The organism is Rhizobium sp. 05L419, from assembly GCF_056397845.1.
Window position 1 is genome coordinate 1 of record NZ_JBFTOF010000035.1, and the last position, 44,582, is coordinate 44,582.

Here is a 44,582-nt window from a genome sequence, read left to right on the forward strand (position 1 = left end):
GGTATTGCCGATCTCAAGGCTGCCAACGAAGGCGGCACGCTGTTCGGCTCGCTGGCACAGGGCTACGGCGCTCCCCCGGCAGTCGCCAACGCTTACAAGGACGTCGTGTCGAAGTTCGTTCATGGCCAGATCACGACCTCCGACCAGGCCGTCGAAGAACTCGTCAAGGCAATCGACGACGCCAAGTAGGCACAGTCGACCATGGTCTTCCCCGCGAAGCGGGGGAGACCTCGGCAACGGACGACCCCTTGGGAGGGGATGAATTCATGAGCACTTTCGCTACCACCAAACCCGATGTCACACCGCGGCGCGAGACGTCCATTTCAATGCGAACGCGTCTGCAGGATGCGTTGCCGAAGATCGTACTCGCGCCGAGCTTCGTCATCACACTCGTTTTCGTCTACGGCTTCATTGTCTGGACGGTCTATCTGTCCTTCACCAATTCCAAGACCTTCCCGTCCTATGCGCTGACCGGGCCACGCGCCTATCAACGGCTTTGGCGCTGGACGTTCGAGAACGATCCGCCGTCGAGCTGGTACACCTCGATCACCAACATGGGCATTTTCGGCTTCCACTATATTGGCATCTGCCTGGCGCTCGGTCTGTTTCTGGCGATCCTGCTTGATCAGAAGATTCGCGGCGAAGGCCTCCTGCGGCCAATCTTCCTGTATCCGATGGCGCTGTCCTTCATCGTCACCGGAGTCGCCTGGAAGTGGTTCCTCGATCCCGGTCTCGGTCTTGAGCAGACGCTGCATCATTTCGGCTGGACGAGCTTCCACTTCGACTGGATCAAGAACAAGGATTTCGTCATCTACACCGTCGTGATCGCCGGCGTCTGGCAGGCCTCTGGCTTTGTCATGGCAATGTTCCTTGCCGGGTTGCGCGGCATCGACGGCGAGATCATGAAGGCGGCGCAGATTGATGGTGCAACCACGCTCCAGCTCTACCGGCGTATCATTATTCCGCTTCTCAGACCGGTGTTCCTGTCAGCCTTCATCGTGCTCGCTCACATGGCGATCAAGTCCTACGACCTTGTTGTGGCGCTGACATCAGGCGGACCCGGCGGCTCTGCCTGGCTGCCGTCCAACTTCATGTACGAATACACATTCAAGCGCAACGAGATGGCGGTGGGCTCGGCGAGCGCGGTCATCATGCTGATGACCATCTCCGCGATCATCGTTCCCTACCTCTATTCCGAACTGCGGGAGAAATCGCGATGAGCGCCGTTACCTCGACTTCTTCCGGTGCCTCAATGGCACGTAGACGACTGTTCAACCGTGTCTTCATCTATGGCATGCTGACGGTCTTCGCGATCATTTACCTGATGCCGCTGTTCGTGATGCTGGTGACCTCGTTCAAGACCATGGACGAGATCCAGAACGGCAATATGCTGTCGCTGCCAAAGGCTCCGACGCTTGATCCCTGGTTCAAGGCATGGGGTGAGACCTGTGTCGGCCTGACCTGCGCCGGCATCAAGGGTTACTTCTGGAATTCCATCAAGATGGTGGTTCCAGCGGTTGCGATCTCGACGCTGCTCGGTGCTCTCAATGGCTACGTGCTGACCAAATGGCGGTTTCCCGGTCATACGCTGGTCTTCGGCTTGATGCTGTTTGCCTGCTTCATCCCGTTCCAGTCGGTGCTGCTGCCGATGGCGACCATTCTTGGATCTCTCGGCCGCTTCGGCAACACGCTGCGCAACGACATCGGCATGTCACTCGGCTTCGGCAATCCGACGGTCAATCTTGTCATCGTTCACGTCGTCTACGGTCTCGGTTTCACGACGCTGTTTTTCCGCAACTACTACGAGGCCTTCCCGACCGAACTGGTCAAGGCCGCCCAGGTCGACGGCGCGGGCTTCTTCCAGATCTTCCGGCGGATCATGCTGCCGAACTCGCTGCCGATCATTGTCGTGACCGTGATCTACCAATTTACCAACATCTGGAACGACTTCCTGTTTGCCTCCGCCTATGCGGGCACCGGCGAGTCCATGCCGATGACGGTCGCGCTCAACAACGTCGTCAACACCTCGACCGGTGTCGTCGAATACAACGTCAACATGGCCGCGGCGATGATCGCCGCCATGCCTACGCTCCTCGTCTACATTCTCGCCGGCCGCTACTTCGTTCGCGGACTGATGGCGGGCGCCGTCAAAGGATAATCCAATGGCTTTTCTCGAAATATCCGGTCTTAGAAAGCGCTTCGGCGCATTGGATATCCTCAAGGGCATCGACCTCCAACTGGAAAAGGGCGGCTTCTTGGTACTGGTCGGACCGTCCGGCTGCGGCAAGTCTACGCTGCTCAACACGATTGCCGGGCTGGAGTCCATCACAGAAGGTGACATCCAGGTCGATGGCCGTACCATCTCCGATCTGCATCCCTCAAAGCGCGACATTGCCATGGTGTTTCAGAGCTATGCGCTCTATCCCAACATGACGGTCGCCGGGAATATATCCTTCGGCATGGAGATGCGCGGCGTACCGGCAGAGGAGCGCAAGAAGGCCATCGACAAGGTGGCCAAGGTGCTGCAGATCGGCCATCTGCTGGATCGCAAGCCGAGCCAGTTGTCGGGCGGCCAGCGTCAGCGCGTTGCCATGGGGCGGGCACTGGTGCGCGATCCGAAGCTCTTCCTGTTTGACGAGCCCCTGTCGAACCTCGACGCAAAGCTTCGCGTCGACATGCGCATCGAGATCAAGCGTCTCCACCAGGCAACCGGCAAGACGATCGTGTACGTCACGCACGACCAGATCGAGGCCATGACGCTTGCCACCAAGATTGCGGTCATGAAGGACGGCATCGTCCAGCAGTTCGGAACGCCTGCGGAAATCTACAACAATCCGGCCAACATGTTCGTCGCCGATTTCATGGGCTCACCCGCAATGAACCTTCTGTCGGGAACGATCGAGAAGGATTCGAGCGGCCTCTCAGTTTGCCTGGCACGAGCCAGCGGTGATCTGGTCAAGCTTCCTGTGGCGCCTGGAAAGGATGCTCTGGCTGCTCACGCCGGTAGACAGGTTGTATTCGGTATCCGGCCGGAGGCGCTGACTGATCCAGAGGGCGCGGATAGGAACGCCCGCACGATCGCGGAAAGCGACTGCCTGATCGAGGTTGTGGAGCCGGCTGGTTCAGACACCTTCGCCGTCACCAAGCTAGGCGGAAAAGAAGTTGTTGCCCGTCTGCGCGCGGACGCGCGTATTAACGCCGGCCAGACGGCACGCCTGGCGTTCAATCTCGACAAGGCAGTCTTCTTCGATCCGCAAACGCAGATCCGGATCGCGTGACGTCGAGGAACAAGATGAGCGGTACACCAGACATCGTCATAATCGGTTCCGGCGTGGGTGGCTCCACGGTCGCAGTTGGCCTGGCAACGACCGGCGCCCAGATCCTGATCCTCGAGGCCGGCGATTATATCGCCGATCTTCCGGTAAACCGCGACCAACGCGCGATCTTCCAGCGCGGACATTTTCGACCGAAGGAAACCTGGTACGAGGCAAACGGCAAGGGGTTCAATCCCGGCAACTACTACAATGTCGGAGGAAACTCGAAGTTCTACGGCGCCGTGCTGTCCCGCTACCGGCGGGAGGATTTCGAAGTGATCCAGCACCGGGAAGGTGTCTCGCCTGCCTGGCCGTTTCCGTATGAAGCGCTGGAGCCCTGGTATAGCAAGGCCGAGCGCCTGTATCATGTTCGCGGCACCTTGGGTGAGGACCCAACGGAGCCCCACCACTCGCTTGCCTACGAATTCCCCCCGGTTCCGGACGAGTCACCGATCGCCGACGTTCGCGCCCGGCTGAAGAGCAGGGGATTGCATCCGTCCTCGCTGCCGTTGGGAGTGGACATTGAGGCATGGCTATCGAAGGCGCGCACGCCGTGGGATGCCCATCCGAATTCGCGCGACGGGAAGATGGATGCCGAGACGGCGGCGCTCGAAGTCGCGCTTCAGCATGCAAACGTCCGGCTTGAGACCAATGCACGCGTAACGAAGCTCGAAACCGCGCATGGCGGTCGTATCGGGCGCGTAACCTACATCAAGGACGGGCACGAGGTCACCGTCACCCCCAATATGGTCATTCTCTCGGCTGGCGCGGTTCAGTCTTCGGCGCTGCTACTGCGCTCGGCGAACGAGCGCTACAAGAACGGTCTGGCGAACTCGTCCGACCAGGTCGGCCGCAACTTCATGAACCACAACGCGTCCGCGGTCATTGGCGTGTCGCCAAGTTTCCAGAACACGTCGGTCTATCAGAAGACATTTGCGTTCAACGATTTCTATCTGTCGGACGGGAATGGCGGGCCGCCGCTGGGCAATGTTCAACTCCTTGGACGGATATCGGGACGGGTCCTCAAGGGCTCGTTACCGCATGTTCCAGAGTGGGTGCTGGATATCATCGCGGGCCACGCCATCGATTTCTACGCAATGAGTGAAGACATTCCCAATCCAGACAGCCGCGTCATGGTCGACGGTGACCGCATCGTCCTCCAATGGCAGCGGAGCAACTGGTCCTCACATCTAGAACTTGTTGCGAAGCTGAAGGGAATCCTGAAATCGATTGGCTTCCCGATCGTGCTGTCAAGGCCGTTCGACAAACGCACGCCGTCTCATCAGTGCGGAACGATCCGGATCGGCAACGATCCAACGACGGCGCCCCTTGATCCCTACTGCCGTTCTTACGACCACGAAAACCTTTTCGTCGTCGACGCCAGTTGCTTGCCGACCTCTGCGGCGGTGAATCCGGCTCTGACCGTCGCCAGCCAGGCGTTGCGTGTTGCCGATCACATCGCATCCAGGGATTTGCAGTCGTGAAGTTCGGTTGCCCCGGCTGTGGTGGCCGTCTGTCAATCATTCGCTTTCAATAGGATAGCAAAATGCGTTTCGACTATATCATCACGGGAGCCGGTCCGGCAGGATGCGTGCTTGCCAGCCGGTTGAGCGAAGACCCAACCGTCAACGTGCTGCTGCTCGAGGCAGGCGGCGGTGACTGGAACCCTCTCTTCCACATGCCGGCGGGCTTTGCGAAAATGACCAAGGGCGTCGCGAGCTGGGGTTGGGAAACCGTCCCGCAGAAGCACATGAAGGGCCGGGTTCTGCGCTATACCCAGGCGAAGGTGATCGGCGGCGGCTCCTCGATCAACGCCCAGCTCTACACACGCGGAAACGCAGCGGATTACGATCTCTGGGCAAGCGAAGACGGCTGCGACGGTTGGGACTACCGCGCGATATTGCCCTATTTCAAGCGCGCCGAGGATAACCAGCGCTTCGCGGACGACTACCATTCCTATGGCGGGCCGCTTGGTGTCTCGATGCCGGTCTCCCCTTTGCCGATCTGCGACGCCTACATCCGTGCGGGCCAGGAGCTCGGCATACCGTACAACCACGATTTCAACGGCCGGCAGCAGGCTGGAGTTGGCTTCTATCAGCTTACGCAGCGCAACCGCCGGCGATCCTCGGCCTCCCTGGCATACCTCATGCCAATAAAGGACCGCAAGAACCTGACGATCCGCACTGGTGCGCGCGTTTCCCGCATTGTTCTGGAACGCTCGCGCGCGACAGGCGTCGAGATTGTGACGCAGAGCGGCTCTGAGATTGTCCTTGCCGAACGCGAGGTACTCGTGTCCTCCGGTGCGATCGGATCGCCAAAACTCCTCCTTCAGTCGGGGATAGGGCCGGCTGACCATCTTCGATCAGCAGGCGTCAAGGTGCTTCACGATCTTCCCGGTGTTGGGGAGAATCTTCAGGACCACCTCGATCTGTTCGTCATCTCCGAGTGCACGGGGGACCATACCTACGATGGGGTTGCAAAGCTACATCGGACCATTTGGGCTGGTATCCAGTATGTTCTGTTCCGCACCGGCCCGGTCGCATCGTCGCTCTTTGAAACGGGCGGATTCTGGTACGCAGACCCCGATGCACGTTCTCCCGATATCCAGTTCCACCTTGGCCTGGGTTCGGGAATCGAGGCGGGTGTCGAACGTTTGAAGAATGCTGGCGTGACGCTCAACTCCGCCTATCTTCACCCGAGGTCGCGAGGCACCGTGCGGCTGTCCTCGGCCGACCCTAGCGCGGCTCCTCTGATCGATCCCAACTACTGGTCCGATCCCCACGACAAGAGGATGTCGTTGGAGGGATTGAAGATCGCTCGCGAGATCATGCAGCAGGCGGCACTCAAGCCATATGTCATGGCTGAGCGTCTGCCTGGGCCGAAAGTGATGACCGACGAGCAACTGTTCGACTACGGCTGCGCGAACGCGAAAACCGATCACCATCCCGTCGGCACCTGCAAGATGGGAACGGGACCCGAGGCTGTTGTCGGTCTCGATCTCAAGGTCCACGGCCTCGAGGGCCTTCGCGTCTGCGATTCGTCCGTCATTCCGCGCGTTCCATCCTGCAACACCAATGCGCCTACGATCATGGTCGGGGAGAAGGGATCGGATTTGATCCGGGGGTTGCCCCCGCTTCCGTCCGCGATCTTCGCCTACGAGCGCAACGATACCCGGCCGAGAGCACGCACGAACATCCGCTAGGCTCGGCGCGGGGCTGGCCCGCTTGACACGCAACGTCCGCTTGGACGGCGGATCGGATTTCAGAGGAGTGGCAGTAATGAGAGAAATCAAGGTCGCGGTGCTCGGGGCGTCGGGCTGGATGGGCAAAGTTCACACGATGGCCTACCAGACGTTTCCCCATTTCTTCGGCGTCTCTGGCGGAATCGCGCGGGTCGTCGTCCTGGTCGAAGCCAACCCGCAGGCAGCGCAGGATCTTGCCCAGCGGGCGCCTGGTGCCAAAATTATTCAGGACTGGAAGGTCGCCGTCGCCGATCCCGAGATTGACCTGATCGACATCTGCCTGCCGGACAACCTTCACCACGAGGTGGCGAAGGCCGCGCTCCTGGCTGGAAAGCATGTCTACTGCGAGAAGCCACTGGCGAACACGGCGCAGGAAGCGCGGGAGCTGGCAGATATCGCAAAGGAGAAAAGCGTCATCACCCGAGTGGGGCACGCGTTTCCTCGCAACCCAGTCCACGACCTGGCCAAGGAAATCATCCAGGCGGGCGAGATCGGCGAGATCAAGATGTTCCGCGGCTGCCAGCACGTGGATATGTATGGGGATCCGAATGCGCCCTTCATGTGGCGCGCCGACGGGAAGCTTGCGCCGACCGGGATCGTGGGCGACACCGGTTCGCATGTCTTCAGCTTCATGGACTTCCTGGTCGGCCGCGTAAGCTCCCTGATTGCGGACAATCTGATCCTGACGCCACGTCGCCCGATCGTGCGAGGATTGGCCTACGGCGAGCAGGTGAAGCTCAACGGCACGGAAGAATGGGCGGACGTCACCAACCCAGATGCGACGAATCTTCTCTGCCGGTTCGAAAACGGCGCCAGCGGAATCGTCGACTTCAGCCGGGTCGCCACAGGTCGGAAATTCAAGCAGACTTACGAAGTGTACGGAACGAAAGGTAGTCTCGCCTACACATATGACGAGGTAAACCGCCTCCGCTTCTATTCGAACGACGATCGGACAGGCCGTTGCGGCTTCCGGGAGATCGATGTAGGTCCGGAAAACCCCACGTTCAGGGCCTTCCTTCCACTTCCGAACTTCGCGTTGGGTTACAACGAAAGCAAGATCATCGAAGTTGCCGAGGTGGTGCGCTCGATCGCGACCGGCACGCCCATGTGGCCCACGTTCGAGACCGGCCACCACATCTGCCAGATCGTCGACGCCTGCATGGAGTCCTCGCGTCTGAAGCGCTGGGTCGACATCCCTCTCGTGTGAGCCCTAACCCATGGCATCTACGATGCTGGCCGACGCATCTTTGAGATCGACGGTCGGCGACAACTTCTGGGAATCCGTTCCGCAAGGATTTTGACAGCCAATGAAGATCGACGTTCCGCAATCCATTCTCGACGCCCTGACGGACGTGGACATGCCGCGCCTGCCTCCGGAAACGCCTTCATCGGAAACGGCCAACCTGGCCGGCATTGCAACTCCAGTCTATCGTGCCGGCTGCGTCATCGTAGGATCCGGCGCTGCGGGGCTGCGTGCGGCTGTGGAAATGAAGCGGCGAGGCGACGACGTGGCTATCCTGAGCCAGAGCGCGTGGGGCGGCACGTCGGCCTGTTCGGGGTCCGACAAGCAGACGCTCCACACGGCGAACACCGCCGACCAGGGAGATAATTACAAGGCGATGGCCCGAGCGGTACGCGGCGGTGGCGCGATGGACGAGGACACCGCCTACGTCGAGGCCGTCGGTTCGTCGAGGATGATGGCGTCGCTTCAGTTTCTAGGACTGCCATTGCCGCAAGATCCACTGGGCGGGACGCTAAGGTATCAAACCGATCACGACGAAGTGGGCCGGGCCACCAGTTGCGGTCCGCGAACCTCGCGTCTGATGGTCAAGGTTCTCGCAGAAGAGGCCCTCCGGCTGGGCGTGCCGTTCTACAACCAGACCACGGTGGTTAAGATACTGACGGACGTCGATGGCGTGGAACGCCGCGTCGTGGGCGTCCTTGCAATGCGTGCCAGCGATCGAACGGAGGACAATCCCTTTGGCCTTGCATTGTACGTATGCGCGGTCGTCGTTCTCGCGGCCGGAGGACCCGGCGAACTATACCGCGACAGCGTCTATCCGAACGGCTGCTTCGGCTCGCTGGGGCTTGCCCTTGAGGCTGGCGTGGAACTGGTCAATCTCACGGAAAGCCAGTTCGGCATTGGAACCAGACGCGAAGGCTTTCCCTGGAACCTTTCCGGCACATACGTCCAGGCAATCCCGCACATCTACTCTGTGGACGCCGACGGTACGGAACAACACTTCCTGGCTGCTTACTACCGGAGCACGCAGGAACTGGCGTCGAACGTCTTTCGCAAGGGCTATCAATGGCCCTTCCACGCGACGCGAATGCTTGATTTCGGGTCCAGCCTGGTCGACCTGGCGATCCATCGCGAGAGCGCTGCGGGACGACGCGTCTTTATGGATTTCAACCGAAATCCGCTTCCGGTTCCTGGAGATCTTCCGTTCAGCCTCGATCGGCTCGACGTCGACGTAAGCCGTTATCTCGCCAAGGCCGGGGCCGATCAGCATTTGCCGATCGACCGTCTCAAGCAGATGAACCCTCTCTCTATCGAGCTTTATCGACGCTACAAGGTCGACATCGCCCAGGCGCCTCTGGAGTTTGCCGTCAACAATCAGCACATGAATGGCGGCGTCATGGTGGACACCTGGGGACGGAGCAATCTGGCGGGATGCTACGCCATTGGCGAAGCGGCAGGAACACACGGTGTCACCCGTCCGGGCGGCGCGGCGTTGAATGCCGGCCAGGTCTTCGGAACGCGGGCGGCGGAGCACATTGGAGCGAGCGGACGGGCGAAGGTGGCCTCGACCAAGGACGTGCGTGCTGCTGCGGATGTGGGCGTTGCCCAGCTTCTCATGGTGCTCCAGCCTGACAGCGCGCTCAGCGTGAAATCGGTCCGGTCCGAGGTTCAAGCTCGAATGAGCGACCGGGCAGGCATGATATGTGGCAGTGAAAGCGTTGGCGATGCGCTGATCGAGGCCCGTCGCCTCAATGACGAAATCCGCAGGAAGGGAATTGCATACGCCCGCGGCGGAGAAGCCGCCCGTTCGTTGCAATGGCAGCAGATGGCGCTGGCGTCCGAGGCGGTGCTCAGCGCCTTGGACTTCTTCATCAACAATGGCGGCGGCAGCCGTGGCGCCCGAGCGATATGCGATCCCGATGGGGAGTCTCTTCCGCTTGTCAGCTCCGGGCCGCTACGGGAGTATTGCTTCAGGAAGGAACGGCCGGAGCATCGCGACGAGCAGATTGTCGTTCGCCTCGACGGCGACGCTATGGCCATTTCGACACGCCCCAACCGGACGTTCGACGAGGATTCGAAGTCGTTCTTCGAACGTGACTGGCCGGCCTGGCTGACGGGCCGCATCTACGACGTGGGCACCGGTTGAGAGAAGGAATGGCTTCCAACGACGCTTCCACTGCCGGCGGCCGGATTCGACGGCCGGCGCTATTGGCCGTCCGGCACACGGGAACAGTCTCCCCGAAATTTGCGTAAATGTTACTGTTACGTACTTCCGCAGTCGTAGAGCGGCTCTAAGGTGCACCGACACCTGCGAAACTGGAGGGCCTTCTATGACCGACAAGCTGTTTATCGCTATCGCCGCGTTGTCCATCGCTGCGTTGCAAAGCGTCGTGGTCTTGGCGGCAGACACGGTTGCGGTGACCGCCGAAACCTTCCCACGCGCCGAAAGCGATCTGTATTTCAGCAGCATTGTCAAAGACGGAGGCTTCGGAAAGTTCTTTCATCGTCGCGAGCCAGCGACTATCGAGAAACAGACGGTCATCCGGCTGAACCGCGATACGCTCTACTCTGCGGGGGTCTTTGACCTCGATCAAGGCCCGGTCACGGTCACCTTACCCGATGCCCACGAGCGTTTCATGTCGATGCAGGTCATCAACGAGGACCAGTACACACAGGACGTGACCTACGAGCCGGGCGTGCATGTTCTTTCGAAGGACAATGTCGGCACCCGCTACGTTCTGTTGGGCGTGCGCACTCTTGTCGATCCCAAGGACCCAAAAGACGTTGCCGCCGTTCATGCGCTGCAGGACGCCATAAAAGTTGAGCAACCGGCCGGAAGCGGCACGTTCGAGGTACCTCATTGGGATCCGCTCAGTCAGGCAAAGGTGCGAAAGGCACTCCTCGTCTTGGCCGACACGCTTCCCGATACCAAGGGCATGTTCGGCAGAAAGGAAGACGTCGACCCAGTCCGCCGGCTCATCGGCTCGGCGTCCGCGTGGGGAGGCAACCCGGAAAAGGATGCTCTCTACCTCAACGTCGTGCCGCCAAAGAACGATGGCAAGACCGTTTACAAACTCACGGCCAGGGACGTCCCCGTCGATGGCTTCTGGTCTATCAGCCTCTACAATGCCAAGGGCTACTACGAAAAGAACGCCCTCGGCGTTTACAACATCAATAACATCACCGCCAAGAAGGCGCCTGATGGAGCTGTGACCGTTCAGTTCGGCGGATGCAGCCGCAACATCGACAATTGTCTGCCGATCAAGAGCGGCTGGAACTACATGGTGCGCCTCTATCGACCGAAAACAGACGTCCTGGACGGGACGTGGACCTTCCCTGAGGCCCAGCCCGCTCCCTGATTGCAGCTTCACAATGGAAGTGGATTTGGGGTTCGGCAACAACAAGAGGCCGTCGGTTATGTCAGCCACATGACCGACCGTTCCGTGCCTAGAGGATCATATCATGCAACTGGTCGACTTCTTCGCCTGGATCGTCCTCATAGTGCTGGTCTTGAGCACGACATTCGTGATTGTTTTTCTCGCCATGTTGCCGGGAATGATTGCGAAACGCCGCAACCACCCCTGGACCCAGGCGGTAACTGTCGGGGGCTGGGTGACATTGCTGCTTGGGTTTGCGCTATGGCCCATCGTATTGATCTGGGCCTACGTTGACGTTCCCCGTGTTCGGAAGGCGGAGACCCACCAATGATCGTCGTCCTCCTGAACGTCTACCTGGTAATCCTCTTCTGCCTCGTCAAATTCCGGATCATACCGTTCAACCTTTTCTGGAAGGTTTCGCCGGTTCTGGTACTTCTCCTGCTGCTCGTTGGATTGTTTATCCCTATGAACTGGGGTGCGCCTCAAGGAACAGCGCTTGTCGTCCGCAACTCCGTCGCCGTCGTTCCGGATGTTGCTGGCGAAGTCGTCGAGGTTCCCGTTAAACCAAATACACCGCTGAAGGCAGGTGACGTTCTCTTCACGATCGACGCTGTGCCCCTCAAGGCAAAGGTGGATGCGCTGCAGGCACAACTGGACCTGCAGCAGCTCCGTCTTTCTTAAACCACACGACTGCAGACAAGTGGCGCGGGTCGAGCCTTCGACGTCGAGCAACGCCAGGCAGAGGTCGAACAGCTGCAGGCAGAGCTTGTGGCCGCGAAGTGGGACCTGGAAAAAACTGTCGTTCGTGCTCCGGCTGACGGATACGTGACCAATCTAGCTCTACGAACCGGAGCGCGTGTCACCAATCTGCCGCTTTCGCCGGCAATGGCGTTCATCGATACGTCGGACACGATCATCGGCATGGAGGTGCCGCAGATCAATGCCCGTTACATCGAGCCCGGTCAGCCGGTCGAAGCGACGTTCAAGTTCATGCCAGGCAAGGTCTATTCCGGCAAGGTTGAGAGCGTCTTGCAAGCGGTGGCCACCGGACAGACGAAAGTTTCAGGCGCCGCTGTCTCTTCCGAGTTGATCCAGACCGTGCCGTTCGTGGTCAGGATCAGGCTCGACGACGCGGCGTTCGCAGCCAAACTGCCCGCAGGAAGCACTGGTACTGCGGCCATCTTCACGGATCATGTCAAGGCTGCGCAGGTGATCCGCAAAGTACTCTTGCGCCAGATCGCCATCACCAATTACGTCAATCCGTTCTGATTGAGAGGTGACATCCACCTGCGATACGCCAATGGAGCAACCATCCTGAACTGGTCGTTCGTTCGCGATGATCTTCCTCGCAGCGCCGTATGCCGCCAGATCGCTCTTGCAATCCGTGACGAGGTTGCCGACCTGGAGGAAGCCGGTACTGCGATGATCCAGATCGACGAGGCAGCGCTTCGAGAGGACCTGCCCCTTCGGAAAGGCGATCGGGGCACCTATCTCGATTGGGCGGTTGAGGCGTTTCGCATATGCTCGAGCGGCGTTTCCGACAAGACGCAGATCCACACGCACATGTGCTATTCGGAGTTCAACGATATCATGGCTTCCATCGAGACCATGGACGCCGATGTCATCTCGATCGAGACCTCGCGTTCGAAAATGGAGCTTCTCGACGTCTTCCAGCACCAGGACTACCGAACGAGAACGGTCCGTGCGTCTACGACATCCACTCGCCGCGGATTCCAGATGTCGCTCAAATGACGGAACTGCTCGACCTGGCGAGGCGGCGTCTCAATGATACGCAGTTGTGGATCAATCCCGATTGCGGCCTGAAGACCCGCAAATGGGAAGAGGTCAAGCCTGCCCTAGTCAACATGGTCGAAGCGGCGAGGCTGCTCCGCTTGACCAGCCACGGAACGTTGTCGGCCGCCGGCGTCTGACGATCTTTCCACCGGATGAGACGCCGGGGAAATCCCGGCGTCTTCCCGCCGCCCCGTACCGCTTATCCCACCGATCTTGTCGACCGTTGATCATAGTCGTTGACGGGAATCTAACCTTGTCTACTATATATAGTGTTCGAGGTTCCTTCGATTCGCAAGGATTGGAGGCTAAGACGGGAATACGGTGCGCGGTAGCCCATGATGGACTCCGCAATGCCGGAGCTGCCCCCGCAACTGTAAGCGGCGAGCATCCATCTGGGAAAGCCACTGGAGCCGGAAGGTTTCGGGAAGGCGAGGATGGACGCGACGACCCGTAAGCCAGGAGACCTGCCTCGATCAGAAACGTCCACGGGCGGGGTGTCCGGAAGGTCGCGTTGTGCTGCGGAATGAATCCGCGTGTGCCCGCTGCCCCCGAGATCTCGCGATCAGCCAACTTCGGGGTGAAGTCCATGTCTTGAGTTCCAATCCGTATCAGGACGAGTGATGGCCGCTTAGCGTCTGACCGCAGGCGACACCTGTTTTTTCCGTCTCATCGCACGAGCATCGGCGGATGCCCGAACGACCTTTCATGCCATCGAAACACGAGGATACCAATGAACATCACCGTTTACAGCAAGCCTGCCTGCGTTCAGTGCACCGCGACCACGCGCGCGCTCGATAGGCACGGCATCGAATACCTGATCGTCGACGTTTCAACCGATACCCTGGCCTATGAACTCGTCCAGGGTCTTGGCTATCGCCAGGTCCCCGTGGTCGTCGCAGGCGAACAGCATTGGGCCGGCTTCCGTCCCGACATGATCAGCGCGCTTGCCTGACCGGGGAACCGCCGATGGGGCAGATCGTCTACTTCTCCAGCCGATCCGAAAACACCCATCGCTTCATCGGCAAGCTGGGGATGGACGCGGTCCGTATTCCGGTTCTGCCCGATGAAGCCTTTTTCGTGCGCCGGCCTTTCGTCCTCGTGGTGCCGACATACAGCGGCGATGGCGGCAAGGGAGCCGTGCCCAAGCAGGTGATCCGCTTCCTCAACCAGGCGGAGAACCGCTCCAACCTCTGCGGCGTGATCGCCGCGGGCAACAGCAATTTCGGCAAGACCTATGGGCTCGCCGGCGACGTCATCTCCAGAAAATGCCAGGTGCCTTACCTCAACAGGTTCGAGCTCCTGGGTACGGACGAGGACGTCACCAACGTCAAAAACGGATTGGAACGATTTTGGACACGGTTACGCTCGAACGCCCTGTGAAGGTCGAACCCGCGCTGGACTACCATGCGCTCAACGCCATGCTGAATCTCTATGACGACGATGGAAGGATCCAGCTCGACAAGGATCGGCTTGCGGCACGGCAGTATTTCCTGCAGCACGTCAACCAGAATACCGTCTTCTTCCATAACCTTAGGGAAAAACTCGACTACCTCGTGAGCGAAGGCTATTACGAGCGCGAAGTGCTCGACCAGTATTCGTTCAATTTCGTGCGCGACCTGTGCGACCACGCATACGCGAGGAAATTCCGCTTCCCGACCTTCCTCGGAGCGTTCAAGTACTACACCAGCTACACGCTCAAGACCTTTGACGGAAAGCGCTACCTGGAGCGCTATGAAGACCGCGTCTGCATGGTCGCGCTCGCGCTCGCGCGCGGCAACGAGCAACTCGCTCGCGACGTGGTCGACGAGATCATTTCTGGCCGGTTCCAGCCTGCGACGCCGACCTTTCTGAATGCTGGCAAGAAGCAGCGCGGCGAGCTCGTCTCGTGCTTCCTGATGCGCATCGAAGACAATATGGAATCGATCGGGCGCTCCATCAATTCGGCGCTTCAACTTTCCAAACGAGGCGGTGGCGTTGCGCTTTCGCTCACCAATATTCGTGAGGCCGGGGCGCCGATCAAGCACATCGAGAACCAGTCGTCAGGCATCATCCCCGTGATGAAGCTCCTGGAAGACAGCTTCTCCTATGCCAACCAGCTTGGCGCGCGCCAGGGCGCGGGTGCCGTCTATCTCAACGCCCACCATCCGGACATCATGCGTTTCCTCGACACCAAGCGCGAGAACGCGGATGAGAAGATCAGGATCAAGACGCTGTCGCTCGGTGTCGTCATACCCGATATCACCTTCGAACTCGCCAGGAACAACGACGATATGTACCTCTTCTCACCCTATGACGTCGAACGCGTCTACGGGGTGCCGTTCACCGAAATCTCGGTGACGGAGAAGTACCGCGAAATGGTCGCCGACAGCCGCATCCGCAAGAAGAAGATGAAGGCGCGAGACTTCTTCCAGGCGCTCGCCGAGATCCAGTTCGAGAGCGGCTATCCCTACATCATGTTCGAGGACACGGTGAACCGGGAAAACCCGATCGCCGGGCGCATCACTATGAGCAATCTCTGCTCGGAAATCCTCCAGGTCAGCGAGGCGAGCGAATACAATGACGACCTGTCCTACAAGCATATGGGCAAGGATATTTCCTGCAATCTCGGCTCGCTCAACATCGCCGCGGCAATGGATTCGGCCGATTTCGGAAAGACGATCGAGACATCGATCCGGGCGCTGACGGCCGTATCCGACATGAGCCATATCTCGTCGGTGCCATCAATCGAGAGGGGCAACAACGACAGCCACGCGATCGGCCTCGGGCAGATGAACCTGCACGGCTATCTTGCCCGCGAGCGCATCTACTATGGCTCCGAGGAAGGCGTCGATTTCACCAATATCTACTTCTACACCGTGACGTACCATGCCATCCGCGCGTCCAACCGGATCGCGGCTGAACGTGGCGCGAGCTTCAAGGGCTTCGAGAGATCGAAATACGCCTCCGGCGAATATTTCGATAAGTATACAGAGCAGCTTTGGGAGCCGGCGACAGAGAAGGTGCAGGCATTGTTCGACACTGCCGGCGTCCACATCCCGACCCAGGAGGACTGGCTGAAGCTCAAGGACGCTGTGACGACCTCCGGTCTCTATAACCAGAACCTACAGGCCGTGCCGCCGACGGGATCGATCTCCTACATCAACCACTCGACGTCGTCGATCCATCCAATCGTGTCGAAGATCGAAATCCGGAAAGAGGGAAAGATCGGCCGCGTCTACTACCCCGCGGCCTTCATGACCAACGAAAACCTCGACTACTACGAGGATGCCTACGAGATCGGCCCTGAGAAGATCATCGATACCTATGCGGCAGCCACCCAGCACGTCGACCAGGGTCTCTCGCTGACACTCTTCTTCCGCGACACGGCGACGACCCGCGACATCAACAGGGGTCAGATCCACGCCTGGAAGAAGGGCATCAAGACCATTTATTACATTCGCCTCCGCCAGATGGCGCTGTTGGGCACCGAGGTGCAGGGCTGCGTTTCCTGCGCGCTTTGACACCGGTTTCAAAGGATCTCTCTATGAACATGCAATTCAAGCCGGCGAGCCGCATCCGCGCCATCAATTGGAACCGGATCGAGGACGCGAAGGATCTGGAGGTATGGAACCGCCTGACGGGTAACTTCTGGCTTCCAGAGAAGGTGCCGCTGTCGAACGATATTGCCTCCTGGGCCGCCCTGAAGCCCGCCGAGCAGCAGCTTACGATCCGTGTGTTCACAGGGCTCACCCTGCTCGACACCATCCAAAACGGCATCGGGTCGGTGAGGTTGATGGAGGATGCCGCCACGCCGCACGAGGAAGCCGTTCTTTCTAACATCTCATTCATGGAAGCGGTGCATGCGCGCTCCTATTCCTCGATCTTCTCGACACTCTGCTCGACGCCTGATGTAGACGACGCCTATCGCTGGTCGGATGAGAACGAGTTCCTGCAGCGCAAATCTTTGCTGATCATGGAGCAGTATGATTCTGGCGATCCCATGAAGAAGAAAGTTGCCAGCGTGTTCCTCGAGAGCTTTCTATTCTATTCGGGTTTCTATCTGCCCATGTTCTGGTCGAGCCGCGCACGGCTTACCAACACCGCGGACATGATCCGTCTCATCATCCGCGATGAGGCGGTTCATGGCTACTACATCGGGTACAAATTCCAGCGAGGATTGGAGCGCCTGGGCAAGGACAAGCAACAGCAGGTCAAGGATTTCGCATTCGACCTGCTGTTGGAGCTCTACGACAACGAGGCAAAATACACCGAAGCGCTATACGACGGCGTCGGGTTGACGGAAGACGTCAAGAAATTCCTCCACTACAACGCCAACAAGGCCCTGATGAACCTGGGCTATGAGGCGCTGTTTCCGGCAGAGGCTTGGTCAACCCAGCGATCCTGTCTGCCTTGTCGCCAAACGCCGACGAAAATCACGACTTCTTTTCGGGTTCCGGCTCATCCTACGTGATCGGCAAGGCGGTTGCGACGGAAGATGAGGATTGGGATTTCTGAAGACGCGTTCCGCGAGCACAGCTGAAAGTCGGCGACAGTGGCACTTGCTGCGGCCACGTCGTCACGCCGGCTTCCGCCCAGACGTTGCCCGAGCAATGAGTTCACATTAGTGTTTCTACACGTAACGGATATTGATAAGGCACATGTTCACGCGCATAGTGATCGCATCGTCGGCTATGTGATGGGCGGCCGATGACGATCCGGTGTCAGCCCTCGGTGGACATAAGGCGCGATGCTTAGATCCCCGATTTTCCCTCGCGACCTGCCGCTCTTTTCAGAGGACTTGGACCTTTTGTCCGATGTTCTTGACGATGTCTGTGAAAAACGAGGTTTCGCGCGAAACGCGCCTCAGGCCGAGCAAATAGCCGCGCTACTCATCCAGTTGTATCGGCAGGGCGTCAAGGATCAAACGAAGCTTGCCGCCCTTGCCAAGGCCTATCTCTAAGCCTCACTTCTCCTCGATCGAGACACCATTTTTACCGATGCTCATCTCGATTCCGTCCGGTTTGCTTTCCTCATGGAGAATATACGGGCCTAGCCCGCCGACTATGAAATACAGGCCGTTTGTGCGGTTCATGCAATACCCCCAACATTTTGATAATACGGGGATAAACGCAGAAGCTCAGCTTTGGTTCCCGATCAGTCGTCGTTGGCGGAGTTGAGGTTTTCGGGTCGAATGCCCTCATCGACGTTTATACGCGCCCTCAGTCTGACGCCAGGCCCGCCCTCGTCGTGGTTGCCGCTGCCGATGAAGATGATGCCCGCAGCCTCGAGCGCCTGCCTTACGGCGAGAAGCGCGTATGGCTCTCCGCTCGCCTCATCGTGCTCCAGTGTTTGGATGGTTGCTGCCGGCAGTCCGGAGGCGGCTGCCAGTTGCTCGATTGTCATTCCGGTCATGGCGCGTGCGCCACGCATTTGCGGTGCTGTGATCATGAACGGAAGTCTAGCGCGGCGGCTGCAGTTCGCAAGTGGCTTGGCGGCGCAAGCCGGGCATCTGGTTGCGAATATGCCGTTGCTCAAGCGCAGCACAGCCCCAGACGACGCCGAAGAGCAGGTAGACGTGGCGCCAGTGGTCGATATCGATAACGTTGCCGATGGTCGCATGGCCGAGAACAGCAATCGATGCGATCATGATGTAGGGCTGCCATGGCCGGTCTTTGAGAAGGTTCCTGAAGCCGAGATAGAGAGTCCAGCAAAGCATGCTGATATAGATGACGAAGCCGAGCCAGCCGTAGGTTGTCAGCGTTTTCAGCCAGATGTTATGTTCGTCCTCCGTGAAGATCGACCCGAAGACCAGAGGTCCGATGCCGAGCGGCCGCTCCATCATCATCGTAAACCCGATACGGTGGCGGTCGAAGCGACCAAGATGTTCACCGTCGTACTGCTGCACCAGCTGCGCGCGCGTCGAGAAGAGGTCGCTCACTTTGGGGAACTGCAGGGCAATCAGAAGCGATGCCACCATCATGATGATCGCTGCCAGGGACAGAACGAGAATTCGCAGGCGAAATGCGCCGCTTCGTTCCTTGAGCAACATGACAAAGATAAGCAGCACGATTGCGAGCAGGAACAACCCCCAGGCGGCACGGGAAAAGGAGAGAAAGACGCCAAGCGCGAGGATCAGCAGTGCGGCTGCTTTGATCGGGGCCGCTTTCAGCTTGCCCGTCAGGATGCCGTGCACGAGGTAGAGGGAAGGGGGTACCAGGAAAGGGCCGAAGACGTTCGGATCCTGGAATGCGCCCTTCGCCCTGTCATAGAGGGTGAAGACCTCGGATCCCGGAAACGCATGGAAATATCCTAGAATGCCAAGCAAGGAGGTGATGACGGCGGCGAATGCCCAGGCGTTGAAGATCAGCGGCAGACGGCGATGGCTGTCTTCGATGATCGCCGCATAGAAGATCGAGGTCAGTGCCAGAAAAGTCGATACCGCGACATACATCGGACCGGAGGCCAGATCCTTCATCTGCGTAAGAGACAGCATGCCACCAACGTTGAAGGTAAGCAGCAGTGCCAGAAGTGGGGCGGTATAGCGCGAAATCCTCAATCCCAGGATGAACCAGATACCGATCAGACCGGCCATCCAGAGCTCGTAGGGTGCCGGCTCATCGATGACGAAGCCGGAAAGGAATACGCCGAAGGCGACGGCCGCCGAACCGATGAGGCGCAGGGTCGCCCGCTGCGGATGGGCGACACGCGAATTTGTCCCCTCGATCGCGCTCAATAGGCATTTTCCGTATTGAACAGACGGAACGGCGTCAGGAACAGGATTTTCAGGTCAAACCACAGCGACCAGTTCTCGATATAGTAGAGGTCATAGGCCGTGCGGAACTTGATCTTGTCGTCATTGTCGACCTCTCCGCGCCATCCATTGATCTGCGCCCAGCCGGTAACGCCGGGCTTGACGCGGTGACGGGCGAAATAGCCCTCGACGACATCGCCGAAAGCACGGTCGCGGGCTTGCGCGAGGACGGCGTGCGGGCGCGGCCCGACGAGCGACAGATCGCCTCTGAGGACGTTGAACAGCTGCGGCAATTCATCGATCGACGATTTGCGGATGAAGCGGCCGACGGGCGTGACGCGCGGGTCCGCCTTGGTGACGGCTGCGCGGCCGGTCGGGTCGCCCATATGACTGTACATCGACCGGAACTTGAAGATGTTGATGATCTCGTTGTTGAAGCCATGGCGCTTCTGCATGAAGAAAACCGGGCCCTTCGATGTCACCTTGATCGCGACGGCAGTCGCCAGCATGACCGGCCAGAGAAGGACAAGCGCCACGAGAGCGAAGAAGATATCGAAGCATCGCTTGGCAACCGAATCCCAGTCGCGGATAGGCTTGTTGAAAATATCGAGCATCGGCACCGAACCGACATGCGAATAGGCGCGCGGACGAAAACGCAAACGGTTCGCGTGTGCCGCAAGACGGATGTCGACGGGCAGCACCCACAGTTTCTTCAAGAGCTGGAGAATACGCGCTTCGGCGCTGAGCGGCAGGGCGATGATCAGCATGTCGATCCGCGTTATGCGGGTGAATTCCACAAGTTCGGCCACGGTGCCGAGCTTCGGATAGCCGGCGACCATCACCGGCGAACGCTTTTCGCCACGATCATCGAAGATGCCGCAGATGCGGATGTCGTTATCGGCCTGCTGCTCGAGGAGACGGATCAGGTCCTTGGCGGCCTGACCGCCGCCCACGAGGACAGCCCGGCGCTCCATGATGCCGTTGCGAGCCCAGTTGCGGATGCCGTAGGCGACAAGGAAGCGGGAGCTCAGGAGGACGATGGCGCCGAGGGCAAACCACGCGATATAGGCCTGCATCTGCAGCCAGCCGACATGGCTGAGCAGTGCGATCATTGCCGTCGTCAACAGAAAGACGAGCGCCCATGCGGCAAACGCACGCGGCAGCAAGTGCATTCGTGCCCGTAGCGCCGGTATGGAATAGCTGTCGGCGGTTTGCAGGGCGACGACGAGCAACGCAGCTGCTACGGCTGCAACCAGTGCACGCCCCGAAAATGTCTCGCTGCCGTCACCCGGCCAGACGAAGAAGGCGGCAAGTCCGATCGCAAATTGTGAGAGAAACTCGAACAGGCGGAACTGGCCGATGATGATCGCGGGGGAGCGCGTGCCATCGCTGAATTGCTCGGCAATTTGGCGTGCATACGAGTTTAGCGGCTCCTGGGGAACCGGTTCTCGGGTGCTGCCATCGGTTATATTGACGTCGGAAACCTGCTTCCGCAACGTTTCCAGATCGAATTGACCGCTTTTTTCTGCCTTGTCCATGAGGCTACCGCCGCTGTTTCACCGCAGGCAATAGCAGAAAGGCCCTAAGAAACTTTTACGAAGTGGTTAAACTTCCATGCGGCCCTTGGCGCTCCAGGAGTTCCTGGTACAATTTCAGAACCTCGTTCGCCATGACGGAAGCGGAAAAGACAGCTTTCACCTTTTCCATCGGAGGCATTGCGGCGTCATGCCAGCCGGGTACGCGAATGGCGTCGGCCATGACGCGCGCAAGATCGTCCGAGTCTTCAGGTGCGACCAATGCGAAGCTATCCTTGCCCAGTGCTTCAGGTATGCCGCCGACACGGGTCGCGATGATCGTCTTGCCGGCGGCCAGCCCTTCGAGCACGATATAGGGCATCGCCTCTGCCCGCGATGGCACGACGAGGTTCTGCGACATCGCAAACGCCTGCTGGACACGCATGGCAGGCAGCATTCCGATACGTTTGCCAAGGCCGCGCTCGACCATCATGTCGCGATACCGGTCACGATCCGGTCCGTCGCCGACCATGAGGGCTGAGAGCGGCCGTCCGACGATGCGCTCTGCTTTTGCAAAGGCATCCACAAAAAGGTCGGGACCTTTAAGGTCCCGCAGCATGCCGACGTAAATGTAGTGTACCGCGTCCGACCGGGTGGGGATGAGCTCGAAGTCCCGTTCGCCGATGCCGTTGTAGATCAGCCGGGTTTCCGTGTGAGGGCGCCCGACCCTTTTGGCATAGGTGTCACGCTCGTATTCGCAGATGAAGACGAGTGCGTCGGTGAAATATTCCTGCAGGCGCTCCATCCGGAGCACGAACTGCCCCAGTAGCGACGACCGAGAATAGTGCAGGCTTCCGCCATGCGCTGTGTAGAGGCGGGCTACGCGATACTTGTTTACCCGCAGGGCTGAGCCGGCCAACCGCGCGAGCACGCCGCCTTTGGCGCCATGCCCATGCAACACATCCGGCCGCAAACCTTTGATCTTCTTGTAGGTGTCCCAGATTACGCCAAGGTCCGAGAAGCTGACGGCGCGTCGGATCGGAACGCGAGTCAGGCCGAGTGCGAGATACGGGCGGATTTCGTCGAACAGGCTGTCCTCGTGTTCTCCTCCGGTGGAGCTGTCACAGAGAATGCCAACCTCATGCCCGGCCTTGCTGTGCTCCACCACCAGGTCACGTACATGGCGGAAGATCCCGCCGACCGGTGACCTGAAGCAGTGAAGAATGCGAAGAGGGCGTTTCGTGCTCATCAACGATCAGAACAGCCGTTCGCGCACATAGATGGTGTCGCCCGCAACAATGGCCGAGGAAATGTTCACGCGCCCAGTGATGACCTGGCCATTGATCTTTCTTGTTACATCCACGCCACCCTGGTTTGCACGGGCACTAAAGCCGCCGGCGATCGCCACCGCGTTCTGGACCGTCATGCCTGGCACATAGGCATACTGTCCCGGCTGGCCGACTTCGCCGAGGATGAAAATCGACCGGTAGCGATCGACGTCGATTGTGACGTCGGGGTCCCGCAAGTAGCCCTGCTTGAGCTTCTGGGCGATCTGGCCTGATAGCTGCTGGAGCGTCCGACCGCGTGACGGAACCTGCCCAATCAACGGGAAGGCAATATAGCCTGCCTGGTCGATCGTATAGGTGTTGGTCATGCTCGGCTGATCGAACACGGTGATACGCAGCCGGTCGCCGCTGTCCAGAGAGTAGGGCTGGATCGTTGCTTCGTTGAACGCTCTGGGAGCAGGCTGATAGCTGTTGCAGCCGCCCAGGACCGCAGTCATGGCGGCAAGGCTCAAAGCCATCAGAAACTTGGGCTGTGCGACAGGCATCCGCGGTTGCTCACAGGAAATGGACTTCTTCGCAGTCGTTATCGATCCGTTAGGGTTAATGGCCGGTAAAGATCGTCCATTTTTTCGCTGTTGCCCTCGCGTCGGTCGTTCAGGTCCTCGAAGTAAGCATTAACCGTTGAGTTACTATAGTCATTTACCCTGACGGCACCTTTGTTCTTGGAGTACAGGCATGTCCGGCGTAATGGGTCATCAGGATGTGGACATAGATCTTGGGCAGTTGGTCCGTGCCGTCTGGGCACGCCGGCTGAAGGTCGTGGCGATTACAGTACTCGGGGCAGGGGTCGCATTCACCGGCGCCAAGATTATGTCGCCGAAGTACCGCAGCGAGACGCGTATTCTTATCGAACCCCGGGCGCCCGCGTTTGCCAATGCGCAAACGAACGATGCGGGCACCAGTCCGCTGCTCGATGAACTCAACATCGCGAGCCAGGTACAGCTCCTTCAATCGGCTGACCTGATCAAGCAGGTCATCAACACCCAGAGGCTCTACGAGCTGCCGGAGTTCGATGTCACCTCCAACCGGTCGGCGCTCGGCGATATCCTTGTGGCGCTTCATCTCAAGAAGAGTCCGCTTGAGAACCCGCCTGAAGAGCGCGTCATCGACGCGTTCACCGAGCGGCTGCAGGTCTATCAGGTGCCCGGCTCGCGGGTGATCGGCATCACCTTTACGTCAAAGGATCCAAAACTTGCCGCAACCATCCCGAATGCGATGGCGGCTGCCTACCTCGTCAAGCAGAGCGGCGCGAAACTGGATTCGAATTCGGAAGCGACGCGCTGGCTGGAACCGGAAATCGAAAGCCTGCGCCGAAAGGTCAATGACGCCGAGCAGAAGGCGGCGGAGTATCGCGCCGCGCACGGATTGCTGCCGACGAATGGCGGCACCAATTTTCCGACGCAGCAGCTGAACGACGTTTCCGCAGAATTGACGCGCGTCCGCGCAGAGAGGGCGAATGCCGAGGCACGCGCCCAGTCGGTCCGCAACGCCCTGTCATCAGGCGAACCGTCCGATACGCTCCAGGATATCATGTCTTCTCAGTCGATCCAGCGCCTGAAGGGAACGGAATCGGCGCTGCAATCGCAGATTTCCGATTTGCAGACCTCGCTTCTCAACAATCATCCCCGGCTGAAGAGCCTGCGCGCTCAGCTCGCCGACATCAAGACGCAGATTCGCCAGGAGACACAGAAAATTCTGGCGAGCATCGAAAACGAGGCGAATGTTGCGTCTCTTCGGGCTAAGGAGCTTGAGCAGCAATCGGACAAGGTCAAGGCCAACAGTGCCCAGGCCGGCGAGGACGAGGTCGGCCTGAACGCTCTGGAGCGCGAGGCCACCGCGCAGCGCCAGCTTCTCGAAACCTATCTGTCGCGATATCGCGAGGCAGCTTCACGCGCCGACAAGAATTCCAGCCCGGCCGATGCGCGCGTCGTGTCGAACGCCATCCAGCCGGTCGATCCCTATTTTCCCAAGGTTGTTCCGATCGTGACGGTCGTTGCCCTGGCGACGTTCATCGTGAGCGCGATCGCGATCATGCTGGCCGAGTTGTTCAGCGGCCGTGCGCTTCGCCCGGTTTCCATTCTGGAAGAAAGCGAACGCACGGAGGAAGAGAGGATCGCAGTGTCGGAGCCGCCGAAACGCGTCGCCGCACCGAGTATGCTGGCTGTGATCGCCGAAGCGGATGAGCCGGTGGAGGAGACTGCCGGGCTGGAGGCCCCCGCCGATGAGAACGAATTCTCTGTGGCCTCGGTAGCGGACTACCTGATTGGCAGTCGTGCACCTCTTGCGATCGCGATCTCGCCCACCGGCGATGGCGGCTCTGCTGCAACGGTCTCGCTGGCGCGCAAATTGGCCGCTGCCGGATCGCGCGTCGTTCTCGTCGATATGACGGGCTCCGGTCATCCTACCGACTTGATGGCGGAGCGTCGCTCCGAACTCGGCGTGACCGACCTGCTCTGCGGTAAGGCGGCGTTCGGCGAGACCATCCATGGTGATCGCTCGTCTGATGCCCACATCATTCCGCAGGGCACCAGTGATATGCGCCGGGCCATGCGCGGTGCCGACCGCCTGTCTCTGCTGCTCGACGCGCTGGCTTCGGCTTACGATCTTGTGCTGGTCGAGTGCGGGGCGGCCAACGTCGCCGGCGTTTCCCGCTTGACGCACAGCAAGGATGTCGAGATCATTCTCTCGATGCCAGAGATTGTCGAAAGCGAGTTCGTGGCCGCGATGACCGACTTCGAGGAGGCTGGCTATCAGCGCGTCGTGTTGATGTCCGGCGGCGATAATACCGCTGATGCGGCGGCGTCCCGCCAGGCCGCCTGATCAGACACGGGTCAACCTACGCACTCGCTGAGCGAATCGGTAGAGCCCGCGACGCGATTTGACGTAGGCCTTGCAATGGGTGATGGCCCGATGCGCAAAGCCGCTTACGCCGCCACGTGCCGTAATCGGTAGAACCACGTCGTAGTGCTCGGTTTCAACAGGCGCCCATGAGCGCTTGTAGCCTTGGTCACCCAGGCCGAAATCGAAGAGGCTGACGCCCTTGCCGTGCAGTCCGGCGATCATCTGCCAAAACAGGAACTCACCAGGGCTCACGTCGGGCGCGACGCGCTCGTCGATGGCACTGAACTGGCAGATCACATGATCGCCCTTTCTGGAGATGCCTGAAACCGCAGCAATATCGCCGTCGGACTCTCCGCGGAGCCGGATCGCATGCATCTCAAGCCCGAACGCGCGGGGGTCGGCGCCTCTGCTGTCGATGGCGCCATGCAGGAAAGCTCTCGTCGCGGGGTCGGCGAATACATCGGGCAATCCCATCGCCTTGAAGCGTTCGGTTTTCTGCTTGAAGAAATGATCGAGAAGGCGGTGCTGCTCCTCCGGTGCGCCGCCGGCGACGTAGTCGAACCCGCCCAGTGACTCCAGCCGCTTCAACTGGACGCGGAATTTCTTGCGTCGGTGCTTCGCGTTTACCTGCTTGAGCGTCGCCTCCAGAGTGTCGAGGAGGGGCAGTTGATAGGCATGGTTCTGATTTTGTACCATCGGCAGGACCGCGAGGGGATTGTCACGACCGCGCCAGTCCAGCGGGATGTTCTGCAGCAGGAGGAGATCGGCGCGCCCGCCAAGCGCCGCCCGCAACAGATCGCTGAAGCGATGCGGATCCATATCCCGGGACGCCTCGGCAAACTCGGGCGAAAATAGGCCGGTGTTGATGTTGCTGTGGTCGGCACCGATGAACTTGGCGATCCGCGCGCCGCGCGACCGAACGATCTCGACCGGAAGAATGAATCCGGTCTCGTCTCCCGATCGGCCTCGAACAAGGGCGAGGGGGTTACCATGTGCCTTGACCCAGGACGCACACCAGTCATAGCCCTGGTGCAGCGAATTCAGGTCATCTCGCTCAAGTGCGCGCCACTCGTGTTCGATAGCCTCCATGGCGTCGACGATATCGATATGAAACGCTTTGGCGACGAGTTTTGCTTCCAGCGCCCTCTGTCGAGGAATGTCGGTGTCGGCATGTCCGGCCTGGCCACGCGGCTCGCCATCGACATGAAGCTTTTGCGTCCGCATGTGTTTTCTCCGCTCAAAATGGCTGAGCGAAGAGGATAAAGAACGGAAGCATCCATTTGGTTTATAGAACGTGGGTCGACAACTATTCCGACAATCATCGTTATCTCGTGATTAACGGCCTATTGCTGTTTCGGGCCGGCCATCCACTTGATGATGATCATCGCCGGCAACACCCATAGCAGGCCGCTCAGCGCGAAATACAGCAACTGTCCCCACCAAGGCGCTTCGCCGAGCGTGGCAACCGCGATCGTGTTTGCCAGCACCGCATAGGCGAGCACGAGAACGATGATGAGGATCGTGCCGATGAATTTGCGAAGGCGGACGGGCATGGATTGTCTTCCGGGAGGAGATTGGAGAGCGCCGCGACGGCATGCCGCAAAGCTACGGGGCTTGTTTTGCCTCAGCCGCTAAGGCAAATCAACTGGTGGAATGAAGGAGTATCCATGGCCATCGCGAACACCACCACTGAACAGGACATCTTGCGCCAAGTGCGCAGGCAGGACGGCAACCGCCGGGCCGTTCGCATCTGGCTCGGGCTTGTCCTTCTTGCGCTCTTTTGTCTTGTCATCGTCGGGGGCGCGACGCGGTTGACCAACTCCGGTCTCTCGATAACCGAGTGGAAACCGATCCATGGTGTGATCCCTCCGCTCAACGCTGCCGAATGGGACGAGGAATTCAAGCTCTACCAGCGCATTCCTGAGTACCAGCAGCAGAACAGCGATATGACCGTTGAGCAGTTCAAGAGTATTTTCTGGTGGGAGTGGGCGCACCGGCTGATCGCCCGCGGAATCGGCGTCATCTTCGCGCTGCCGCTTTTCTATTTCTGGGTAGCGGGCAGGATCGAAAGGCGCCTGCGATGGCCCTTGGTCGGTATTTTTTCTCTCGGCGGTCTTCAGGGAGCAATCGGCTGGTGGATGGTTTCGTCGGGCCTGTCGGTGCGCACCGATGTCAGCCAATACCGGCTTGCCACCCATCTGATTATGGCCTGTTTGATCTTCGCATCGTGCATGTGGATCATGCGCGCGCTTTCGCCGCATTCGGACGATGCGCCGCCGACCAGAAATGCGCACATATGGGCTGGAATCATCGCTGGCTTCGCGCTGTTCCAGATCTATCTTGGTGCATTGGTTGCCGGTCTGGACGCAGGCTTCAGCTACAATACCTGGCCCTTGATGGATGGCGCCCTTGTCCCCTCCGATCTTCTGATACAGCAGCCCGCCTGGATCAATCTGTTCGAGAACCCTAAGACCGTGCAGTTCGTTCATCGTGTCGGCGCCTATACGCTGTTTGCTCTGACATTGATCAACATGATCGTCGCACTCGTTTCCGCGCCATCCACGACGCACGCGCGCCGTGCCGTCGTGCTCTTTTCCCTTGTCGCGATCCAGGCGGCGATCGGCGTCGCCACCTTGCTGTTTCAGGTGCCGCTTCACTGGGGATTGCTGCATCAGGCCGGAGCGCTGGTCGTCTTCGGCTTCGCCATTGCGAATTGGCGCGGCTTCTATGGAGAGTATCCCCGGGCAACTGCTATCGCAGAACGCAAATAAGCGTCCTGGAGGTCGATCGGCAGTCGCTGCCTCAATAAAATGCGAGCTCCTTGTCGGAACCGGTCTCTCGTCTGCGTCCTTGGCTGACGCAGGAGGAGGATCGGGAGACAAGCATGCGAAAACTCAGTGTGTTTCTTAGCATTTCCGTTGATGGCTACTTTGCCGACAGCGGCGGTGACATGAGCTGGGCTCATGATCGCGATCCGGAGTTCAACAGGTTCGTTGCCGACAATGCCAGTTCCGGAAACGAACTTGTCATGGGACGGCGGACCTACGACCTGATGACGGCCTATTGGCCGACGGACTTCGCCAGGAGGAACGATCCGGTCATGGCAGTTGCGATGAACAGCCTGCCGAAGATCGTATTCTCAAGGACGATGCGGAAGGCCGTCTGGAACAACACAAGGTTGATCGGGAGCGATCCTGTCGAGGCCATGCGTGCCCTGAAGCGCGAAGAGGGGCGGGATATGGTCGTGCTGGGAAGCGGCCGCATTGTCTGCCTGCTGGCGCAGGCGGGGCTCGTGGACAGCTTTCAGTTTGTGATCGTGCCGGTCGCGCTGGGGGCCGGACATTCCGTCTTCGCAGGTATCTCCGAGAACCTTCGGCTGCAGCCTATTGGTAGCCGAACATTCAAGAACGGAAACGTGGTGCTGACCTATGTTCCGGCTGTGGCGGCAGGCAGCAGAACGCCCGGCTGAAGCCGCGCAATAAAAAATCCGGCTGTTTGCCACAGCCGGATCTCTATCACTTACATCGCAAAATCACTCTCAGAAGAAACCGCGGCGCTGCCACCATCCGGCCTTCTTCGGCTTGCCGTCGCTCTCGGCAGCATCGCTGCGGGTCGATTTCACGGTCGGCTCCGAAGAGGAGATGTTAGATTCGCGGTTTGCGCGCGCAGGCTTTGCCTCTTCCTCGACGGGCGCAGCAAGGTCGGCAACAGCCTCTGCTGCTTCAGGCTCGGCTGCCGCGGCAACAACGTCTAAAACAGCCTCGCTCTCGACAACCGGCTCCTCGACCGGCGAGGCCTTTCGGCTGCGACGGGCGCGCTTCGGCTTCACATCTTCCGTGACAGAAGCAGCGGTTTCGACTGCAGCCATGGCTGGCAATGCGACGGCTTCCTCGGCGACAGCCTCGATGACCTCTACCGCGGTTGCACCAGCATCGCTCTCGTCAGTGTCAGCGGCATTGTTGTCTTCGGTCTCACCGGCAGCATCCTGCTCGGCGCCTTCCTCACGGCTGCGGCGACCGCCGCGCTTGCCGCGACGACGGCGCTTGCGGCGCTGGGCATCGTCGCCCTCTGCGCGGCCGTCGACTGCCTCCGCGGCGGCTGCGTTGTCGGCGTCATCACCGTCGTCGTCGCCGTCTTCGTCATCGCCTGCCTGTTCGGAGACAGCGTCATCCGAGGCCTGCTGTTCGGCATTGCCATTGCGGCCACGGCGGCGGCGGCGGCGCTTCCGCTTGCGGCCATCGCCTTCGCTTTCGGCACGGGCAGCGGGACGCTCGGAGGCAACCGGTTTATCTTCGAGCTCTTCGTCTTCTTCTTCATCCACCTCGATCACGACATCGTCGTCATCGTCTTCCGGAATGGCAGCGAAATTGAAGAGTGTCTCAATCTTGACCGGGTTCTCGACAGCCTCACCGCGGTCGATGGCGAAGTGCTGCGCACCGACAGAGCCATCGGCATCGATGATGATCGCAACGCCGAAACGTGCCTCATAGTCGATAATCGTCTGGCGCTTGTGGTTGAGCAGGTAGAGCGCGATGTCAGGCGTCGTGCGAACTGTGATGTCGTGCGTCGTGTTCTTGAGCAGATACTCTTCGATGCCGCGCAGGACATGCAGGGCAACGGAGGACTGAGAACGGACGTGACCGGTTCCGCCGCAATGCGAGCAGACTTGCGTGGTCGATTCAAGCACCGAGGCGCGGATGCGCTGGCGCGACATTTCGAGCAGGCCGAAATGCGAGATGCGGCCGACCTGGATGCGGGCGCGATCGTTCTTCAGGCATTCCTTCAGCTTCTTCTCGACAGCGCGATTGTTGCGCTTCTCTTCCATGTCGATGAAGTCGATGACGATCAGTCCGGCAAGGTCGCGCAGGCGGAGCTGGCGGGCAACTTCGTCGGCAGCCTCAAGGTTCGTCTGCAGCGCCGTGTCTTCGATCGAATGCTCGCGGGTCGAACGACCGGAGTTGACGTCGATCGAAACCAGCGCTTCCGTCTGGTTCATAATCAGGTAGCCGCCCGATTTCAGCGTAACCTGCGGCTGTAGCATGCGGTCGAGCTGCGCTTCGATGCCGGAGCGAGAGAAGATCGGGTGAATGTCTCGATAGGGCTGAACCACCTTGGCGTGGCTCGGCATCAGCATCTTCATGAAGTCCTTTGCTTCACGATAGCCGTCCTCCCCGGAAACGATGATCTCGCTGATGTCCTTGTTGTAGAGATCGCGGATCGAGCGCTTGATAAGGCTGCCTTCTTCGTAGACGAGGCAAGGAGCGGTCGAAGCGAGCGTCAGCGTGCGGACGTTTTCCCACAGGCGCATCAGGTATTCGAAGTCGCGCTTCACCTCAACCTTGGTGCGGTTGGCACCGGCTGTGCGCAGGATGACGCCCATGCCCTGCGGCACTTCGAGCATCCGGGCGATTTCCTTCAGACGCTTACGGTCCTGCGGATTGGTGATCTTGCGGGAAATACCGCCGCCGCGCGCCGTATTCGGCATCAGCACCGAGTAGCGGCCTGCGAGCGAGAGGTAGGTCGTGAGAGCCGCGCCCTTGTTGCCTCGTTCTTCCTTGGCGACCTGCACAAGCAGGATTTGGCGACGCTTGATGACTTCCTGGATGCGGTACTGCTTGCGCGGCTTGCGCTGCACGCGATCAGGAACTTCCTCCATAGCATCTTCTGCGCCGACGGATTCGATCACTTCTTCTTCGTGATCGTGATCGTCGTCATCATCGTCATCACCGCCGCGGCGGCGGGCATCGACGTCTTCCGAAATCGAGTCCGTCTCGACCATGGCAGCCATTTCGCCGCCGGAAGAGCCTTCGTCCTCGTTGTCGGCAACCGAAGCAGCCTCGCTGGGGACGGCATCTTCAGCAGCAGGCGCTACCTTCTTGCGGCTGCGGCGCGGTTTGGCCTTCTTGGCCGGCGCCTCCTCGGTCGGAGCACCCTCAGCCGTTTCGCCGGCAGGAGCGGCCTCTACGACCGGAGCAACTTCGGCCTCAGGCACGTCCGAGACGACAATACCGACATAGGGCTGGTCCTGAGTGGAGAGATCAAGGGGCGCCGTCTCGACGTGCTCGACGTCCTCGTCGCGGCGATGCTCTTCAGCTTCGGCGCGCAGCAGAGCCTGACGGTCGGCAAGCGGAATCTGATAGTAGTCGGGATGGATTTCGGCGAAGGCCAGAAAGCCGTGCCTGTTGCCGCCGTAATCCACGAACGCGGCCTGCAGCGAGGGTTCAACCCTCGTTACCTTTGCGAGATAGATGTTGCCGCGAATTTGCTTCTTATGCTGGGACTCGAAGTCAAATTCTTCTATGCGGTTCCCGCGAACGACAACGACGCGCGTCTCTTCCTCGTGAGACGCGTCGATAAGCATTTTGTCTGCCATGTAAGGTGTGCTCCTCGGCGCAGCCGAACGTCAGCATCTCCCCCTGTCGATGAAACAGAAGGGGTGCGGTCCGCCATTGCAGCGCCGGATAGTGAAAGTCGCGATTGGTGCGGTGTGGAAGGCAGCAGCCAGACAACAGCGGGGAAGCTTTTCGCCCGGGGCCTGTAGACTTCAGATAAAACCTGCTGCGACACCATCAAAGACCAAGCGAGATCGACAAAACAAAGACCTTATTCAGGTCCGATGAGTTTGCTCTCTCTTTAAAGAGCGGTTGGTGGCTATCCACCGATGAAGTTCCCGCGTACACCGGAAAATTCAGGATCCATTTTCGAGCAAAAACGCATGAGACGGCGGACGATTACCGGTTGTGGCGCCAGGTCCTCGCGGTTTGGCTGCCGTGTCGGCGACTCTATCCCATCAGCACTTCTACCCTGAAAATCCTTGTATGTTTTCTCCGTCACAATAGCAAGGGGAAAGCCAATTGTGCCATAATATTGATGGATTTGAAGGCGCATACAAAAAGGGGGATAAGCGATACCGATTCTGTGCTGAAGGAGGCGCCGAAAGTGGATCGTCATATTCGCGTCTGCCGCGAAGGATCAATCACGAATGACAGTTAGGGTGTGGCGGTCGAGTGTTTAAGAGGATGCGGCAGGCGACGGTGAGATCCGGTTTGCGACGAAAAAGGTTGGTGTGCCTGCTGCTTGCGGTGGCGAGTGCGTTGACGGGTGGCCTTCCGGCTTTGGTGTATGCCGGGGCCGAGCCACTGCTCGCCTATGGTGCCCGGATCATCGGCGACGACGCCCGCACGCGTATCGTGATCGATTTCGACCGTGCGCCTGCATTTTCGATCCACTACATTGCCAATCCCGAGCGTGTCGTTGTCGACCTTCCTGCGACGGCTTTCGGCTTCCCGGCGAAGGACTTGGAAGCGAGGGGGCTTTTCAGGGATATTCGCTACGGCGCGATGGACGAGGATAGCGCGCGCATCGTCCTGACTGCAACGAAACCGGTCAGGGTGGCGCTTGCCAAGGTTCAGGCCGATGAGGGTGGCAAAGGCCAGCGGCTGGTGCTTGAGGCGGAAATCACCGACAAGGCCAAGTTTGCCGACCTCGTCAAGGCGCAGTCCTGGAATGAGCCCGTCTCTCCCCAGACGACGAATGCCATCGCTCCGGTCGAGAAGCCCGCCGCCGGCAGCGACTTCATCGTTGCTGTAGACGCCGGTCATGGCGGCATCGATACGGGCGCGATCGGTGTTGACACCAAAACGCAGGAAAAGGATGTGACCCTTGCTTTTGCTAAGGCGCTCGCCGATCGCCTCAATCGTGAACCCGGCATCAAGGCATTCCTGACACGCAGCGACGACTCCTTCCTGTCCCTGTCGGAACGAGTGGTGATCGCCCGCCAGAATCATGCCGGCCTCTTCGTCTCCATGCACGCCGATACCTTGAAGCAGAAGGATATCCGCGGCGCGACTGTCTACACGATCTCCGACAGGGCGTCGGACAAGCTCGCCGCCGATCTTGCCGAGCGCGAGAACCTTTCCGACCAGATCGCCGGTAAAGCGACGGCGACCGAACCGCCAGAGGTCGCGGATATCCTTCTCGATCTGACGCGGCGGGAGACGCAGGCGTTTTCGATTTCGCTTGCGGAGAGCGTGCTGGCCTCCTTCAAGGATCAGGTCGGAACGATCAACAATCCGCATCGTCACGCGGGATTCCGCGTCCTGCAGGCGCCGGACGTTCCCTCGATCCTGCTGGAGCTGGGATTTCTGTCCAACAAGGACGACGAGAAGCTGCTGCTGGACGGCGAGTGGCGCAACAAGATGGCCGACCTTCTGACGAAGGCCGTGAAGCGCTATCACGCCTCAATGGTGGCAAACGGGGGCTGAGCGCCTGCGTGGCTCAGAAGTGACACTTTTGTGGGAAAGACCGTTGCTCCTGGGAATTAAAGGGGCAAGGCCCTAGTTTGCTCACATTGAGGCCATTACTCGCCGCTATGTTTTCATCCTCGAAACGGAATTGGCTTGTGGCAGCAACGCTCATGGAGTAATTCGCGCAGCGTGCAAAATGCCGCGATCCATGAGACTGTTGTGTTCGCGCCGATCGATAATTGAGATACCGGTAGCTTAGATATGATCAGACTTCTTGGATATTTCTTCGGAGCGGCTTGCGTCCTGTTCCTGGGCGCGGCGGCGGTTGTCGCCGTCTATCTATCCAATGTCGCGAAGGATCTCCCGGACTACGCCGTCCTGAGCACCTACGCGCCGCCGGTCACGACGCGCGTGCATGCAGGCAACGGCGCCCTCATGGCCGAGTATGCCAAGGAACGTCGGCTGTTTCTTCCGATCCAGGCTATTCCGGACCGCGTGAAGGCGGCTTTTCTCTCCGCCGAAGACAAGAATTTCTACAATCATCCGGGTGTTGACCTGACTGGTCTGGGTCGCGCCATTCTGGTCAACCTTCAGAATTTCGGCTCGGGCCGTCGCCCGGTCGGCGCATCGACGATCACCCAGCAGGTTGCAAAGAACTTCCTCCTCACATCAGACCAGACGATCGACCGAAAAATCAAGGAAGCGATCCTCTCGTTTCGCATCGAGCAGGCCTACAGCAAGGACAAGATTCTCGAGCTTTATCTCAATGAGATCTTCTTCGGCTTGAATTCCTACGGTATTGCCAGCGCCGCGCTCACATATTTTGACAAATCCGTCACCGAACTGACTGTTGCCGAAGCAGCCTATCTCGCGTCGCTGCCGAAGGGCCCCGCCAACTATCATCCCTTCCGCCATCCCGAAGCCGCGCTCGAGCGCCGCAACTGGGTCATCGACCGCATGGTGGAAAACGGCTACGTCAGCCAGTCCGACGGCGCCGAAGCCAAGAAGCAGCCGCTTGGCGTAACGGGTCGCGCCAGCGGTCCGTCGCTCTTCGCATCCGGCTATTTCGCCGAAGCGGTCCGCCGCCAGCTGGTCGATCAGTATGGCGAGAAGATGCTTTATGAAGGTGGCCTCTCCGTTCGCACGTCCTTTGATCCGCAGCTTCAGGTCTTCGCCCGCAAGGCGCTGCAGGACGGCTTGATCACCTATGACGAGCGCCGCGGGTTTCATGGCGCGCTGAAGCAGATCGATACGACCGCCGACTGGGGCAAGGCGCTCGCCGACATCCCGGCGCTTTCCGACGTGCCCGAATGGCGCCTCGCCGTCGTGCTGGCCGCTTCCGACGACAGCGTAGACATCGGGCTGCAGCCCTCCAAGGACGGTGCGGGCAAGGTCCCCGCCGAGCGCGAACGCGGCGTCATCCAGGCCAAGAACATGCAATGGGCCTATCGCTCATCCACTGGTCGCAAGAGCGCGAAGTCTCCGGACGGCGTACTTTCAGCTGGCGATGTTGTCTATGTGGAGCGCCAGGGCGATGAGAGCTCGGCGTCCTATCGGCTCCGTCAGCCTCCTAAGGTTGAAGGTGGTCTGGTTGCGATGGATCCGAAGACCGGCCGCGTGCTTGCGATGGTCGGCGGCTTTTCCTACGCGCAGTCCGAATTCAACCGCGCGACCCAGGCGATGCGGCAGCCGGGCTCCTCCTTCAAGCCGTTCGTCTATGCTGCAGCGATGGACAACGGCTATACGCCGGCCTCCGTGGTTAGCGACGATCCGCTCCAGATCCAGACCGGAAATGGCCAGGTCTGGGCGCCGGACAATTACGAGGGCGAGGGTGGCGGCGCCAACACGCTGCGCTTCGCCATCGAGCACTCGCGCAACCGCATGACGGTGCGCCTGGCAAACGACCTCGGGATGAACGTCGTTGCCGAGTACGCGGAGCGTTTCGGCATCTACGATCACATGATGCCGGTTCTTGCCATGTCGCTCGGCTCCGGCGAGACGACGGTCTTGCGGATGGTCTCGGCCTATTCGGTCATCGCCAACGGCGGCAAGCAGATCAAGCCGACGCTGATCGACCGCATCCAGGATCGCTTTGGAAAGACGATCTTCAAGCATGAGGAACGCGTCTGCGAAGGATGCAATGCGAGCGAGTGGCAGAACCAGGACGAGCCAAATGTCGTCGACAATCGCGAGACGGTTCTTGACCCGATGACCTCCTACCAGATCACATCGATGCTGCAGGGCGTCATCCAGCGCGGCACCGCCGCCGGCAAAGTCGTGCTCGGCGACCGCGACGTCGCCGGCAAGACCGGCACCACGAACGACGAAAAGGACGCGTGGTTCGTTGGCTTCACGCCCGATCTGGTCGCGGGCCTCTATATCGGCTTCGACGCACCATCGACGCTTGGACGCGGCGGCACCGGCGGCTCGTTGTCAGCGCCCGTTTTCAACGAATTCATGCAGGCCGCTGTCAAGGACATGCCGGCATCCAAATTCGTCATTCCGGCGGGCATGAACCTCATTCCGATCGACCGCAAGACCGGCATGGCGGCCGCGCAGGGCGATCCAAGCACCATTATCGAGGCCTTCAAGCCGGGCACCGGCCCTGCGGACAGTTTCTCGGTCATTGGTATGGACAATACCATGGCGCCCGAGGAGATCCTGAAGACATCGCCGCAGGCAAACCAGGCGGTCCAGTCAGGCTCCGGCGGTCTCTACTAAGCTTTCCCGAAAATAGTTGTGGCGGTTGCGGCTCTTTACATCCGCAGCCGCCACAACTATTTGACGGGCCAACGCAAGACCAAATCAAAGAAGCAGGAAAATGCGAGCTGAAATCCAGAACGTAGTCGATGAAACCAAGCAGGCTATCACCCTGCTGAGGAGGCATCTTTGACTGGGACCAGGCGGTAAGACGACTGGACTGGTTGAACAACAAGGCAGAGGACCCGACCCTCTGGAACGATGCTTCCGAGGCTCAGAAGCTGATGCGCGAGCGCCAGCAGCTTGACGACGGCATCAATGGAGTGAAGCAGCTCGAACAGCAGCTGAACGACAATATCGAGCTCATCGAGATGGGCGAGGAAGAGGGCGACGAGGGCGTCGTCAAGGAAGCCGAAGAAGCTCTGAAGACGCTGAAGGCAGAAGCCGCGCGCCGCCAGGTGGAAGCGATGCTGTCAGGCGAAGCCGACAGCAACGACACGTACGTCGAAGTGCACTCCGGTGCCGGCGGCACCGAGAGCCAGGACTGGGCGAACATGCTGCTGCGCATGTACACCCGTTGGGCCGAGCGCCAGCGCTTCAAGGTCGAACTGCTGGAAGTCCATGACGGCGAAGAAGCCGGCATCAAGTCCGCAACGCTGCTCGTCAAGGGCCACAATGCATATGGCTGGATGAAGACTGAATCGGGCGTCCATCGCCTCGTGCGCATTTCGCCCTATGACAGCAACGCACGCCGCCACACATCGTTCTCGTCGATCTGGGTATACCCGGTCATCGACGATTCGATCCAGATTGACATCAACGAAGGCGACTGCCGCATCGATACATACCGTTCGTCGGGTGCCGGCGGCCAGCACGTCAACACGACCGATTCCGCAGTGCGTATCACGCATATACCGTCCGGCATCGTTGTGCAGTGCCAGCAGGAGCGCTCGCAACACAAGAACCGTGCCAAGGCGTGGGACATGCTTCGCGCCCGCATGTACGAAGCCGAGCTGAAGAAGCGCGAAGACGCGGCGAGCGCCGAAGCGGCCTCCAAGTCGGATATCGGCTGGGGCCACCAGATCCGCTCCTACGTGTTGCAACCCTACCAGCTGGTCAAGGATCTGCGCACCGGCGTCACAAGTACCGCGCCTGACGACGTGCTCGACGGTGAACTCAACGAGTTCATGGAAGCTGCTCTTGCCCACCGTATCAGCGGCAAAGCCGACGCGGTCGTCGACGATATCGACTGATCGATTTCGCAGTGTGTTTCTTGAAAAGGCCCGCGTGGGCCTTTTTGATTCGGGCTCGCTAAAATTTAGTGGCTTGATTTCTCGACCGTCACGTCGCCGAACTCATCGATAATCACGGTCCAGCTATCGGCGTCCGAATTGGGGTCCGTCTTCAGATAGACCATTGCGAAGAGGCCGGGCTCCTTCAGCATGCCGGTCGAGTTTTCCGGACGGATGTCGGTCACGTAGGGCTTGAGGTCATTCAGCTCCTGCAGTTCCACGGTCGACACGATGCTCGGTCCGTCGTCGCCCTGTGCGATCTGCTGGAGATAGATCTTTGCGGTCCGATCGGGCTGGCGGACGGCGAAAAGCTTGTAGTAACCGTGGCGAGCCTTCTGCTGCACGCCGGCCGTTGTCGTGGATTGTGCGGTGGTCGCCGGAGCGTGCTGAACTGCCGGAGCGCTGTCGTCGTCCTCCCAATAGCCTGTGCTTGTGGCAAAGGTGATGGCGGCAGGGAGGATCGCGTCTCGGGTCTCGCCCGCCAGCACAGCGATCGGCCATCCGGCCAGCAGTAGCCCCCAGAAAGCTATTCTTTTCACGTCCATCACCTCAATCCTCGAATTGTTCGGCAAGGATGCGATCCGACCAGGATCGGTCGGGGTCAGAGAGGATGCGGGCCGTCATATGCTCGGATTGCGCGATGCGGATGTGAAGCACCGACTTGACCTCCGAATTGTCAGCAACCGCGTTGACCGGCCGCTTCTCGGCTTCAAGAATATGGATGTCGACCGTCACCTTGTTCGGCAGCAGCGCGCCGCGCCAGCGCCGAGGGCGGAAAGCGCTGACCGGGGTCATCGCAAGCAGCGGTGCGTCGAGAGGCAGGATCGGTCCGTGCGCCGAAAGATTGTATGCGGTGGAGCCCGCGGGCGTCGCGACCATGAGGCCGTCGCAAATGAGCTCTTCGAGGCGTACCACGCCATCGACCTCCACCCGTAGCTTGGCGGCCTGGTAGGACTGTCGAAACAGCGAGACCTCGTTGATCGCAAGGGCCGTGGAATTCGTTCCGTCGGCATTGGCAGTCGTCATCTCCAGGGGGCGAAAGGCGTTTTCCACCGCTGCGTTTATCCGTTCCTGCAGGTTCTCCGTCCGATAGTCGTTCATCAGAAAGCCGATGGAGCCTCGGTTCATTCCATAGACGAGTTTGCCTGAATTCATTCGACCGTGCAGGGTCTGCAGCATAAAACCGTCGCCACCGAGCGCCACAATGACATCGGCTTCGTCGGCTGGAACGTTGCCATAAATGCGAATCAGCTCGTCCCGCGCTTCAAGCGCCTCAGTCGTCGGGGAAGCCTGGAAACTCAGCGTCTGAAAGGAGAGGCTCATGCAATGCCCTTTGTGATGTCCGCCTAGCTAAATGATAATAGGTTCACGCCACAAGGCATTTTAGGGCTCTAGCCGTTCGCCGATACCAGTCATGTCAGACCTATCGACGATTCCGAGCGCGCCAGGACAAGGCTCGTGTAGCCACCGCCAACGGGTGTTTTCGTCGGCTATGGCTGGAGTGGTATTGATATTTGCGCTGGCCTAATGGATTTCGGCGTCAGCCCAGTCGCATTGGAAGGCCAGCATCGGCTTTGAAAACCCCTTCAGCCGTCGGCGCGTGGCCTGAGCGAAGAGATCGGCGGCGCCGTACTCCCGGAATATGTTCTCCGACACGAGGATCTGGTCGGTGGACGCTGCCGCGCACAGTCGCGCCGCAAGTTGCACGGTGGAGCCGAACAGGTCGTTGCTGTCCTCAACAGGCTCGCCGCAATCCAGCCCGATGCGGACGTGGATCGGCTCGGGGTTCCCGCGGTTATAGCTCTGGAATTCCTGCTGGATCGCAATTGCACACTCGACGGCTGCGGCTGTCGAGGCGAAGGTCGCCATGATGCCGTCGCCCGTGTGCTTCACCTCGCGGCCGGTGTGATGGCCGAGGGATCTGCGCACCACAGAGTCATGCGCTCTCACCAGTTCGGTCGCCATGCGGTCGCCGAGGCGCGATGTCATTTCAGTTGAGCCGACGATATCGGTGAAGAGGATGGCGCGGTGGCCGGAATCCACTTCACCCAAGGATTGTCCTGTGGGCTCCGGATCGTTAATTCGTCCTAGAAACGCCTCGACCGCCGACAATGCGACCTCGACAACTTCGCCGGCAACGAAGCCGTGCGCCTCCCGATGCACGCACTGCGCCGTTTCCGCGTCGGGTGCGTCCATGAGGCAAAAGGCGTTTCCTCGCCGCTGGTCGAACCAGTAGGTGAGGAACTTGACGCCATAGCGATCCTGAATGTCGAGGTCCTTGAGGTGCGCCTCCGCAATTTCGGCGGCGGACGTTCCCGCGAGATCATGCCGGTCCATGAAGATGGCCATCTGCGCTCCTCCCTGGAAGCCCCGTTCGGAATTCCATTCTACGACCCGCAGAGTCCCCCGTCCACTTCGAGGGAGGTTGCGTCTGGCGAATCGAACCGGCAAGAGCGTTTCGGGAACCGAGGCGCGGAAACACGACCGGAATGTCGAGGTGCGTGCATCTGAGGTATAGCGATTTAGTGGTGCCCCCGCCAGGGTTCGAACCCGGGACCCCCTGATTACAAATCAGGTGCTCTACCAACTGAGCTACAAGGGCAATGCCTGCCAAGTACCAGATTCTGTCGTTCTGTAAAGAAAAAATCCGCGTTGCGTTGATTTCGTTCGTGGAAAAGGCGAGGCGGATTAAGCAAAGGGGCGCAAGACGCGGGGTCTAGTTCTGTGCCGTTTCGGGTACGCGTGCTTGCAGCAGGTCACCGGCTGTCTTTGCTCCGTCGCCGGGGGGAGACATGGCGGCGATGCTCAGGACCGAAACGACCATGAAGGCAATGACAGCTGTCATTATGCCCACGCGATTTCTCCTTTTCGCACGCCTATCAACGCGACAGGAGATCTTCGGTTCCAGGATGTCGCGCAGAAATGGTTATTGCGTGGGAGCCGGAATTGGCTGCGAGGGAATTGCCGACGGCGCGAGCGGATCCGGTTGGTGAAGGGGTTGTGTCTTGTCGATCCAGATGATGCTGAGAACGATGCCGACGAGCACGACGATGAAGGAGATGCCAATGAGAAGGGGGCGGACTGCCATATCGGGTTCTTCTCCTTGTTGTTCGGAGTATGAGGTGACATTAGCAGCAGGTGGCGTCAAAACCGAGGCGCCTCATTGTTTCCTGACCATCCGCAGGGGCTTCCCACCCTCTTCCGGGCTTTTTTCGAAGGAGCCGTCGGCGAGCATATCCAGGGATATGGATGCGCCGTCCTTGCTCATCAGGACGAGGCCGAAGCCCTCGACGTGGAAGACCGCAAGCTTCAGTTTGGCAACGACAGAGCTGCAGTCTCCGGATGGTGACAGCGGCGCATTGCCGTCTTCGTCTATTTCATCCTTGAGGCTCAGCGTGCAGAGCTTTTCGCCGGCGGGTCGCTCAAGCGTCCAGCTGCCGGCAAGGCTTTTGACTGTTGGTAGTCTATCGACGCCTTTCGGCGCTTCGATCAGAAGTAGCGGTTCATCGCCTTCCGTCTTCAGCGGCGATCCTTCGTTTTCAACGAATCGCGCAAGAACCTTTCGCGTCGCATCAATGATGACCACACCGCCGTTCTCGTCGAAGTTCCAGGAATAGGCTTCCGCAAAGGCTGGCAGCGCCTTGGAGCAATTTTCTTCACCGGAAAGCGAATATCCGCCGATCGCGTTGCCGGTCCCCAGCGTGATGCGGCAGCCCGGTGTACCACTTGCCGGTGCGATCAGGTAGGTACCCGCCTGCGCCTTCACGATGTCGGCATCGACGTCGTCGGCAAAGGCCGAGCCACAGGCAAGGAAACCGGCGGCGGCCAACGCCGCCGGTCGAAGCGCAAAACGGATCATGACAATTCCCCTCTTGTCGCGGCCCGTCTCCGAACCGTCCTAAGCCTTCAAATGCAATCTCGCCGCATACATGGCGATCGCCGCTGCATTCGACACGTTCAGTGACTTGATGGCGCCTGGCATGTCGAGCCTTGCGAGTGCGTTGACGGTGTCGCGCGTTTTCTGTCGCAACCCCTTGCCCTCCGAGCCGAGCACCAGTGCAACCTTCTCCCCCGAAAACGCGCCTTCGAGCGGCGCCGGACCGTCCGAATCAAGTCCGATGGTGAGGAAGCCGAGCTTGTGCAGCTCGCCGAGTGCATCTGCGAGATTGGTGACTTGTATATAAGGAATGAGCTCCAGCGCACCCGAGGCCGATTTGGCCATGACGCCTGATTCAGTCGGGCTATGACGCTGCGTCGTAATGACGGCGCCGGCATTGAAGGCGACGGCCGAACGCATGATGGCGCCGACATTGTGTGGGTCGGTAACCTGATCGAGCACGAGGAGAAGCGGGCTGTTCTTCAGTGCTTCCAGACGGCGTACGGGTAGGGGGCGCGTTTCCAGCATCACGCCCTGGTGGATTGCTTCGGGACCGAGCACCTTGTCGATATCCTGCGGCGACACGATCTCGACAGGAATGCCAAGCGCATCGGCATCGACCTCAAGCCGTGCGAGCGCGTTCAGTGTTGCCGACAGCTTGATCTTCTTCCGTTCTTCGTTCTCTATCGCGGCGCGAACTGTATGCAGGCCGTAGAGATAGACCTGGTCGGGAGCCAAAGCCGGTGGCTTCCAGTCGTCGCCACCACGCTTGCGCTTCTGCTGCAGCGGCGTCGGAATTTCGCCGCGTTCGCGCTTGCCGTCGCGGTGGGCCCGACGCAGGGTAGCATAATGCGTATCCTTGGCGGATTTCTCGTCAGCGGCCGTGCCGCCTGTTTTGTTATCTTTGCTCATACCGCTTTATAACGAGGGCGGTTCTTCCCGCATAGGATTTCTTTCGCKGCCGGGCTTTCAACAGCTAATGAATTTTTTCGTGTTTTTTCCATTGTCTTCGTGTTGACATGAGGAAATCGTCCGGTCATATACGCGGCGCAGACCGAGGGGCGGCAACGCTTCGTAGGTCTCGAGCTTGGTCTCACGATCCGGACGAAAAACTGGAGAGATGCCCGAGTGGTTAAAGGGGACGGACTGTAAATCCGTTGGCTCAGCCTACGTTGGTTCAAATCCAACTCTCTCCACCATTCGTCATTGGATCGGACCACCTGCGGGTATAGCTCAATGGTAGAGCAGCAGCCTTCCAAGCTGAATACGCGGGTTCGATTCCCGCTACCCGCTCCAAGCGTTTCAGTCAATTCTGCAGCGATTGAATAGACCGCGCCGATCCACAAGGATCGGCTTTGGCAACGATATCGCGATCCGCGTCAGCCCCACAAAAGAACGAAGGGTGATGCGAGGGCGATGATGCCGGCCACGGCCCATCTTGTGCGGCCGTACGTCCTGAGTTCTTCTCTTGAGAGCCACTTTCGGACGGCGAAGAAGCCGATCGCGATAATCGCGCTGTAGATCAGCGCGCGCACGAGGATGGACCAGCCTCCGCCGAAGAGCCCAATGGCGATGCCGAAGCCCGTCAGCGCCCCGAGAATGCCGTATCCAACGTCGAACATCAGTGTCGTCGTGGTCGACAGGGGCGTGAGCATTTTCGGGAAGGCGATCGCCGCCGCTGCCGTCAGCAGCCATATGGCGACTATGGCCTGCAGCGTCGACGAGCTGACGATGGATGTCGCCAGTGCCGGAAGGCGTTCAGGCGACGAAAGGCGCAGGAGTTGAGCAACCCAGTCGATCGTCGCTGCCAGTATCCATAGTATAAATGCGCAGGCGCCGAAGATCAGAAAGTTGCTGGCCGATCGCTTTGCGATTTCCGTCTGTTCCATTGCATTCTCCCAACTTGCGCTCCCCACGAGCGACCGAGACAAGTTGTATCATATAATCAGTCGGTTGTGCCCTGCCACAGGCAAGGTGCTCGCATTGCCTTCTGGAGCCGACGTTGTCGATTGGACGGTTCATTCCCATATGCGGCTGCAGCAAGGAATAGTGTCCGCAATTAGGTCTTGCGCAATCCCGCCGAAAGCCTTAAACGGCGGCACTAAACCGGTTCGCCGGGGTCACCCATTTCGTTCACAGGAAGCATTCAAATGGCAAAGAGTAAGTTTGAGCGCAACAAGCCGCACGTTAACATCGGCACGATCGGCCACGTTGACCACGGCAAGACGTCTCTGACGGCAGCGATCACGAAGTATTTCGGCGAGTACAAGGCGTACGACCAGATCGACGCTGCCCCGGACGCCGAGCTTCTCGAACTCGTCGAGCTCGAAGTGCGCGAACTGCTGTCGTCCTACGACTTCCCGGGCGACGACATTCCGGTCATCAAGGGTTCGGCTCTTGCTGCACTCGAAGACTCTGACAAGAAGATCGGCGAAGACTCGATCCGCGAGCTGATGGCGGCTGTTGACGCCTACATCCCGACGCCTGAGCGCCCGATTGACCAGCCGTTCCTGATGCCGATCGAAGACGTGTTTTCGATCTCCGGCCGCGGCACGGTCGTGACCGGCCGCGTCGAGCGTGGCATCGTCAAGGTTGGCGAAGAAGTCGAGATCGTCGGCATCCGCCCGACCTCGAAGACGACGGTTACCGGCGTTGAAATGTTCCGCAAGCTGCTCGATCAGGGCCAGGCTGGCGACAACATCGGCGCGCTGGTTCGCGGTGTGAACCGTGACGGCGTCGAGCGTGGCCAGATTCTTTGCAAGCCGGGTTCTGTCAAGCCGCACAAGAAGTTCATGGCAGAAGCCTACATCCTGACGAAGGAAGAAGGCGGCCGTCATACTCCGTTCTTCACGAACTACCGTCCGCAGTTCTACTTCCGTACGACTGACGTGACCGGTATCGTTTCGCTTCCGGAAGGCACGGAAATGGTTATGCCTGGCGACAACGTCACCGTTGCCGTCGAGCTGATCGTTCCGATCGCGATGGAAGAAAAGCTGCGCTTCGCGATCCGCGAAGGCGGCCGTACCGTCGGCGCCGGCATCGTTGCCTCGATCGTCGAGTAATCTTC

37 protein-coding genes, 3 tRNA genes, 4 pseudogenes and 1 riboswitch are annotated in these 44,582 nt (G+C 59.6%); of the genes and pseudogenes, 26 read left to right on the top strand and 18 right to left on the bottom strand.

Annotation, left to right across the window (positions count from 1 at the left end):
- The 17 genes and pseudogenes from AC1DMK_RS28000 to AC1DMK_RS28080 all read left to right on the top strand — a co-directional run.
- A pseudogene (locus AC1DMK_RS28000) lies at nucleotides 1-189 on the top strand (sugar ABC transporter substrate-binding protein); the annotation flags it as partial.
- A gap of 77 nt (nucleotides 190-266) precedes the next feature.
- Nucleotides 267-1,220 carry a carbohydrate ABC transporter permease gene (locus AC1DMK_RS28005; protein ID WP_477863632.1) on the top strand — a complete coding sequence of 318 codons (954 nt, stop codon included), beginning with the start codon at nucleotides 267-269 and terminating at the stop codon, nucleotides 1,218-1,220.
- A complete protein-coding gene (locus tag AC1DMK_RS28010; protein WP_477863633.1) occupies nucleotides 1,217-2,158 on the top strand; it encodes a carbohydrate ABC transporter permease in 942 nt (313 codons plus the stop codon). The genes AC1DMK_RS28005 and AC1DMK_RS28010 overlap by 4 nt, the downstream gene beginning before the upstream one ends.
- Before the next feature lie 4 nt (nucleotides 2,159-2,162).
- Nucleotides 2,163-3,278, top strand: coding sequence for an ABC transporter ATP-binding protein (locus AC1DMK_RS28015; protein WP_477863634.1), 1,116 nt, complete (start codon nucleotides 2,163-2,165; stop codon nucleotides 3,276-3,278).
- Nucleotides 3,279-3,292: 14 nt separating this feature from the next.
- Nucleotides 3,293-4,798, top strand: a complete 1,506-nt coding sequence (locus AC1DMK_RS28020) for a GMC oxidoreductase (RefSeq protein ID WP_477863635.1) — start codon at nucleotides 3,293-3,295, stop codon at nucleotides 4,796-4,798.
- 62 nt (nucleotides 4,799-4,860) lie between these two features.
- Complete coding sequence (locus AC1DMK_RS28025) at nucleotides 4,861-6,516, top strand: GMC family oxidoreductase (RefSeq protein ID WP_477863636.1); 1,656 nt, start codon at nucleotides 4,861-4,863, stop codon at nucleotides 6,514-6,516.
- A 76-nt stretch (nucleotides 6,517-6,592) separates the two neighbouring features.
- Entirely contained in the window at nucleotides 6,593-7,762 is a 1,170-nt protein-coding gene (locus AC1DMK_RS28030) for a Gfo/Idh/MocA family protein (protein WP_477863637.1), read from the top strand.
- A 100-nt stretch (nucleotides 7,763-7,862) separates the two neighbouring features.
- Nucleotides 7,863-9,944 (top strand): FAD-binding protein, encoded by a 2,082-nt coding sequence (locus AC1DMK_RS28035; RefSeq protein ID WP_477863638.1) that lies wholly within the window; start codon nucleotides 7,863-7,865, stop codon nucleotides 9,942-9,944.
- A gap of 184 nt (nucleotides 9,945-10,128) precedes the next feature.
- Nucleotides 10,129-11,157: a DUF1254 domain-containing protein gene (locus AC1DMK_RS28040; protein WP_477863639.1), complete on the top strand. Its 1,029-nt coding sequence runs from the start codon at nucleotides 10,129-10,131 to the stop codon at nucleotides 11,155-11,157.
- Between the two features lie 103 nt (nucleotides 11,158-11,260).
- Entirely contained in the window at nucleotides 11,261-11,506 is a 246-nt protein-coding gene (locus AC1DMK_RS28045; RefSeq protein WP_477863640.1) for a DUF3302 domain-containing protein, read from the top strand.
- Nucleotides 11,503-12,444 (top strand): annotated as a pseudogene (locus AC1DMK_RS28050) (HlyD family secretion protein). The gene AC1DMK_RS28045 and the pseudogene AC1DMK_RS28050 overlap by 4 nt, the downstream one beginning before the upstream one ends.
- A 39-nt stretch (nucleotides 12,445-12,483) precedes the next feature.
- Nucleotides 12,484-13,106, top strand: a pseudogene (locus AC1DMK_RS28055) (5-methyltetrahydropteroyltriglutamate--homocysteine S-methyltransferase); the annotation flags it as partial.
- A gap of 122 nt (nucleotides 13,107-13,228) precedes the next feature.
- A riboswitch (cobalamin riboswitch) is annotated at nucleotides 13,229-13,455 on the top strand.
- 244 nt (nucleotides 13,456-13,699) lie between these two features.
- Nucleotides 13,700-13,921, top strand: a complete 222-nt coding sequence (gene nrdH / locus AC1DMK_RS28060; protein ID WP_037068968.1) for a glutaredoxin-like protein NrdH — start codon at nucleotides 13,700-13,702, stop codon at nucleotides 13,919-13,921.
- 14 nt (nucleotides 13,922-13,935) lie between these two features.
- Nucleotides 13,936-14,349 carry a class Ib ribonucleoside-diphosphate reductase assembly flavoprotein NrdI gene (gene nrdI / locus AC1DMK_RS28065; protein ID WP_477863641.1) on the top strand — a complete coding sequence of 138 codons (414 nt, stop codon included), beginning with the start codon at nucleotides 13,936-13,938 and terminating at the stop codon, nucleotides 14,347-14,349.
- Entirely contained in the window at nucleotides 14,319-16,469 is a 2,151-nt protein-coding gene (gene nrdE, locus AC1DMK_RS28070) for a class 1b ribonucleoside-diphosphate reductase subunit alpha (RefSeq protein WP_477863642.1), read from the top strand. The genes nrdI and nrdE overlap by 31 nt, the downstream gene beginning before the upstream one ends.
- A 23-nt stretch (nucleotides 16,470-16,492) precedes the next feature.
- Nucleotides 16,493-17,463, top strand: a pseudogene (nrdF, locus tag AC1DMK_RS28075) (class 1b ribonucleoside-diphosphate reductase subunit beta).
- A 232-nt stretch (nucleotides 17,464-17,695) separates the two neighbouring features.
- Nucleotides 17,696-17,908, top strand: coding sequence for a hypothetical protein (locus AC1DMK_RS28080; RefSeq protein WP_037068509.1), 213 nt, complete (start codon nucleotides 17,696-17,698; stop codon nucleotides 17,906-17,908).
- Nucleotides 17,909-17,911: 3 nt separating this feature from the next.
- Here the strand turns inward: AC1DMK_RS28080 and AC1DMK_RS28085 are convergent, their stop codons facing one another.
- From AC1DMK_RS28085 to AC1DMK_RS28110, 6 genes are all read right to left on the bottom strand, one after another.
- Nucleotides 17,912-18,040 (bottom strand): hypothetical protein, encoded by a 129-nt coding sequence (locus AC1DMK_RS28085; protein ID WP_477863643.1) that lies wholly within the window; start codon nucleotides 18,038-18,040, stop codon nucleotides 17,912-17,914.
- A gap of 62 nt (nucleotides 18,041-18,102) precedes the next feature.
- Complete coding sequence (locus AC1DMK_RS28090) at nucleotides 18,103-18,396, bottom strand: helix-turn-helix domain-containing protein (RefSeq protein WP_477863644.1); 294 nt, start codon at nucleotides 18,394-18,396, stop codon at nucleotides 18,103-18,105.
- A 10-nt stretch (nucleotides 18,397-18,406) separates the two neighbouring features.
- Nucleotides 18,407-19,681 carry an O-antigen ligase family protein gene (locus AC1DMK_RS28095; RefSeq protein WP_477863645.1) on the bottom strand — a complete coding sequence of 425 codons (1,275 nt, stop codon included), beginning with the start codon at nucleotides 19,679-19,681 and terminating at the stop codon, nucleotides 18,407-18,409.
- A complete protein-coding gene (locus AC1DMK_RS28100) occupies nucleotides 19,678-21,237 on the bottom strand; it encodes an undecaprenyl-phosphate glucose phosphotransferase (protein WP_477863646.1) in 1,560 nt (519 codons plus the stop codon). Before AC1DMK_RS28100 ends, AC1DMK_RS28095 begins: the two co-directional genes overlap by 4 nt.
- 55 nt (nucleotides 21,238-21,292) lie before the next feature.
- Complete coding sequence (locus AC1DMK_RS28105) at nucleotides 21,293-22,462, bottom strand: glycosyltransferase (protein ID WP_477863647.1); 1,170 nt, start codon at nucleotides 22,460-22,462, stop codon at nucleotides 21,293-21,295.
- 6 nt (nucleotides 22,463-22,468) lie between these two features.
- Nucleotides 22,469-23,044 carry a polysaccharide biosynthesis/export family protein gene (locus AC1DMK_RS28110; protein WP_037068496.1) on the bottom strand — a complete coding sequence of 192 codons (576 nt, stop codon included), beginning with the start codon at nucleotides 23,042-23,044 and terminating at the stop codon, nucleotides 22,469-22,471.
- A 190-nt stretch (nucleotides 23,045-23,234) separates the two neighbouring features.
- Between AC1DMK_RS28110 and AC1DMK_RS28115 the strand changes: the two genes are divergently transcribed.
- Entirely contained in the window at nucleotides 23,235-25,379 is a 2,145-nt protein-coding gene (locus AC1DMK_RS28115) for a GumC family protein (RefSeq protein WP_477863648.1), read from the top strand.
- Here the strand turns inward: AC1DMK_RS28115 and AC1DMK_RS28120 are convergent, their stop codons facing one another.
- Together AC1DMK_RS28120 and AC1DMK_RS28125 are read right to left on the bottom strand one after the other, a co-directional pair.
- Nucleotides 25,380-26,624, bottom strand: a complete 1,245-nt coding sequence (locus tag AC1DMK_RS28120) for a GNAT family N-acetyltransferase (protein ID WP_037068492.1) — start codon at nucleotides 26,622-26,624, stop codon at nucleotides 25,380-25,382.
- Between the two features lie 119 nt (nucleotides 26,625-26,743).
- The gene (locus tag AC1DMK_RS28125; RefSeq protein ID WP_037068490.1) at nucleotides 26,744-26,953 is read right to left on the bottom strand and encodes a DUF2842 domain-containing protein; all 210 of its coding nucleotides are present in this window, start codon (nucleotides 26,951-26,953) and stop codon (nucleotides 26,744-26,746) included.
- A 114-nt stretch (nucleotides 26,954-27,067) separates the two neighbouring features.
- Here AC1DMK_RS28125 and AC1DMK_RS28130 point away from each other — a divergent pair, with 114 nt between their 5' ends.
- On the top strand, nucleotides 27,068-28,171 hold the full coding sequence (locus AC1DMK_RS28130; protein WP_477863649.1) for a COX15/CtaA family protein: 1,104 nt from the start codon (nucleotides 27,068-27,070) through the stop codon (nucleotides 28,169-28,171).
- A gap of 113 nt (nucleotides 28,172-28,284) precedes the next feature.
- Nucleotides 28,285-28,869 (top strand): dihydrofolate reductase family protein, encoded by a 585-nt coding sequence (locus AC1DMK_RS28135; RefSeq protein ID WP_477863650.1) that lies wholly within the window; start codon nucleotides 28,285-28,287, stop codon nucleotides 28,867-28,869.
- Between the two features lie 69 nt (nucleotides 28,870-28,938).
- On the opposite strand, the gene AC1DMK_RS28140 is transcribed toward AC1DMK_RS28135, so the two are convergent.
- Nucleotides 28,939-31,773, bottom strand: a complete 2,835-nt coding sequence (locus AC1DMK_RS28140; protein ID WP_477863651.1) for an Rne/Rng family ribonuclease — start codon at nucleotides 31,771-31,773, stop codon at nucleotides 28,939-28,941.
- 646 nt (nucleotides 31,774-32,419) lie between these two features.
- Between AC1DMK_RS28140 and AC1DMK_RS28145 the strand changes: the two genes are divergently transcribed.
- From AC1DMK_RS28145 to prfB, 3 genes are all read left to right on the top strand, one after another.
- A complete protein-coding gene (locus AC1DMK_RS28145) occupies nucleotides 32,420-33,664 on the top strand; it encodes an N-acetylmuramoyl-L-alanine amidase (protein WP_477863657.1) in 1,245 nt (414 codons plus the stop codon).
- Between the two features lie 243 nt (nucleotides 33,665-33,907).
- Nucleotides 33,908-36,367 carry a penicillin-binding protein 1A gene (locus tag AC1DMK_RS28150; protein ID WP_477863652.1) on the top strand — a complete coding sequence of 820 codons (2,460 nt, stop codon included), beginning with the start codon at nucleotides 33,908-33,910 and terminating at the stop codon, nucleotides 36,365-36,367.
- Nucleotides 36,368-36,467: 100 nt separating this feature from the next.
- Nucleotides 36,468-37,599, top strand: a protein-coding gene (gene prfB, locus AC1DMK_RS28155) for a peptide chain release factor 2 (RefSeq protein ID WP_196246836.1) whose coding sequence is annotated in 2 segments (ribosomal slippage) — nucleotides 36,468-36,536 and nucleotides 36,538-37,599 — 1,131 coding nt in all. Because the reading frame shifts where the segments join, the coding sequence is not laid out codon by codon here.
- Between the two features lie 65 nt (nucleotides 37,600-37,664).
- On the opposite strand, the gene AC1DMK_RS28160 is transcribed toward prfB, so the two are convergent.
- The 8 genes from AC1DMK_RS28160 to rlmB form a co-directional block, all read right to left on the bottom strand.
- Entirely contained in the window at nucleotides 37,665-38,183 is a 519-nt protein-coding gene (locus AC1DMK_RS28160) for a hypothetical protein (protein WP_477863653.1), read from the bottom strand.
- Nucleotides 38,184-38,187: 4 nt separating this feature from the next.
- Nucleotides 38,188-38,961, bottom strand: coding sequence for an NAD kinase (locus tag AC1DMK_RS28165; RefSeq protein ID WP_037068468.1), 774 nt, complete (start codon nucleotides 38,959-38,961; stop codon nucleotides 38,188-38,190).
- A 201-nt stretch (nucleotides 38,962-39,162) separates the two neighbouring features.
- Entirely contained in the window at nucleotides 39,163-39,987 is an 825-nt protein-coding gene (locus tag AC1DMK_RS28170) for a nickel-binding protein (protein ID WP_037068465.1), read from the bottom strand.
- Between the two features lie 177 nt (nucleotides 39,988-40,164).
- A tRNA-Thr gene (locus AC1DMK_RS28175) sits at nucleotides 40,165-40,240 on the bottom strand.
- A 114-nt stretch (nucleotides 40,241-40,354) separates the two neighbouring features.
- A complete protein-coding gene (locus tag AC1DMK_RS28180) occupies nucleotides 40,355-40,492 on the bottom strand; it encodes a hypothetical protein (protein ID WP_477863658.1) in 138 nt (45 codons plus the stop codon).
- A 72-nt stretch (nucleotides 40,493-40,564) separates the two neighbouring features.
- Nucleotides 40,565-40,726 carry a hypothetical protein gene (locus AC1DMK_RS28185; protein ID WP_196246834.1) on the bottom strand — a complete coding sequence of 54 codons (162 nt, stop codon included), beginning with the start codon at nucleotides 40,724-40,726 and terminating at the stop codon, nucleotides 40,565-40,567.
- A gap of 72 nt (nucleotides 40,727-40,798) precedes the next feature.
- Nucleotides 40,799-41,497 (bottom strand): AprI/Inh family metalloprotease inhibitor, encoded by a 699-nt coding sequence (locus tag AC1DMK_RS28190; protein ID WP_477863654.1) that lies wholly within the window; start codon nucleotides 41,495-41,497, stop codon nucleotides 40,799-40,801.
- 39 nt (nucleotides 41,498-41,536) lie between these two features.
- Nucleotides 41,537-42,427 (bottom strand): 23S rRNA (guanosine(2251)-2'-O)-methyltransferase RlmB, encoded by an 891-nt coding sequence (gene rlmB, locus AC1DMK_RS28195; protein ID WP_037068460.1) that lies wholly within the window; start codon nucleotides 42,425-42,427, stop codon nucleotides 41,537-41,539.
- A 202-nt stretch (nucleotides 42,428-42,629) separates the two neighbouring features.
- Here rlmB and AC1DMK_RS28200 point away from each other — a divergent pair.
- Nucleotides 42,630-42,714, top strand: a tRNA-Tyr gene (locus tag AC1DMK_RS28200).
- Between the two features lie 23 nt (nucleotides 42,715-42,737).
- Nucleotides 42,738-42,811 (top strand) — tRNA-Gly (locus AC1DMK_RS28205).
- Between the two features lie 83 nt (nucleotides 42,812-42,894).
- On the opposite strand, the gene AC1DMK_RS28210 is transcribed toward AC1DMK_RS28205, so the two are convergent.
- Nucleotides 42,895-43,404: a hypothetical protein gene (locus AC1DMK_RS28210; protein ID WP_477863655.1), complete on the bottom strand. Its 510-nt coding sequence runs from the start codon at nucleotides 43,402-43,404 to the stop codon at nucleotides 42,895-42,897.
- A 261-nt stretch (nucleotides 43,405-43,665) separates the two neighbouring features.
- On the opposite strand from AC1DMK_RS28210, the gene AC1DMK_RS28215 reads away from it, so the two are divergent.
- Entirely contained in the window at nucleotides 43,666-44,577 is a 912-nt protein-coding gene (locus AC1DMK_RS28215) for an elongation factor Tu (RefSeq protein WP_477863656.1), read from the top strand.
- The last annotated feature ends 5 nt before the right edge of the window (nucleotides 44,578-44,582 follow it).

Excerpts from the sequence above, each read along its gene's own strand:
- AC1DMK_RS28005 (WP_477863632.1), top strand. The coding sequence starts at position 267 with ATGAGCACTTTCGCTACCACCAAACCCGATGTCACACCGCGGCGCGAG.
- AC1DMK_RS28010 (WP_477863633.1), top strand. The coding sequence starts at position 1,217 with ATGAGCGCCGTTACCTCGACTTCTTCCGGTGCCTCAATGGCACGTAGA.
- AC1DMK_RS28015 (WP_477863634.1), top strand. The coding sequence starts at position 2,163 with ATGGCTTTTCTCGAAATATCCGGTCTTAGAAAGCGCTTCGGCGCATTG.
- AC1DMK_RS28020 (WP_477863635.1), top strand. The coding sequence starts at position 3,293 with ATGAGCGGTACACCAGACATCGTCATAATCGGTTCCGGCGTGGGTGGC.
- AC1DMK_RS28025 (WP_477863636.1), top strand. The coding sequence starts at position 4,861 with ATGCGTTTCGACTATATCATCACGGGAGCCGGTCCGGCAGGATGCGTG.
- AC1DMK_RS28030 (WP_477863637.1), top strand. The coding sequence starts at position 6,593 with ATGAGAGAAATCAAGGTCGCGGTGCTCGGGGCGTCGGGCTGGATGGGC.
- AC1DMK_RS28035 (WP_477863638.1), top strand. The coding sequence starts at position 7,863 with ATGAAGATCGACGTTCCGCAATCCATTCTCGACGCCCTGACGGACGTG.
- AC1DMK_RS28040 (WP_477863639.1), top strand. The coding sequence starts at position 10,129 with ATGACCGACAAGCTGTTTATCGCTATCGCCGCGTTGTCCATCGCTGCG.
- AC1DMK_RS28045 (WP_477863640.1), top strand. The coding sequence starts at position 11,261 with ATGCAACTGGTCGACTTCTTCGCCTGGATCGTCCTCATAGTGCTGGTC.
- nrdH (WP_037068968.1), top strand. The coding sequence starts at position 13,700 with ATGAACATCACCGTTTACAGCAAGCCTGCCTGCGTTCAGTGCACCGCG.
- nrdI (WP_477863641.1), top strand. The coding sequence starts at position 13,936 with ATGGGGCAGATCGTCTACTTCTCCAGCCGATCCGAAAACACCCATCGC.
- AC1DMK_RS28080 (WP_037068509.1), top strand. The coding sequence starts at position 17,696 with ATGCTTAGATCCCCGATTTTCCCTCGCGACCTGCCGCTCTTTTCAGAG.
- AC1DMK_RS28085 (WP_477863643.1), bottom strand. The coding sequence starts at position 18,040 with ATGAACCGCACAAACGGCCTGTATTTCATAGTCGGCGGGCTAGGCCCG.
- AC1DMK_RS28090 (WP_477863644.1), bottom strand. The coding sequence starts at position 18,396 with ATGATCACAGCACCGCAAATGCGTGGCGCACGCGCCATGACCGGAATG.
- AC1DMK_RS28100 (WP_477863646.1), bottom strand. The coding sequence starts at position 21,237 with ATGGACAAGGCAGAAAAAAGCGGTCAATTCGATCTGGAAACGTTGCGG.
- AC1DMK_RS28105 (WP_477863647.1), bottom strand. The coding sequence starts at position 22,462 with ATGAGCACGAAACGCCCTCTTCGCATTCTTCACTGCTTCAGGTCACCG.
- AC1DMK_RS28110 (WP_037068496.1), bottom strand. The coding sequence starts at position 23,044 with ATGCCTGTCGCACAGCCCAAGTTTCTGATGGCTTTGAGCCTTGCCGCC.
- AC1DMK_RS28115 (WP_477863648.1), top strand. The coding sequence starts at position 23,235 with ATGTCCGGCGTAATGGGTCATCAGGATGTGGACATAGATCTTGGGCAG.
- AC1DMK_RS28120 (WP_037068492.1), bottom strand. The coding sequence starts at position 26,624 with ATGCGGACGCAAAAGCTTCATGTCGATGGCGAGCCGCGTGGCCAGGCC.
- AC1DMK_RS28125 (WP_037068490.1), bottom strand. The coding sequence starts at position 26,953 with ATGCCCGTCCGCCTTCGCAAATTCATCGGCACGATCCTCATCATCGTT.
- AC1DMK_RS28130 (WP_477863649.1), top strand. The coding sequence starts at position 27,068 with ATGGCCATCGCGAACACCACCACTGAACAGGACATCTTGCGCCAAGTG.
- AC1DMK_RS28135 (WP_477863650.1), top strand. The coding sequence starts at position 28,285 with ATGCGAAAACTCAGTGTGTTTCTTAGCATTTCCGTTGATGGCTACTTT.
- AC1DMK_RS28140 (WP_477863651.1), bottom strand. The coding sequence starts at position 31,773 with ATGGCAGACAAAATGCTTATCGACGCGTCTCACGAGGAAGAGACGCGC.
- AC1DMK_RS28145 (WP_477863657.1), top strand. The coding sequence starts at position 32,420 with ATGCGGCAGGCGACGGTGAGATCCGGTTTGCGACGAAAAAGGTTGGTG.
- AC1DMK_RS28150 (WP_477863652.1), top strand. The coding sequence starts at position 33,908 with ATGATCAGACTTCTTGGATATTTCTTCGGAGCGGCTTGCGTCCTGTTC.
- AC1DMK_RS28160 (WP_477863653.1), bottom strand. The coding sequence starts at position 38,183 with ATGGACGTGAAAAGAATAGCTTTCTGGGGGCTACTGCTGGCCGGATGG.
- AC1DMK_RS28165 (WP_037068468.1), bottom strand. The coding sequence starts at position 38,961 with ATGAGCCTCTCCTTTCAGACGCTGAGTTTCCAGGCTTCCCCGACGACT.
- AC1DMK_RS28170 (WP_037068465.1), bottom strand. The coding sequence starts at position 39,987 with ATGGCCATCTTCATGGACCGGCATGATCTCGCGGGAACGTCCGCCGCC.
- AC1DMK_RS28185 (WP_196246834.1), bottom strand. The coding sequence starts at position 40,726 with ATGGCAGTCCGCCCCCTTCTCATTGGCATCTCCTTCATCGTCGTGCTC.
- AC1DMK_RS28190 (WP_477863654.1), bottom strand. The coding sequence starts at position 41,497 with ATGATCCGTTTTGCGCTTCGACCGGCGGCGTTGGCCGCCGCCGGTTTC.
- rlmB (WP_037068460.1), bottom strand. The coding sequence starts at position 42,427 with ATGAGCAAAGATAACAAAACAGGCGGCACGGCCGCTGACGAGAAATCC.
- AC1DMK_RS28210 (WP_477863655.1), bottom strand. The coding sequence starts at position 43,404 with ATGGAACAGACGGAAATCGCAAAGCGATCGGCCAGCAACTTTCTGATC.
- AC1DMK_RS28215 (WP_477863656.1), top strand. The coding sequence starts at position 43,666 with ATGGCAAAGAGTAAGTTTGAGCGCAACAAGCCGCACGTTAACATCGGC.